The sequence below is a fragment of the Pseudogulbenkiania sp. AW2-16 genome, assembly GCF_056824575.1.
This window is the reverse complement of record NZ_CP157668.1, coordinates 3687501-3743832: the sequence shown is the minus strand read 5'-3', so window position 1 is coordinate 3743832 and position 56332 is coordinate 3687501. Positions and strand designations below refer to the sequence as shown.

At 65.7% G+C, this 56332-nt stretch carries 49 protein-coding genes and 3 pseudogenes (2 of these 52 only partly in view); 28 read left to right on the top strand and 24 right to left on the bottom strand.

All coding sequences use genetic code 11. The features are described from left to right. Both ABKF58_RS18105 and ABKF58_RS18100 read left to right on the top strand, forming a co-directional pair. Positions 1–484, top strand: partial view of a PAS domain-containing protein gene (locus ABKF58_RS18105; RefSeq protein WP_482582512.1) — the 3' portion only. Its footprint begins 227 nt before the window's first position; the window shows 484 of its 711 coding nt (coding positions 228–711); its start codon lies off the left edge, out of view; the stop codon is at positions 482–484. Continuing rightward, the gene (locus tag ABKF58_RS18100) at positions 439–1821 is read left to right on the top strand and encodes a putative bifunctional diguanylate cyclase/phosphodiesterase (protein WP_482582511.1); all 1383 of its coding nucleotides are present in this window, start codon (positions 439–441) and stop codon (positions 1819–1821) included. Before ABKF58_RS18105 ends, ABKF58_RS18100 begins: the two co-directional genes overlap by 46 nt. Positions 1822–2025: 204 nt before the next feature. On the opposite strand, the gene ABKF58_RS18095 is transcribed toward ABKF58_RS18100, so the two are convergent. Beyond that, positions 2026–3222, bottom strand: a complete 1197-nt coding sequence (locus ABKF58_RS18095; RefSeq protein ID WP_482582510.1) for an MFS transporter — start codon at positions 3220–3222, stop codon at positions 2026–2028. 77 nt (positions 3223–3299) lie between these two features. Between ABKF58_RS18095 and ABKF58_RS18090 the strand changes: the two genes are divergently transcribed. The 3 genes from ABKF58_RS18090 (at position 3300) to ABKF58_RS18080 (ending at position 5684) form a co-directional block, all read left to right on the top strand. Continuing rightward, complete coding sequence (locus ABKF58_RS18090) at positions 3300–3434, top strand: hypothetical protein (protein ID WP_482582509.1); 135 nt, start codon at positions 3300–3302, stop codon at positions 3432–3434. Then, positions 3427–4338, top strand: a complete 912-nt coding sequence (locus tag ABKF58_RS18085; protein ID WP_482582508.1) for a LysR family transcriptional regulator — start codon at positions 3427–3429, stop codon at positions 4336–4338. The genes ABKF58_RS18090 and ABKF58_RS18085 overlap by 8 nt, the downstream gene beginning before the upstream one ends. A 215-nt stretch (positions 4339–4553) precedes the next feature. Continuing rightward, on the top strand, positions 4554–5684 hold the full coding sequence (locus tag ABKF58_RS18080) for a succinylglutamate desuccinylase/aspartoacylase family protein (RefSeq protein WP_482582506.1): 1131 nt from the start codon (positions 4554–4556) through the stop codon (positions 5682–5684). 16 nt (positions 5685–5700) lie between these two features. Here the strand turns inward: ABKF58_RS18080 and ABKF58_RS18075 are convergent, their stop codons facing one another. The 3 genes from ABKF58_RS18075 to ABKF58_RS18065 all read right to left on the bottom strand — a co-directional run bounded on the left by ABKF58_RS18075 (position 5701) and on the right by ABKF58_RS18065 (position 7644). Then, positions 5701–6291 carry a uracil-DNA glycosylase family protein gene (locus tag ABKF58_RS18075; protein ID WP_482582504.1) on the bottom strand — a complete coding sequence of 197 codons (591 nt, stop codon included), beginning with the start codon at positions 6289–6291 and terminating at the stop codon, positions 5701–5703. A gap of 6 nt (positions 6292–6297) precedes the next feature. Further along, on the bottom strand, positions 6298–7182 hold the full coding sequence (locus tag ABKF58_RS18070; RefSeq protein ID WP_482582502.1) for a DMT family transporter: 885 nt from the start codon (positions 7180–7182) through the stop codon (positions 6298–6300). A gap of 102 nt (positions 7183–7284) precedes the next feature. After that, positions 7285–7644 carry a putative quinol monooxygenase gene (locus ABKF58_RS18065; protein ID WP_008953832.1) on the bottom strand — a complete coding sequence of 120 codons (360 nt, stop codon included), beginning with the start codon at positions 7642–7644 and terminating at the stop codon, positions 7285–7287. Between the two features lie 322 nt (positions 7645–7966). Between ABKF58_RS18065 and ABKF58_RS18060 the strand changes: the two genes are divergently transcribed. Next, on the top strand, positions 7967–8170 hold the full coding sequence (locus ABKF58_RS18060; protein WP_008953833.1) for a hypothetical protein: 204 nt from the start codon (positions 7967–7969) through the stop codon (positions 8168–8170). Continuing rightward, positions 8163–8801 (top strand): 3'-5' exonuclease, encoded by a 639-nt coding sequence (locus tag ABKF58_RS18055; RefSeq protein WP_482582500.1) that lies wholly within the window; start codon positions 8163–8165, stop codon positions 8799–8801. The genes ABKF58_RS18060 and ABKF58_RS18055 overlap by 8 nt, the downstream gene beginning before the upstream one ends. 202 nt (positions 8802–9003) lie before the next feature. On the opposite strand, the gene def is transcribed toward ABKF58_RS18055, so the two are convergent. The 8 genes and pseudogenes from def to prpB form a co-directional block, all read right to left on the bottom strand. Next, a complete protein-coding gene (gene def, locus ABKF58_RS18050; protein WP_482582498.1) occupies positions 9004–9516 on the bottom strand; it encodes a peptide deformylase in 513 nt (170 codons plus the stop codon). Between the two features lie 139 nt (positions 9517–9655). Beyond that, the gene (locus ABKF58_RS18045; RefSeq protein WP_482582496.1) at positions 9656–10378 is read right to left on the bottom strand and encodes a substrate-binding periplasmic protein; all 723 of its coding nucleotides are present in this window, start codon (positions 10376–10378) and stop codon (positions 9656–9658) included. 248 nt (positions 10379–10626) lie between these two features. Next, positions 10627–11661 (bottom strand): bifunctional 2-methylcitrate dehydratase/aconitate hydratase, encoded by a 1035-nt coding sequence (locus ABKF58_RS18040; protein ID WP_482582494.1) that lies wholly within the window; start codon positions 11659–11661, stop codon positions 10627–10629. A 91-nt stretch (positions 11662–11752) separates the two neighbouring features. Continuing rightward, positions 11753–12079, bottom strand: a pseudogene (locus ABKF58_RS18035) (MmgE/PrpD family protein); the annotation flags it as partial. Between the two features lie 174 nt (positions 12080–12253). Next, positions 12254–13442, bottom strand: a pseudogene (gene prpF / locus ABKF58_RS18030) (2-methylaconitate cis-trans isomerase PrpF). 84 nt (positions 13443–13526) lie between these two features. Next, positions 13527–16139, bottom strand: coding sequence for a Fe/S-dependent 2-methylisocitrate dehydratase AcnD (acnD, locus tag ABKF58_RS18025; protein WP_482582492.1), 2613 nt, complete (start codon positions 16137–16139; stop codon positions 13527–13529). Positions 16140–16336: 197 nt separating this feature from the next. Further along, on the bottom strand, positions 16337–17485 hold the full coding sequence (gene prpC / locus ABKF58_RS18020; protein ID WP_014086759.1) for a bifunctional 2-methylcitrate synthase/citrate synthase: 1149 nt from the start codon (positions 17483–17485) through the stop codon (positions 16337–16339). Between the two features lie 87 nt (positions 17486–17572). Beyond that, a complete protein-coding gene (prpB, locus tag ABKF58_RS18015; RefSeq protein WP_482582491.1) occupies positions 17573–18448 on the bottom strand; it encodes a methylisocitrate lyase in 876 nt (291 codons plus the stop codon). Between the two features lie 368 nt (positions 18449–18816). Here prpB and rpoE point away from each other — a divergent pair, with 368 nt between their 5' ends. The 16 genes and pseudogenes from rpoE to nagZ all read left to right on the top strand — a co-directional run bounded on the left by rpoE (position 18817) and on the right by nagZ (position 31373). Continuing rightward, positions 18817–19416, top strand: coding sequence for an RNA polymerase sigma factor RpoE (rpoE, locus tag ABKF58_RS18010; protein ID WP_008953842.1), 600 nt, complete (start codon positions 18817–18819; stop codon positions 19414–19416). A gap of 2 nt (positions 19417–19418) precedes the next feature. Further along, on the top strand, positions 19419–19922 hold the full coding sequence (locus ABKF58_RS18005; RefSeq protein WP_014086761.1) for a sigma-E factor negative regulatory protein: 504 nt from the start codon (positions 19419–19421) through the stop codon (positions 19920–19922). Further along, complete coding sequence (locus tag ABKF58_RS18000; RefSeq protein ID WP_482582489.1) at positions 19922–20881, top strand: MucB/RseB C-terminal domain-containing protein; 960 nt, start codon at positions 19922–19924, stop codon at positions 20879–20881. The genes ABKF58_RS18005 and ABKF58_RS18000 overlap by 1 nt, the downstream gene beginning before the upstream one ends. Positions 20882–20889: 8 nt before the next feature. Beyond that, positions 20890–21357 (top strand): SoxR reducing system RseC family protein, encoded by a 468-nt coding sequence (locus tag ABKF58_RS17995; protein ID WP_482582487.1) that lies wholly within the window; start codon positions 20890–20892, stop codon positions 21355–21357. Next, complete coding sequence (locus tag ABKF58_RS17990) at positions 21339–22760, top strand: DegQ family serine endoprotease (RefSeq protein ID WP_482582486.1); 1422 nt, start codon at positions 21339–21341, stop codon at positions 22758–22760. The genes ABKF58_RS17995 and ABKF58_RS17990 overlap by 19 nt, the downstream gene beginning before the upstream one ends. Further along, on the top strand, positions 22757–22996 hold the full coding sequence (locus ABKF58_RS17985) for a glutaredoxin family protein (protein WP_008953847.1): 240 nt from the start codon (positions 22757–22759) through the stop codon (positions 22994–22996). The genes ABKF58_RS17990 and ABKF58_RS17985 overlap by 4 nt, the downstream gene beginning before the upstream one ends. Positions 22997–23059: 63 nt before the next feature. Further along, positions 23060–24853, top strand: coding sequence for a translation elongation factor 4 (gene lepA, locus ABKF58_RS17980; RefSeq protein ID WP_008953848.1), 1794 nt, complete (start codon positions 23060–23062; stop codon positions 24851–24853). After that, complete coding sequence (gene lepB / locus ABKF58_RS17975; RefSeq protein WP_482582483.1) at positions 24854–25828, top strand: signal peptidase I; 975 nt, start codon at positions 24854–24856, stop codon at positions 25826–25828. Between the two features lie 72 nt (positions 25829–25900). Next, positions 25901–26227: a DUF4845 domain-containing protein gene (locus ABKF58_RS17970; RefSeq protein WP_482582481.1), complete on the top strand. Its 327-nt coding sequence runs from the start codon at positions 25901–25903 to the stop codon at positions 26225–26227. After that, positions 26224–26940 (top strand): ribonuclease III, encoded by a 717-nt coding sequence (rnc, locus tag ABKF58_RS17965; RefSeq protein ID WP_482582480.1) that lies wholly within the window; start codon positions 26224–26226, stop codon positions 26938–26940. The genes ABKF58_RS17970 and rnc overlap by 4 nt, the downstream gene beginning before the upstream one ends. Beyond that, the gene (gene era, locus ABKF58_RS17960; RefSeq protein ID WP_008953852.1) at positions 26937–27827 is read left to right on the top strand and encodes a GTPase Era; all 891 of its coding nucleotides are present in this window, start codon (positions 26937–26939) and stop codon (positions 27825–27827) included. The genes rnc and era overlap by 4 nt, the downstream gene beginning before the upstream one ends. Before the next feature lie 2 nt (positions 27828–27829). After that, a complete protein-coding gene (locus tag ABKF58_RS17955) occupies positions 27830–28180 on the top strand; it encodes an antibiotic biosynthesis monooxygenase family protein (RefSeq protein ID WP_008953853.1) in 351 nt (116 codons plus the stop codon). Further along, positions 28161–28889 (top strand): DNA repair protein RecO, encoded by a 729-nt coding sequence (recO, locus tag ABKF58_RS17950; RefSeq protein WP_482582477.1) that lies wholly within the window; start codon positions 28161–28163, stop codon positions 28887–28889. Before ABKF58_RS17955 ends, recO begins: the two co-directional genes overlap by 20 nt. 230 nt (positions 28890–29119) lie before the next feature. After that, positions 29120–29857, top strand: coding sequence for a pyridoxine 5'-phosphate synthase (gene pdxJ, locus ABKF58_RS17945; RefSeq protein ID WP_014086771.1), 738 nt, complete (start codon positions 29120–29122; stop codon positions 29855–29857). Between the two features lie 12 nt (positions 29858–29869). Then, positions 29870–30283 (top strand): holo-ACP synthase, encoded by a 414-nt coding sequence (gene acpS / locus ABKF58_RS17940; protein WP_482582475.1) that lies wholly within the window; start codon positions 29870–29872, stop codon positions 30281–30283. 5 nt (positions 30284–30288) lie between these two features. Continuing rightward, positions 30289–31373, top strand: a pseudogene (nagZ, locus tag ABKF58_RS17935) (beta-N-acetylhexosaminidase). A gap of 62 nt (positions 31374–31435) precedes the next feature. Here the strand turns inward: nagZ and ABKF58_RS17930 are convergent. From ABKF58_RS17930 to ABKF58_RS17875, 12 genes are all read right to left on the bottom strand, one after another. Then, complete coding sequence (locus tag ABKF58_RS17930; RefSeq protein WP_482582473.1) at positions 31436–32602, bottom strand: HD-GYP domain-containing protein; 1167 nt, start codon at positions 32600–32602, stop codon at positions 31436–31438. Positions 32603–32676: 74 nt separating this feature from the next. Continuing rightward, positions 32677–33831 (bottom strand): HD-GYP domain-containing protein, encoded by a 1155-nt coding sequence (locus ABKF58_RS17925; protein WP_014086775.1) that lies wholly within the window; start codon positions 33829–33831, stop codon positions 32677–32679. Between the two features lie 58 nt (positions 33832–33889). Further along, positions 33890–37834 (bottom strand): ATP-dependent RNA helicase HrpA, encoded by a 3945-nt coding sequence (gene hrpA, locus ABKF58_RS17920; RefSeq protein ID WP_482582471.1) that lies wholly within the window; start codon positions 37832–37834, stop codon positions 33890–33892. Between the two features lie 118 nt (positions 37835–37952). After that, positions 37953–39419 carry a PI-PLC domain-containing protein gene (locus ABKF58_RS17915; RefSeq protein WP_482582470.1) on the bottom strand — a complete coding sequence of 489 codons (1467 nt, stop codon included), beginning with the start codon at positions 39417–39419 and terminating at the stop codon, positions 37953–37955. A gap of 300 nt (positions 39420–39719) precedes the next feature. Beyond that, positions 39720–40652, bottom strand: a complete 933-nt coding sequence (locus tag ABKF58_RS17910) for a CysB family HTH-type transcriptional regulator (RefSeq protein WP_014086778.1) — start codon at positions 40650–40652, stop codon at positions 39720–39722. Then, on the bottom strand, positions 40649–41731 hold the full coding sequence (locus ABKF58_RS17905; protein WP_482582468.1) for a sulfate/molybdate ABC transporter ATP-binding protein: 1083 nt from the start codon (positions 41729–41731) through the stop codon (positions 40649–40651). Before ABKF58_RS17905 ends, ABKF58_RS17910 begins: the two co-directional genes overlap by 4 nt. A gap of 106 nt (positions 41732–41837) precedes the next feature. Then, on the bottom strand, positions 41838–42713 hold the full coding sequence (gene cysW / locus ABKF58_RS17900) for a sulfate ABC transporter permease subunit CysW (RefSeq protein WP_482582466.1): 876 nt from the start codon (positions 42711–42713) through the stop codon (positions 41838–41840). Then, the gene (gene cysT / locus ABKF58_RS17895; protein WP_482582464.1) at positions 42713–43549 is read right to left on the bottom strand and encodes a sulfate ABC transporter permease subunit CysT; all 837 of its coding nucleotides are present in this window, start codon (positions 43547–43549) and stop codon (positions 42713–42715) included. The genes cysW and cysT overlap by 1 nt, the downstream gene beginning before the upstream one ends. Before the next feature lie 243 nt (positions 43550–43792). Further along, positions 43793–44875, bottom strand: coding sequence for a sulfate ABC transporter substrate-binding protein (locus ABKF58_RS17890; RefSeq protein ID WP_482582462.1), 1083 nt, complete (start codon positions 44873–44875; stop codon positions 43793–43795). Between the two features lie 35 nt (positions 44876–44910). After that, a complete protein-coding gene (locus tag ABKF58_RS17885) occupies positions 44911–46392 on the bottom strand; it encodes a methyl-accepting chemotaxis protein (protein ID WP_482582460.1) in 1482 nt (493 codons plus the stop codon). A 169-nt stretch (positions 46393–46561) separates the two neighbouring features. Next, the gene (pta, locus tag ABKF58_RS17880; protein ID WP_482582458.1) at positions 46562–48649 is read right to left on the bottom strand and encodes a phosphate acetyltransferase; all 2088 of its coding nucleotides are present in this window, start codon (positions 48647–48649) and stop codon (positions 46562–46564) included. Between the two features lie 15 nt (positions 48650–48664). After that, positions 48665–49867, bottom strand: coding sequence for an acetate/propionate family kinase (locus ABKF58_RS17875; protein WP_482582456.1), 1203 nt, complete (start codon positions 49865–49867; stop codon positions 48665–48667). Between the two features lie 530 nt (positions 49868–50397). Between ABKF58_RS17875 and ABKF58_RS17870 the strand changes: the two genes are divergently transcribed. The 5 genes in view from ABKF58_RS17870 to ABKF58_RS17850 are tightly spaced (at most 57 nt apart) and all read left to right on the top strand, a layout consistent with a single transcriptional unit that may run on beyond the window. After that, positions 50398–52101: an aromatic ring-hydroxylating oxygenase subunit alpha gene (locus ABKF58_RS17870; protein ID WP_482582454.1), complete on the top strand. Its 1704-nt coding sequence runs from the start codon at positions 50398–50400 to the stop codon at positions 52099–52101. Continuing rightward, entirely contained in the window at positions 52098–52982 is an 885-nt protein-coding gene (locus ABKF58_RS17865) for a DMT family transporter (RefSeq protein WP_482582452.1), read from the top strand. The genes ABKF58_RS17870 and ABKF58_RS17865 overlap by 4 nt, the downstream gene beginning before the upstream one ends. A 31-nt stretch (positions 52983–53013) precedes the next feature. Beyond that, positions 53014–53901 (top strand): DMT family transporter, encoded by an 888-nt coding sequence (locus ABKF58_RS17860; protein WP_482582450.1) that lies wholly within the window; start codon positions 53014–53016, stop codon positions 53899–53901. A 36-nt stretch (positions 53902–53937) separates the two neighbouring features. Continuing rightward, a complete protein-coding gene (locus ABKF58_RS17855) occupies positions 53938–54294 on the top strand; it encodes a SpoIIAA family protein (protein WP_482582448.1) in 357 nt (118 codons plus the stop codon). 57 nt (positions 54295–54351) lie between these two features. Then, on the top strand, positions 54352–56332 hold the 5' portion of the coding sequence (locus tag ABKF58_RS17850) for a Tex family protein (protein ID WP_482582446.1). The gene runs 323 nt beyond the window's last position; only the first 1981 of its 2304 coding nucleotides appear in the window; its start codon is at positions 54352–54354; the stop codon falls past the right edge of the window.

Below are 56332 nucleotides of genomic sequence, written 5' to 3'. Positions count from 1 at the left end.
CGTTTGCGCGTTGCGCAGCGGAGCAAGCGATTATGTCTGCAAGCCCTATGCCGTGGAGGAGCTCATGCACCGGGTCGAGCTGGCTCTGCAGCGCCGCAGCCTGGCGCGTGCCAACCTGGCTATGGCGCAGCAGCTGCACACCTCGGAGCGCATGCATCGGTCCCTGGTGGAGGCGTCGCCCGACCTCATCTTCACGCTGGACGAGCGTTTCTGCTTTACGTTTGCCAATGAACGTAGCCACGGCTTGATCGGCTATTCGCCGCAGGAACTGCTTGGCCAATCGCTGCTCGACCTGGTCTTGCCGGTGGATGCCGAACGGGTCCGCTATGTGCTCGAGCATCGGACGGGGCAGCGCGCCATCGAGTTTCGCATCGTCAGCAGGGGGGCGAGATTGCCGAGCGGCACTTCGAAGCCAGCCTGGTGCCGGTGGCGCTCGACTTGCCGCAGCTGTCGAGCCGCCTGTATGGCGTGGCGCGCGATGTGACCGACAAAAAACACGCAGAACACCGCATGGCCTACCTGGCCTACCACGATTTGCTCACCGGCCTGCCCAACCGCGCCCTGTTCCGCGACCGGCTCGGGCTGGCGATCATGCAGGCCAAGCGCAAGGGGCGCCAGGTGGCGGTCCTGTTCGTCGATCTGGACCGTTTCAAGCTCGCCAACGATACCTTCGGCCATATCAAGGGCGATGAGCTGCTCAAGCAAGTGGGGCAGCGTCTGCAATGCGTCTTGCGCGAGTGCGACACGCTGGCCCGGCTGGGCGGCGACGAATTCACCATCCTGCTGCCGGACTTGAGCGGCAAGGAGGATGCCGCACTCCTCGCGGGCAAGCTGGTCAAGGAGGTTGCCGCGCCGTTCAGCATCGACGGCGACGATGTTTTTCTCACTGTCAGCATCGGCATCGCGGTGTTTCCGGACGACGGCGACGACATCGAAACCCTGCTGCGTCATGCCGATATCGCCATGTACCAGGTCAAGGCCCAGGGCAAGAATGGTTTCGGCTTCTTCCTGCCAATGATGGACGCCGCCGCCAGCCAGCGCCTGAGGATGGAAAACGAGGTCCGGCGCGCCCTGGAGCTGGAGCAGTTCGAGCTGTACTACCAGCCGCAAGTCGAATTTGACAGCCGCCGGATCATCGGCTGTGAAGCCTTGATCCGCTGGCCGCACCCGACCCGCGGGCTGGTTCCGCCGGGGGCCTTCCTGGGGGTGATCGAAGAGATCGGGTTGATGAAGCCGCTCACCTACTGGGTGATCGAGCGTGCCTGCCAGACGCTGCGTGAATGGACACTGGCCGGCCTTGAGCTGTCGCGCATGTCGGTCAACGTGCCGCCCGAGCTCTTGGTCGACGACGATTTCTACGACTATCTGATCGTGACGGTAGACCGCTACGGTATCCGTCGCCAGAGCTTCGAGATCGAGATCACCGAGAACGCTTTCATCGCTGATCAGCAAGCCATGTCGCTGAAACTGGCGGGGTTGGCCGAAGAGGGCATCCGCGTGGCCATCGACGATTTCGGCACGCAGTATTCGTCGCTGAGCTACCTGCGCCATCTGCCGGTGACGACGCTCAAGATCGATCAGTCGTTCGTGCGCGAAATCGAAGCCGGCAAGGAGGATTCGACCATCGTGCGCGCCATCGTTGCCATCGCCACCGGGCTCAACCTGAACCTGGTGGCCGAAGGGGTGGAAACCGAGGTCCAGGTGGACTATCTCGGCAGCCTGGGCGCGGTGGAGATGCAGGGCTATCTGTTCGGCAAACCCATGCCCGCGTCGGATTTCCGCCGGCTGTTGCACCAGGAGGCCGCAGTGATGTCGGTCTAGGTGAGCCGCTGCCGCCTGTCCGGGCGGCTCGCGCGTGCAGCGTTGCCGGCAGGGCCGGCGCATCTGCTTTGGCGCGAGACGCCCCGGTTCCCCGATGGGTGACCACCGTGCTGGCCCGCAGCGGCAGCCCATGACCTCGTACGGCCGGTTCCCGCCCGATACTGCCCGATAATCCCTCCGCCCCCACGGTCGTGCCGGCGTTCCTCATGCCCTCCCTTTTTGCCGCATGTAGGGCAGCAGGGCCAGGGCGGGGAAGGCGCTGCCAGCCAGGCTGACCCATGCCCAGCCGCCATGCTGATACAGGATGCTGGCGATGGCTGAGCCGGTGGCTCCTCCGACGAAAACGCTGGTCATGTAGAGCGCGTTGAGTCGATTGCGGATGGCCGGGTTGAGTGCGTAGATCTCGCGTTGCCCCAGCACCATGTTCGTTTGCACGCAGAAGTCCAGCACGACCCCCGTCACCACCAGGCCCACGACCCCCAGCGAAGGAACAAGCAGCACGGGCAGAAAGCTCAAGGCTCCGACCGCGAGTGCCGCCAGGGTGGCGGGACGCGTATGTCCGGCATCTGCCAAGCGGCCGCTGATGGGGGCGGCGATGGCGCCGATGGCGCCAACCAGGGCGAAAATGGCGATGTGCGATTGGTTCAGCCCGTGGTGCTGGGTCAGTTCGAGCGGAACGGCGGTCCAGAACAGGCTGAACGTCGCGAACATGCACGCCTGGTAGAACGAGCGCTGACGCAGGACGGGCGTGCTGGCCATCAGCGTTGCCAACGAGCGCAGCAGCTGGCCGTAGCTCGCTTTATGGTCCGGTTGGCGACTGGGCATGGTGGCGGCCAGCAGCAGGGTGATGGCGGCCATCAGGATCGAGGCCGTGCCAAACACGGCGCGCCAGCCGAAGTGGTCGGCCATGAAGCTGGCGAGCGGGCGTGCCAGCAGGATGCCGAGCAGCAGCCCTCCCATGATGCCGCCGACCACGCGTCCCCGCGAAGCCTCTGGCGACAGGTGGGCCGCCAGCGGAATCAACAGCTGAACGGACACCGAGCTGAATCCAAGCAGCAGCGAGACCAGCAGAAACAGGCTTGGCTGTCGCGCCAGCGCGGTGGCGGCCAGGCTGACGATCGAGAGCATGGCGGTGCCGATCAGCAGGCGCCGGTTTTCGAGCAGATCACCCAACGGCACCAGGAAGAACAAGCCGAGGGCATAGCCGATCTGCGTCAGCGACACGATCAGGCTGGCGGTTTGGCCGGACAGGTGGATGTCTGGCGCAATCAAGCCGATGATCGGCTGGGCATAGTAGATGTTGGCAACGATGGCGCCGCAGCAGAAGGCGAACAAGGCGATCATGGTGCGGGTCATGGCCATCGGCGTACCCGTCGGCACGGTTTGCTGCAGTGTTTTCATAGCAGGTTCTCCCTGACGGCGGGCGCGTAACGATAAGGAGTCCCAGGCGGGAGGGTGGCGGGTGAAGCAGGGATGTCGTGCTCGATGAATTCCATGGACAGCTCCTTGGACAAGATGATCATGCCGCAAGCTTAGTTGTTGTCATTCGCGCGTTGAATGCCTATAAATTGCAACCTGGCATTGCATTTTTCGCAAAGGATCGGCATGGATAAATTGCTGGCATTGAGAACGCTGGTGGAAGTGGCCGAAACGGGAGGGTTTTCCAAGGCGGCTCGGCGGCTCGGTGTGGCGACGTCGTCGGTGACGCGGCTGATGGACGCGCTGGAACAGTCGCTGGGGACCGTCCTGCTCACGCGCACTACCCGCCAGGTGCTGTTGACGGATGCCGGGGCCAGCTACCTCGAGCAGGTAACCCGGCTCCTTGCCGATCTGGAGGAGGCCGACAGCAGCATTGCCGACGGCAGGGAAGAACCGATGGGCTCGTTGCGGGTAGCCGTTCCCGTGACCTATAGCCGCCTCTGCCTGGGGGGCGCTCTTTCCGGCTTCATGGCCACCTATCCGCGCGTGAAGCTGGACCTGGTGGTGTCGGATGCGTATCAGGATCTGGCGGTGGAGCGTCTCGACCTTGCCGTCAGGATCGGGCTGCCGAATCGGGACGAGCATCTGATCGTGAAGAAGCTGGCGGAGAATCGGCGCTTTCTGGTGGCGGGCCCTGACTATCTGGAACGGCACGGCACCCCGCGTGCGCCGATCGAGCTGGCGTCACATGCCTGCCTTCGTTTTGCATACCGGCCGGGGCGTCAGCGCTGGACATTCCGGTCGGACGCCCGGAGCGAAGAGGTCGAGGTCGACGGTCCGTTCATCACCAACAGCCTGGACATGCTGCACGAAGCCGTGCTTGGCGGCCACGGCATCGCGTTGCTGCCGGAGTGGGTCGTGCAGCAGGATATCCGCGCGGGGCGCGTGCTGCGCTTGTGCGACGCGTGGCGCGTGACGCCGCAGCAGGGCGACGCGTATGTGTACGCCGCCTATTTGCCCAACCGCCGCCACTCGCGCAAGGTCCATGCCTTCATCCAGTACCTGGAGGAATGGCTGCGGGCCCAGCATCAAGGTTAGGGTGGAATCGGGCAGCAGGCGCGCCGGTGGCGAGCGAGGGCTGGTGGCGCTCCTGACATCCGGTGTGTGGGCATGTCTTCGTGGCGGGAAGCCAGTCTTGCTGTGGTGTCGGGCGTTCCCGCCGGCCTGTCGCGGCGCTCTCATCTTCAACGGCAGCGGCAAGTTCGGGTATGGTTCCGGTATTGCCGTTAACCAGGCCTGCCCCATCCCTGATCATGAAACGTATCGAACATTCTTTGCTCTCCCCCGGTCTCGGCTCCAGCCGGCAGTTGTGCAGCTTGCATTTCGGCAGCGCCGGACAGGGGCAGAAGGTCTATATCCAGGCTGCGCTGCACGCCGACGAACTCCCCGGCATGTTGGTAGCGTGGCATCTCAAGGCGGCCCTGCAGGCGCTGGAAGACGCCGGCCACCTGCACGGCGAGGTGGTGCTGGTGCCGCAAGCGAATCCGATCGGCCACGACCAGACCCTGCTCGGGCTGCAGTTGGGCCGTTTCGAGATGGCCAGCGGCGAGAATTTCAACCGTAATTATCCGGCCCTGCTCGAGGGGGTCTACCGGCGCGTGAAGCCGCACTTGTCCGGCGACGCCGCCGCCAATACCCGGCTGATTCGTGCCGCCATCCGCGCCGAGCTGGCGGTCTGGCCGGTAAGTACCGAACTGCAGAGCCTCCGCCAGCGCCTGATGTCGCTGTCGGCCGACGCCGACATCGTGCTCGACCTGCATTGCGATTTCCGCGCCGCGCTGCACGTCTATACCGGCACGCCGCTGTGGCCGCAGTGCGAACCGTTGTCACGCTACCTCGGCTCGCAGGCGCAATTGCTGGCGACCGAGTCCGGCGGTGATCCGTTCGATGAAGCCTGCAGCCGCCTCTGGTGGGAGCTGCAGGAGAAGGCGCGGCAGGACGGTCTGGACGTGCCGATCGAGTTGGCGGCGCTGGTCGTGACGGTGGAACTGCGTGGCCAGGGCGACGTCCGGCATGAGCTGGCGGAGCGTGATGCGGCGGCGATCCTGGAGTTTCTGCGCTACCGCGGCGTGATTACCGACCGCCCGGCGGCCGAGCTGCCGCCGCTCGATTATCCGGCGACACCGCTGGCCGGATCGGAGAATCTTTGCGCTCCGCACTCCGGGGTCGTGACCTTCCTGGTCGCCCCGGGAACCCGGGTGGAGCCGGGCCAGCCGGTGGTGGAGGTGATCGACCCGCTGAATGACCGGGTCAGCGTGCTGAGCTCGGCGCATGGCGGCATGGTGTACGTGCTGGAGAGCCGCCATTTCGCCACCACTGGGATGGTGCTCGCCAAGGTGGCGACGCCCCACGCCTTTAAGACCGGGTCGCTGCTGTCGGCCTGAGAGGGTGAGCCGTGCTTCAGTCCGCCAGCGCCGCGTGCACCGCCGCGCGCAGCGCCGGCACTACCTCGTCGTCGAACCAGGGGTTGCTGACGAACCAGCGCACGTTGCGCGGGCTGGGGTGGGGCAGCACGAAGAAATCCGGCTGGTACTCGCGCCAGGCCTTGACGGTGTCGGTCAGGGTCTTCTTGCGCCGCTTTCCCAGGTGCCAGGCCTGGGCGTATTGGCCGATCAGCAGCGTCAGGCGGATGTCGGGCAGCTGTGCCAGCAGGCGCTGGCGCCATAGCGCGGCGCATTCCGGCCGCGGCGGGGCATCGCCGCTGCCTTGCTTGCCGGGGTAGCAGAAGCCCATCGGCACGATGGCGAGCCGGGTCGGGTCGTAGAAGGTGTCGCGGTCCAGGTCGAGCCAGCGCCGCAGGCGGTCGCCCGAGGGATCGTTGAAGGGCAGGCCGGTCTGGTGCACGCGTACGCCGGGGGCTTGGCCCACCAGCAGGATGCGTGCCGTCGCTGCCGCCTGCAGCACCGGGCGCGGCCCCAGCGGCAGCTGCGCTTCACAGTGGCGGCAGGCGCGAATCTCCGCCAACAGCGTGTCGAGCCCGTGGTCGTCCATGGTGTTTCAGCGTCCGGCTTGGCGCTTGCCGGCGATCACCAGCCATACCCCGCCCAGGATGGCGATCGAGGCCAGCACCAGGCGCAGCGTGACCGGTTCGCCCAGCAGCACCACGCCCCCCGCCGCCGCGATCACCGGCACGGTGAGCTGCACCGTGGCCGCGCCGGTGGCGGTCAGCCCGCGCAAGGCGGTGTACCACACGGCGTAGCCGACCCCCGAGGCCAGCGCGCCGGAGAGCAGTGCGTAGATGGCGCCGGCGGTGTCCCATGAGGCTGCCGGCATCAGCAGCAGGCTCAGCGAGATCGCCAGCGGCACGGCACGCAGGAAGTTGCCGGCGGTGACGCGGGTCGGATCGCCCGCGCCTTTGCCGAGCAGCGAGTAGGCGCCCCAGGCCACGCCGGCCAGCAGCATCAGCACGGCTCCCACCAGCGGCGGCGCCGACAGGCCCGGCAGCAGCAGGCCGGCCAGCCCCGCCAGCGCGAGCAGCAAGCCGGCCAGTTGGCGGGTGCTCAGGCGTTCGCCGCGCGCCAGTCCGATCCCTATCATCGTGGCCTGTACCGCGCCGAACAGCAGCAGAGCACCCGTCGCCGCCGACAGGCTGACGTAGGCGAACGAGAACGCGGCGGCGTAGAAGAACAGCGCCAGCGCCGAGCGCCAGCGCCCGTTGCCGCTGCCGGTCGCCGTGCGCAGACGCACGATCAACCACAGCACCAGGGCCCCGGAGGCGATGCGCAGGGTGGTGAAGGTGGCCGGGTCGATGCTGGTGTGCTTGAGCGCCTGGCGGCAGAGCAGGGAGTTGCCGGCAAACGCCGTCATGGCCAGCAGCGTGAGCAGGACGACGCGCTGGCGCGAAAGGGAGGGGGCGCCGGTGGCGGCAAAGCTGGTCGACATGGGGGTTCCTCGGAATGAAGAGTGTCCCCATTTTAGGCGGAGTTTGCCGCAAAAGGTTGGCCGAAGCGACATGGGCTTCGGCCAACTTTGGTACGAGGCGGCCTAGCGGCGGAAGCCACCGACCGGGCTCAGGTAGCTGGGCTTGATATCCGCCAGCGCCGCCTGGAGTTCGGCACTGGGGTGGCCGTAGAGGCTGAGGCGGGTCGGCGTCAGCAGCGCCAAGAAGCGTTCGGCGAAGTGTGTGCCGAAGTTGTCCAAGTGGGTCAGCGCCGCCGCCGAGTCACGGTAGCGTTCGTAGATGTGGCAGGTCGTGCCGTCGCTGCTGACGTTCCATTCGTAGTTCAGCGCATCGGGCTCGTTGGCGCCGGTCGCCTCGACCATCTCGGTCATCAGGTGGTCGAAGGCCTCGCGCTGGCCGGGCTGGATGGCGAGTTCCAGCAGCCAGTACACTTCCTGGTTCATCTCCATGCTCCTTGTGCTTCTTGTGACTGCCGGGGTTGAGGGAGGGGGCAACGGCCTGTTGCGGCCCGTATCGGAACCTGCAGTAAACATAGTTCAAGAAACGCAGCGCTGCGCCAGGATGAAACGCGTTTTGCGGGTCGGCTCCCGAGGGGAGGCGTTGCACCGCCCAAGGTTGGCCGAAGCCCGGGCGATGCGGCCACCGCACGGTTATCGCCTGGCCGGTCGGGTCGGCGGGGGCGGGGCATCTCGGCGGCTCCGCTCGCGCCGGATCGCGTACAATGCCGCATCGTTTTTCGACATTTCTTTTAGGACGCGAATCGCCATGGCAAAAAAAGACAAGGATCTCGACGCGGAAACCCAGGCGCTGCTGGAGTGGTGCGCCGAAGTCGAGGCCCTGCTGGTGGCCGCCGGAGCCACCCCGCGCGAGGCGCAGGAGCACATCGAAGAGCAGGCCGAGTGGTACACCGACCAGTTCTACGACGGGCTGACGCCGGAAGAGGCGGCCAAGGCGGCGTTGAATGACTGAACGGCAGGACAAGGGCGGCCTGGAGCGCGTCGCCGTGATCGACTTCGAAACCACCGGGCTCAGCCCCGGTATCGGCTGCCGTGCCACCGAGATCGCCGTGGTGCTGCTGGAAAACGGCCGGGTGGCGGGCCGCTTTCAGAGCCTGATGAACGCGGGGGTGCGGGTGCCGCCCGACATCGAGCGCCTCACCGGCATCAGCAACGCCATGCTGAAGGCCGCGCCGCCGGCCGACGCCGTGATGCGCGAGGCGGCCGAATTCGTCGGCGACACACCGCTGGTGGCTCACAACGCTGCCTTCGACCGCAAGTTCTGGGATTACGAGCTGGGCCAGTTTGGTCGCACGCGACGGCAGGATTTCGCCTGTACCTTGCTGCTGGCGCGGCGCCTGCTGCCGGCGGCGCCAAACCATAAGCTCGGCACCTTGACGCGCTGGGCCGGCCTGCCGGCGACCGGGCAGGCGCACCGGGCGCTGGCCGACGCCGAAATGGCCGCCAACCTGATGGCGCACCTGACCCGGGTGCTGCGGCTCCAGCACGGCCTGGACCGGGTGTCGCACCAACTGCTGTGCGGTTTGCAGAAGGTGGCGGCCAAGCAGGTGCCGGAGTATCTGCGGCGGGCGGCAGCGGCCTGACGCGCTCGTTTCTTTCAGCCTAAAAGCCTCACGGCCAGCCTCGGTGATCTCAAGGCTGGCCGTGAGGCTTTTTGTCGTGGGGAAGAGGACGGTTGGCGTCGCTGCCACAACCCCGGGCCGCAGTCCTGGCCGGGCGCGCTGCCGAAAAGTGTGCTGTATGGCGAAGCGGCACAATCCAGCCAGGGGATGCGGGGAGCGGCTCTTATTCGGTTGGTGGCGCGGCGGGAGACGTGTCGCCGGCGCCGGGTGGCAGGTGGTCGATGAAGAGCGTGCCGTTCAGATGGTCGACTTCGTGCTGGATGATGCGGGCGTGAAAGCCCTCGGCGCGGCCTTCGACCAGGCGGCCCTGGATATCCTGCGCTCGGTAGCGAATGGCCTGCCAGCGCGGCACCCGGCCACGCTGGCCCGGCACGCTGAAGCAGCCCTCCCAGTCTTCCTCGACGCGTTCGGCGTCGGGGTGGATTTCCGGGTTGATCAGGACCGTGGGGGGAATCGCCGGCGCGCCCGGGTCACGCTCGCCGCCGCCGTAGGCGAACACGATCACCCGTAACGGCACGCCGATCTGTGGCGCCGCCAGCCCGACACCGTTGCCGGCGTACTGGGTGTCGAACATGTCCTGCACCAGATCATGCAGTTGCTGCGTGTCGAACTCGGTCACGGCGGCGGCATGCTGGCGCAGCATCGGGTGCTCTTGGGGCAGGAAAGGTCGCTTCATGGTGTTCTCTTGGTTGATTGGCGCCTGCGGGCCGGGGGGCGGCGTATCTGGCGCTGACGATAGCGCGAGAACCCGCCGTCTGCAGCACCCACCGCCGTTTTGCCGGCGCGGCATGGCCGGGGCGAGGCCGGCCTTGGGGTCAGCGATACTTGCGGTAGATCCGGCTGACCGTGTCGTTGCGGCGCAAGGCATCGATGGCGGCATCGACTTGCGGCAGGCTGACCGAACCCTGCCGCGACAGGGCGCAGCCGGCCTGGTAGCGCCGCAGCACCAGCGGCGGGTACAGCGTCGCCGCGTCCAGGCCGAGCTTTTCCTGATAGCTCAGATAGAGCCGGTTCACCACGGCGTGGCGGGTGCGGCCCGCCTGCAGCTTGTGCAGGTTGCTGCTGGCGTTGGGGGCGTCATCCCGGACAAAGCGCGGGCCCAGCCGGGCTTCCAGCTCGGGGTAGCGAAAGCCCAGGATGGTGCCGATGGGTTGCCCTGCCAGCGCCGCGATACGCCTTGGCCGTATCGCGTGGCGCGAGGTGATGACGACGTCGGCGTTGGGCAGGAAGGGCTGGGTCCAGTCGAACGGACCGGGCAGCCAGGTCGGCAGGTACATGCAGATCAGGTCGGCCTGGCCGCTTTCGAGTGCTGCCGGTATGCGCTGGCGGGGCAGCACCAGGAAGCGCGGCCGTTTTCCCAGCTCCTTGGCGAGCGCCCGTCCCAGGTCGTGGTGGATGCCGCGCCATACCCGCGTGCCGCTGATCTCGGCCTGCGGCATCTCGGTGCTGTCGTCCAGCAGGATGACCAGCTCTTTCGGGTCGGCGGCGGCCGCTTGTCCTAGCAGCAGCCCTGCCACTAACACCAGGCTTCTTTTCATGGGCGATCCGCTGTTGTGTCGTGGTTGCTCTTGGGGGGAGGTCTGTTCTGTGGCGTGAATCTAGCATACGGCTTCCGGCGCCGGGAACGCGGTCGGTACAAATACCGTTGCGGCCCGCGTGACGGGCCAAGGCGCGATCACCGCACCGTTCCGCAGAGGGCTTTGCGGGGACGGGGAGGAAGCGGAGGGTGTCGTCTTCCGCCAACCTTGGCACCGAGCCCGGCCGCAGGCGCCGCCGCCAGGGGACATCAGATCACCCATAAATCGGTAAAAGCATTCACCGCCGTTGTCAGCAGTGTTTCCTGATCGCGGCACAGCGCGAAGATGGCAGCCTGCTGTTGGGCCGGGAAGCGGTGTGCCAGGTGGGTCCTGAACTTGTTCTCCAGCAGCGGAATGCCCTCCGCCCGCCGCCGCGGGTGGCCGAGCGGGTATTCGCACACCGCTTCGTCGAGCACGCTGCCGTCGTTCAGGGTGACGGTGAGCGCGTTGGCGATGCTGCGCTTGTCGGGATCGTGGTAGTCGCGGGTGAAGGCCGGGTCTTCCACGCAGTTTATCCGGGCACGCAAGTCGTCGATGCGCGGGTCGGCGGCGACGTCGTCTTCGTAGTCGGCGGCGCTCAGGCGGCCGAAGATCAGCGGCACGGCCACCATGTACTGGATGCAGTGGTCGCGGTCGGCCGGGTTGGCCAGCGGGCCCTGCTTGTCGATGATGCGCAGGCAGGCCTCCTGGGTGCGGATGGCGATATGCCGGATATCGGCGGCGGACTTGCCTTGCCGGGCCAGTTCGCCATGTAGTGCCAGCGCGCATTCCACGGCGGTCTGTGCATGGAACTCGGCCGGGAACGCGATCTTGAACAGCACGTTCTCCATCACGTAGCTGCCGTAGGGGCGCGGGAGCGTGAACGGCCGGCCCCGGAACAGCACGTCGTAGAAGCCCCAGCCCTTGGCGCTCAACACGCCCGGGATACCCATCTCGCCCTTGAGGCTGAAGCGCGCCAGGCGCACGCCGCGGCTGGTGGCGTCGCCCGCCGCCCACGATTTGCGGGAGCCGGTGTTGGGGGCGTGGCGATAGGTGCGCAGACTCTGGCCGTCGACGAAGGCCTGGCTCACGGCGTTGACGATTTCCTCCTTGCTGCCGCCCATCAGTTTGGCGCACACGGCGGCGGAGGCCACCTTCACCAGCACCACGTGGTCCAGGCCGACCCGGTTGAAGCTGTTCTCCAGCGCGAGGCAGCCCTGAATCTCGTGCGCCTTGATCATGCCCTCCAGCACGTCCTTCATCATCAGTGGCGCCTCGGCCTTGGGCGACACGCTCGCGCGAGACCCAGTCGGCGGTGGCGAGGATGCCGCCCAGGTTGTCGGACGGATGCCCCCACTCGGCGGCGAGCCAGGTGTCGTTGAAATCGAGCCAGCGGATCATCGTGCCGATGGTGAACGCGGCCTGCTCCGGGTCGAGCTGGAACTGGGTGCCGGGCACCCGGGCGCCGTTCGGCACGAGGGTGCCCGGCACGATCGGCCCCAAAAGCTTGGCGCAGGCCGGGTAGGACAGCGCTTCCAGTCCGCAGCCCAGGGTGTCCATCAGACACAGGCGGGCGGTGTCCCAGGCTTGGGGAGAGGTGATGGCGTAATCGGCGACGTAGTCGGCGATGTCGACCAGCACCTGATCGGCATCGGGGCGCGCGTTGGAGAGATGGGCAGACATGCGTTCCTCCTAATGGGGGCACCGTCGAACCGCCGCTTCATGCGCTCGGGGAGGGCGAGCGGGCACAAGCTGCGTTGTTGCCGCCGCATGGAAACCCGGCCCGCTGATCCGCCCCGGCCGGGTTGGCCGAAGCCGGATCAACCGGCCGTCGCTGTACTGCAGTTTAGCTCGCGCTCAGAACGCGTCGCCCGGCACGCGCACCCAGCCTTCCATCAGCACGCGCGCGCTGCGGCTCATGACGGCCTTGGTCACGGTCCACTGGCCATCGACCTGGCGTGCCTCGGCGCCCACGCGCAGCGTGCCCGAGGGGTGGCCGAAGCGCACCGCCTCGGCGTTCGCCGCCGCCGGCCGCCAGGTTGACCAGGGTGCCGGGGATGGCGGCGGCGGTGCCGATGGCGACCGCGGCGGTGCCCATCATGGCGTGGTGCAGCTTGCCCATGGACAGCGCGCGCACCAAGAGGTCGACGTCGCCGGCCTTGATCTGCTTGCCGCTGGAGGCGGTGTAGTCCTGGGGCGGCGCCACGAAGGCGATCTTCGGGGTGTGCTGGCGCGTGGCGGCCTCTTCCGGCGACGTGATCAGGCCCATGCGCAGGGCCCCGGCGACGCGGATGGCCTCGAATGTCGCCAGCGCGGCGGCATCCGTATTGATGGCTTCGCGCAGCTCGGTGCCGGTGTAGCCGATGTCGGCGGCGTTGACGAATACGGTGGGAATGCCGGCCGCGATCATGGTGGCCTTGAAGGTGCCGACGCCGGGTACGTTGAGATCGTCGACCAGCTTGCCGGTGGGGAACATCGAACCACTGTCCTCATCGTCATCGGACGGATCGATGAATTCCAGCACGATCTCGGCGGCCGGGAAGGTCACGCCGTCCAGCTCGAAATCGCCGGTCTCCTGCACCTGACCGTTGGTGACCGGCACGTGGGCGATGATGGTCTTTTGGATGTTGGCCTGCCAGATGCGCACCACGCACACGCCGTTGTCCGGAATGCGCGCCGGGTCGACCAGGCCGGCGTGGATGGCGAAGGCGCCGGCGGCGGTGGAGAGGTTGCCGCAGTTGCCGCTCCAGTCCACGAACGCCTTGTCGATGGCGACCTGGCCGTAGAGGTAGTCCACGTCGTGGTCGGGCTGCGTGCTCTTGGACAGGATCACGCACTTGCTGGTGCTGGAGGTGGCGCCGCCCATGCCGTCGATGTGGGCGGAGTAGGGGTCGGGGCTGCCGATCACGCGCATGAACAGCTTGTCGCGCGCCGCGCCCGGCACCTGGCAGCGTTCCGGCAGGTCTTGCAGGCGGAAGAACACGCCCTTGCTGGTGCCGCCGCGGATATAGGTGGCGGGAATCTTGATCTGGGGTTGGTGAGCCATGAGCTGATTGTCCTGATGAAACCGGGGTGGCGGTTCGGCCAACGTTGCCGCCTTGCCGGGGCAACGTTGGCCGTCTGCTGATGCTTACGCGGCGGTCGAGGCTTCGAGGAAGTCCTGCGCGAAGCGCTGCAGCACGCCGCCGGCCTCGTAGATCGACACTTCTTCCGCGGTATCGAGGCGGCAGGTGACGGGCACCTCGACGCGTTCGCCGTTCCGGCGCTGGATCACCAGCGTGAGGTCGGCGCGCGGTTTGCGCTCGCCGATCACGTCGAAGGTCTCGGTGCCGTCGATGCCCAGGGTCTTGCGATTCACACCCGGCTTGAACTCCAGCGGCAGCACGCCCATGCCGATCAGGTTGGTGCGGTGGATGCGCTCGAAGCCCTCGGCCGCGATGGCTTCCACCCCGGCCAGACGCACGCCCTTGGCGGCCCAGTCGCGCGAGGAGCCCTGGCCGTAGTCGGCGCCGGCGATGATGATCAGGGGCTGCTTGCGCTCCATGTAGGTTTCGATGGCTTCCCACATGCGCATCACCTTGCCCTCCGGCTCGACGCGGGCCAGCGAGCCCTTCTTCACCTCGCCGTCCACCACCGCCATCTCGTTCACCAGCTGCGGGTTGGCGAAGGTGGCGCGCTGCGCGGTGAGGTGGTCGCCGCGATGGGTGGCGTAGGAGTTGAAGTCCTCTTCCGGCAGGCCCATTTTCGCCAGGTATTCGCCGGCGGCGCTGTTGGCCAGGATGGCGTTGGACGGCGACAGGTGGTCGGTGGTGATGTTGTCCGGCAGCACCGCCAGCGGGCGCATGCCCTTGAGCGTGCGCTCGCCGGCCAGCGCGCCTTCCCAGTACGGCGGGCGGCGGATGTAGGTCGACTGCGGACGCCAGTCGTAGAGCGGGCTCTTGGCTTCTTCCACGGTGCCCAGGTCGAACATCGGGATGTAGATCTGCTTGAACTGTTCCGGCTTCACGCAGCGCGCCACGATGGCGTCGATTTCCTCGTCGCTCGGCCACAGGTCTTTCAGCGTGATGGCCTGGCCGTCCTTGTCGTAGCCCAGCGCGTCCTGCTCGATGTCGAAGCGCACGGTGCCGGCGATGGCGTAGGCCACCACCAGCGGCGGGGAGGCGAGGAAGGCCTGCTTGGCGTAGGGGTGGATGCGGCCGTCGAAGTTGCGGTTGCCGGACAGCACGGCGGTGGCGTACAGGTCGCGCTCGATGATTTCCTGCTGGATCTTCGGGTCCAGCGCGCCGGACATGCCGTTACAGGTGGTGCAGGCGTAGGCCACGATGCCGAAGCCCAGCTTTTCCAGCTCTGGCAGCAGGCCGGCTTCTTCCAGGTACAGCTTGGCCACCTTGGAGCCGGGCGCGAACGAGGTCTTCACCCACGGTTTGCGCACCAGGCCCAGGGCATTGGCTTTTTTCGCCAGCAGGGCGGCCGCCACCACGTTGCGGGGGTTGGAGGTGTTGGTGCAGCTGGTGATGGCGGCGATGATCACCGCGCCATCCGGCAGCAGGCCCTGGGCTTCCTCAGCGCGAGCCGCCTGCAGCTTGGCCTCGTCGGCGATGCCGCGCTCGTGCAGGGCCGAGGTCGGCAGGCGCTTGTGCGGGTTGGACGGGCCGGCCATGTTGCGCACCACCGTGGAGAGGTCGAACTCCAGCACGCGCTCGTACTCGGCGCGGGCCAGGCTGTCGCCCCACAGGCCGGTGAGCTTGGCGTAATTTTCCACCAGCGCCACCTGCTCCGGTTCGCGGCCGGTGAGCTTCAGGTAATCGATGGTCTGGTCGTCGATGTAGAACATCGCGGCGGTGGCGCCGTATTCCGGGCACATATTGGAGATGGTGGCACGGTCGCCGATGCTCAGCTTGGCCGCGCCTTCGCCGAAGAACTCCACCCAGGCGCCGACCACGCGCTCCTTGCGCAGGAACTCAGTGAGCGCCAGCACGATGTCGGTGGCGGTGATGCCGGGCTGGCGCTGGCCGGTGAGTTTCACCCCGACGATGTCCGGCAGGCGCATCATCGAGGCGCGGCCCAGCATCACGGTTTCCGCTTCCAACCCGCCCACGCCGATGGCGATCACGCCCAGCGCGTCCACGTGCGGGGTATGGCTGTCGGTGCCGACGCAGGTGTCGGGGAAGGCCACGCCGTCGCGCGCCTGGATCACCGGCGACATTTTTTCCAGGTTGATCTGGTGCATGATGCCGTTGCCCGCCGGGATCACGTCCACGTTCTTGAACGCGGTGCGCGTCCAGTCGATGAAGTGGAAGCGGTCCTCGTTGCGACGGTCTTCGATGGCACGGTTTTTCTCGAACGCCTCCGGGTCGTAGCCGCCGCATTCCACTGCCAGCGAGTGATCCACGATGAGCTGGGTGGGGACCTCCGGGTTCACCTTGGCCGGATCGCCGCCTTTTTCGGCGATGGCGTCGCGCAGGCCGGCCAGGTCGACCAGCGCGGTCTGGCCCAGGATGTCGTGGCACACCACGCGCGCCGGGTACCAGGGGAAATCCAGGTCGCGGCGGCGTTCGATCAGCTGCTTGAGCGCGTCGGTCAGCAGCGCCGGGTCGCAGCGGCGCACCAGCTGTTCGGCCAGTACGCGCGAGGTATACGGCAGCGTGTCGTAGGCGCCGGGCTGGATGGCGTCGACCGCGGCGCGCGTGTCGAAGTAATCCAGGGCCGTGCCGGGCAGGTGTTTGCGGTATGCGGTATTCATGGTGTCGAGGCCCGAGGGTGATGTTCTGTGTCAGCGGGGCGGCTCGTCGGCCGCCTCCGTCCGTGTTTCAGCCAGCCCGCCGGCGCAGTCGCACCGGCAGGTGGCGGCCATCCGCTCCCGGCATCCTCGCCCGCCTAGAGGGGGCCGTGAGGATGCCGGCGCCGGGCGGGCCGCGGCGCGCCCGGCAGGCGGGAGTGTCAGCGCTGAGCCAGCGGCACGAAAGACTGATCTTCCGGGCCGACGTAGTTGGCCGAAGGTCGGATGATCTTGCCGTCGATGCGCTGCTCGATCACGTGCGCGCTCCAGCCGCTGGTGCGGGCGATCACGAACAGCGGGGTGAACATCGCGGTCGGCACGCCCATCATGTGGTAGCTCACGGCGGAGAACCAGTCGAGGTTGGGGAACATCTTCTTGATATCCCACATCACGCTCTCCAGGCGCTCGGCGATGTCGAACATCTTGGTGTCGCCGGCGGCGACGGACAGCTCGCGTGCCACTTCCTTGATCACCTTGTTGCGCGGGTCGCTGATGGTGTACACGGGATGGCCGAAGCCGATCACCACTTCCTTGCGCTCGACGCGTGCCTTGATGTCGATCTCGGCCTCGTCCGGGTTCTCGTAGCGCTTCTGCACTTCGAACGCCACTTCGTTGGCGCCGCCGTGTTTCGGGCCGCGCAGCGCGCCGATGGCGCCGGTGATGGCGCTGTACATGTCGGAACCGGTGCCGGCGATGACGCGGGCGGTGAAGGTGGAGGCGTTGAACTCATGCTCGGCGTACAGGTTGAGCGAGGTATGCATGGCGCGTACCCACTGCTCGGAGGGCTTCTGGCCGTGCAGCAGGTGCAGGAAGTGGCCGCCGATGGAGTCGTCGTCGGTTTCCACCTCGATGCGCTTGCCGTTATGGCTGAAGTGGTACCAGTAGAGCAGCATCGAACCCAGGCTGGCCATCAGGCGGTCGGCGATGTCGCGCGCGCCGGCCATGTTGTGATCGTCTTTTTCCGGCAGGGTGCAACCCAGCGCGGAGACGCCGCTGCGCATCACGTCCATCGGGTGGGCGGCGGCCGGCAGCGCTTCCAGCGCGGCCTTTACCGAGGCCGGCAGGCCGCGCAGGCTCTTCAGCTTCTTCTTGTAGCCGGTGAGCTCGGCCTGGTTCGGCAGCTTGCCGTGCACCAGCAGGTAGGCGACTTCTTCGAATTCACAGTGGGCGGCCAGGTCCAGGATGTCGTAGCCGCGGTAGTGCAGGTCGTTGCCGCTGCGGCCAACGGTGCACAGGGCGGTGTTGCCGGCGGCCACGCCGGAGAGGGCAACCGATTTCTTCGGCTTGGCGGTAAGAACGACTTCACTCATTTCCTTCTCCTCTAAATGTAACGGCAATACGGGGCGGCCTGCGGCTTGTTGTCGGGCGTCTTCGGCCAACCTGATGTGGTCTGTGGTTTACTTTTCCTGGCTGAACAGCGCGTCCAGCTTCTGCTCGTAAGCGTGGTAGCCCAGATGGTCATAGAGCTCCATGCGCGTCTGCATCTTGTCGATCACGTTTTTCTGCGTGCCGTCCTGGCGGATCGCGCTGTACACCTCCAGCGCCGCCTTGCTCATGGCGCGGAACGCCGAGAGCGGGTAGAGCACCAGGCTCACGCCGTTGGCGCCGAGTTCCTGCGTGGTGTAGAGCGGGGTGGAGCCGAACTCGGTGATGTTGGCCAGTACCGGCACTTTCACGGCGGCGGCGAACTGCTTGTACATCGCCAGATCGGTCATCGCCTCGGGGAAGATCATGTCCGCGCCGGCCTCGACGCAGGCCACGGCGCGCTCGATCGCGGCGTCCAGGCCTTCCACGGCCAGCGCATCGGTGCGGGCCATGATCACGAAGCTGTCGTCACGGCGCGCATCCACGGCCGCCTTGATGCGGTCGACCATCTCGTCCTTGGACACGATCGCCTTGTTCGGGCGATGGCCGCAGCGCTTCTGCTGGACCTGGTCTTCGATGTGCACCGCGGCGGCGCCGGCCTTTTCCAGGCTGCGGATGGCGCGGGCGATGTTGAACGCGCCGCCCCAGCCGGTGTCGATATCCACCAGCAGCGGCAGCTCGGTGGCCTCGGTGATGCGGCGTACGTCGATCAGCACGTCTTCCAGCGTGGTGATGCCAAGATCAGGAATGCCGCACGAGCAGGCCGCCACGCCGCCGCCGGAGAGATACAGCGCCTTGAAGCCGGCGTGCTCGGCCAGGCGGGCGGCGTAGGCATTGACGGCCCCCATCACCTGCAACGGTTTTTCCTGCTCCACGGCCTGTCTGAAACGGTTTCCCGGGGTGTGCATCGCGCGTTCTCCTTGCGTCGTCATGGGGTGATGGCTGAATTCTAGCAAGTGCTTGGTTGGTGTGTAAAGGGCGCCGAGCACACAATGGCAAATCCCTTAAACAGAGGGTAGACGGTAGCGCGGGCGGGTGCCGGACAAAACGACGCGCCGCCGCATTCTCCCCGCTGACGCGGCGTTACCCTCGCCGGCGAGACGGGGGCAACGCCTCGAGCCGGGGCTTTCCGCCGTTTTCGTTTGGAGGCATCTCTGCTATGTTTCGCTCAGCACCACCAGTGGGAACTCATCACCCACCCTCTGGTCTAGACCGTGTCCGCCATGTGAAATACACCAAATAAACCGGTGGGCAATTCAGGGAGCATTACAACGACATGAGTGATCGTGAAATCGATCAACAGTTGGTGGAGCGTGCACAGCGAGGTGAAAAAAGAGCGTTCGATCTACTTGTCAGCAAGTATCAGCGCCGTTTAGCTCGGCTGTTGTCGCGGTTTTTACGCGACAGCGCAGACATCGAAGACGTGACACAGGAGGCCTTCGTCAAGGCATACCGCGCCTTGCCGTCGTTTCGCGGCGAGAGTGCGTTCTATACCTGGCTATACCGGATTGGCATCAACACCGCCAAGAATTTCCTGAGTGCCAGCGGGCGACGCCCGGTCATCAACAGCGAAGTGGAGGATGAAGATGGTGAAAGTTTCGACATGGCGTCGCAACTCCCCGACTTCAACACCCCCGAATCGGAGTTGATGAACAAGGAAATCCTGAACACGGTGAATGCAGCGGTAGAGGCATTGCCTGAGGAACTGAGGACGGCGATTTCGCTGCGGGAAATGGATGGTCTGTCCTACGACGAAATCGCCAAGGTGATGAATTGTCCCATCGGTACGGTTCGTTCGCGCATCTTCCGGGCGCGCGAAGCAATCGCAACCGAGCTTAGGCCGCTGCTCGACACGGCCAAGAATAAAAGGTGGTAAGCATGAAAGAATCATTATCCGCACTGGTGGATAACGAACTCGACGGACCAGAGGCCTCCAAGCTGATCAGTGCCGCCAGTACCGACGAGTCGTTGAAGGAAGCATGGGATGAGTATCACCTGATCGGTGATGCCATGCGCGCCTCCGGCCTGAACAGCATCAACGTGCGCCATAGCGTCGCGGCACGCCTGGCCGAAGAGCCGACCGTGCTGGCGCCGCGGCGCTGGTTACGACAGGGCAGCGTGCGCACGGTCGGTGCGGTGGCGCTGGCCGCGAGCATGAGCTTTGCCGCCGTGGTGGCGTGGCAGCAGCTGGCGGTCAACGGCCAGGGCGCCGCCATGGTCGCGGAGAAGGGGGTGCCGGTGCAGGTGGCTCAGCAGGTCGAGCCGGCCAACGGCCCCATGGCGCGCGACAACGGCGCCGACCCTTATCTGCTGGCGCATCAGGAAATGGCTTCCGACCCTGATGTGGTGAAAGTCTCGCTGGGCAACGGAGTTCGCCATTGATGCGGCTGAAGCACCTGACTGCCATTGTGTGTATTGCTCTGCCGGCATTGGCGCATGCCGCCGATGACTGGCAGACCCTCAAGAAATCCGCCCAGGCCAGCCGTAACCAGGTCCTGACCGGAACCTATCTGCACCAGATGAGCGGTGTGGTGGAAACATTCCACATCGTGCGCGGTGCGGGAACGGAGGGCGTGATCGAATTGCGCCAGTCGCTGGACGGCACGCCACGCGAGATCGTCCGTAACGGCAGCGAACTCACCGGTTACGGGCCGGACAAGAAGGCGCTGATGGCCGCCAAGGTCAGTGCCATGCGGCTGTTCCCGGCCTTGCTGCCGGACGACATGGCCGGCGTCGCCGAGTCCTACACGCTCAAGCGCCTCGCCGGCGATCGTGTCGCCCAGCGCGAATGCGACTGGCTCGAACTCAAGGCCAAGGACCGGGCGCGCTACGGCCTGCGCCTGTGCCTCGATCGTGCCAGCCTGCTGCCGCTCAAGATCATGACGCTGTCGCCGGCACAGGAGCCGGTCGAGCAGTACATGTTCACCGAGATCGACCTGGCGGCGCCGAAGGATCGCAACCAGTTCAAGCCGCATTACCCGCTCAGCCTCCCCATCCGCAACGCCAGCACCTCGGTGCCGCCTAGTGGTGCCGGGATGGAAGGCGTGGAAGTCAGCGGCTTGCCCAGTGGCTTCCGCCTGATCCGTGCCCTGCAGCGCAGCCTGCCGGGGCAGGCCGAACACGCGGTGCGGCACCTGGTGTATACCGATGGTTTGGTCATGCTGTCGCTCTTCATCGAGCCGGCTGGGGCTGAGCCGCGCGCCGAACGCGTGAGTACGCTGTACGGCGCCGTGGCCATGGCCTCCGGCAGCCAGGGCGGCATGCAGCTCACGCTGGTGGGCGATCTGCCGGAAGCCAGCATGATGTCCTTGCTCAAATCGATTCGAGTCGTACAGAAATAACAACAACGATGGTAGAAACGCAGGCCAGGGTGCTCGCCACCGAGCAGGCATTCGCTTTGGTGGAGCCCCGTCCCCATTCCTCGTGCCGCCACTGCGATCCGGTCGCCGGCTGCCGCGCCCTGTCACTTTCCCGCACCATCGGTTCGACCGACCGCCGCGTGCGCGTCCACAATCCGTTGGGCGCCGAGGCCGGCGACTGGGTGCTGGTGACTGTGCCGCGACAGCGCGTGTCCATGGCGTCTTTCCTCGTGTATCTCGTGCCGCCGGCGGGACTGGGCGTCGGGCTCTCGTTCGGCGCCGGCGCGAGCGAGCCGGTGTCGCTGTTGGCCGGCGCGGCGCTGTTCGTCATCGGTCTGTACGCGGTGCGGCGCGAGCTCCGGCGTCGCCGGCGTTCGCCCCTGCTGCAGCCGACCATCACGGCCATCTATCCCTCAGAACCCTTGATGCTGGAGAAACCATGTCGGTCCAAAAACTGATTGCCTCTGCCATGCTGGCAGCTGTTGTAGTGTCGGGTCCGGTGTACGCCGCCGAGGCGCGCGTGCTGCCCGACTTTACCCAGATCGTCGAGCAGGAAGGCAAGGCCGTGGTCAACATCAGCACCACGCAGACGGTGCGCGAGACCATCAATGCCGTACCCGAGGAATTCAATGGCGATCCGTTCTTCGAGTTCTTCCGGCGCTTTGCCCCGCCGCAGCAGCAGGAGCGCAAGGAGCGCTCGCTGGGCTCGGGGTTCATCGTGTCGGCAGACGGTTATGTCATGACCAACTCGCACGTGGTGGCGCGGGCCGACGAAATCACCGTCACGCTCGGTGACAAGCGCACCTTCAAGGCGCGACTGGTCGGTTCCGATGCGCGCACCGACGTCGCGCTGCTGAAGATCAATGCCAGCCACCTGCCGGTGGCGCATATCGGTTCTTCGGCCAACCTCAAGGTCGGGGAATGGGTGCTGGCGATCGGCTCGCCGTTCGGCTTCGAAAACTCGGTCACCTCGGGCATCGTCTCCGCCAAGGGGCGCAGCCTGCCGGACGAGAACTACGTACCGTTCATCCAGACCGACGCCGCGGTCAACCCCGGCAACTCCGGCGGTCCGCTGTTCAACCTGAAGGGCGAGGTGGTCGGCATCAACTCGCAGATCTACAGCCGCTCCGGCGGCTTCATGGGCATCTCCTTCGCCATCCCGATCGACGTGGCGGTCAAGGTGGCCGATCAACTCAAGTCGGAAGGCAAGGTCAGCCGCGGCCGCATCGGCGTCGCCATCCAGGAGTTGAGTCCGGAGCTGGCCGCATCGTTCGGGCTTGCCAGCGCCAATGGCGCCCTGATCAACTCGGTGGAAAAGGACGGGCCGGCCGACAAGGCGGGTCTGCGGGCCGGCGATATCGTGCTCAAGATCGACGGCCAGCCCGTCGAGTCGTCGGCCGACATGCCGCGCCTGATCGGTGCCATGCGCCCGGGCAAGCCGGTGGCGGTGGAAGTCTGGCGTAACCGGGCGCGCCGGGTCGTCACCGTGGTGCTGGCCGAACTCAAGGACGAGGCGCCCAGCATTGCCGAACGCGAATTCCGCCAGCCGCAGAAGCCGGCCGAACCGCAGGGGGAAAACCTGTCTGCCATCGGCTTGTCGCTGGTCGAGCTGACGCCGGTGCAACTCAAGCGTCTCGGCATCGACTACGGTCTCCTGGTGCGCAAGGTGTCCGGCCCGGCCGAGCGTGTCGGCATGGCGGCGGGCGACGTCATCGTCGGCGTCGGCAGCGAGCCGCTGAAGAATCCTCGCCAGCTGCGCGAAGCGCTCAACGCCGCGCGCAAGGGCGGCACGGTCGCCCTGCAGGTGCTGCGCCGCGGCGTGACGCTGTTCGTGCCGTTGACCGTGGAGGAGGGGAAATGAGGCTGACGCTGTACTTCCGCGAGTATTGCAGCCTGTGTCACCAGATGCTGGCTGAACTCCAGCCGTGGCAGCAAAAGCACGGCTTCGCGCTCGACGTGATCGACGTCGATGCCGACCCGGTGCTGGAGGAGCGCTTCAACGAACTGGTGCCGGTATTGATGGATGGCGAGCACGAAATCTGCCATTACCATCTTGATACTCAGCGGCTGGCTGCACATCTTGGCGAAATCGGCTAAAATCCGCGCCAGTGTGAGTTGTCAAGGGCACGCCAGCGTGCCCTTAATTTTTGCTGGATACCGATGAAACATATTCGAAATTTCTCGATCATTGCCCATATCGACCACGGCAAATCGACCCTGGCCGACCGTTTTATCCAGTTCTGCGGCGGCCTGGAAATGCGTGAAATGAGCGCACAGGTACTCGACTCGATGGATATCGAGAAAGAGCGCGGCATCACCATCAAGGCGCAGACCGCGGCACTGCAGTACAAGGCGCGCGACGGCCAGGTCTACAACCTGAACCTGATCGACACCCCGGGACACGTCGACTTCAGCTACGAAGTCAGCCGCTCGCTGTCCGCCTGTGAGGGCGCGCTGCTGGTGGTCGACGCCTCGCAGGGCGTCGAGGCGCAGACCGTGGCCAACTGCTACACCGCTATCGAACTGGGGGTGGAAGTGGTGCCGGTGCTCAACAAGATCGACCTGCCGGCCGCCGAACCCGAGCGCGTGAGTCAGGAGATCGAAGACATCATCGGCATCGAGGCCATTGATGCGGTGCGTGCCTCAGCCAAGTCCGGCATCGGCATCGAAGACATCCTGGAAACGGTGATCAGCAAGATCCCGCCGCCGGAAGGCAATCCGGATGGCCCGCTCAAGGCGCTGATCATCGACTCCTGGTTCGACAACTACGTCGGCGTGGTAATGCTGGTGCGGGTGATCGACGGTTCGCTGAAACCCAAGGACAAGATCAAGTTCATGGCCACCGGCGCCGAGCATCTGTGCGAGCAGGTCGGGGTGTTCACGCCGAAGTCGGTACAGCGTCCCAGCCTCAGCGCCGGCGAAGTGGGCTTCGTCATTGCCGGCATCAAGGAACTGAAATCGGCCAAGGTCGGCGACACCATCACGCTGGTCAACAACCCGGCCAGCGAGGCGCTGCCCGGCTTCAAGGAAGTCCAGTCGCAGGTGTTCGCCGGCCTCTACCCGGTGGAATCGCACGACTACGACTCACTGCGCGACGCCCTGGAAAAGCTGCAGCTCAACGACGCCTCGCTCAAGTTCGAGCCGGAAGTGTCGCAGGCGCTGGGCTTCGGCTTCCGCTGCGGCTTCCTCGGCCTGCTGCACCTGGAAATCGTGCAGGAACGTCTCGAGCGCGAGTTCGACATGGACCTCATCACCACCGCGCCAACGGTGGTGTACGAGGTGCTGATGAAGGACGGCACGGTCATTGAGGTGGAAAACCCCTCCAAGCTGCCGGACCTGTCCAAGATCGACGAAATCCGCGAGCCGATCATCACGTCGACCATCCTCGTGCCGCAGGACTACGTCGGCGCGGTGATGACGCTGTGCAACCAGAAACGCGGTGTGCAGCGCAATATGCAGTACATGGGCCGCCAGGTGATGCTGACCTACGAGCTGCCGATGAACGAAGTGGTGATGGACTTCTTCGACAAGCTCAAGTCCACCAGCCGCGGCTACGCCTCGCTCGACTACGAATTCAAGGAATTCCAGGCGGCCGACCTGGTCAAGCTCGACATCCTGGTCAATAGCGAGAAGGTCGATGCCCTATCGCTGATCGTGCACCGCGCCACCAGCCAGTACCGCGGCCGTGAACTGGCCTCGAAGATGCGCGAACTGATCCCGCGCCAGATGTTCGACATCGCCGTGCAGGCCGCCATCGGCAGCCACATCATCGCGCGCGAGACCATCAAGGCGCTCAGGAAGAACGTGCTGGCCAAGTGCTACGGCGGTGACATCACCCGTAAGAAAAAGCTGCTGGAAAAACAAAAAGCCGGCAAGAAGCGCATGAAGCAGGTGGGCAACGTGGAAATTCCGCAGGAAGCCTTCCTCGCCATTCTTCAAGTGGGAGACAAGTAAGTGGGGGCCAATCTGTTCTGGGTGTTCGTGGTCGTGGCCGCCATCGGCCTGATGCTGATCGTCTTCAGCGGTGGCAGGCGAGAAGCGGCCGCCAAGGACTGGCCGGCCCCGATCCAGTGGGGCTACCTGGCGCTGGTGGTCGGCGGCTTCGGCATTCTATCCAACGCCATGAGCTTCACCGCCGTGATGCTGGTGTTCGTGCTGATCACCGGCGTGGTGTGGGGGCTCGACAAGCTGCTGCTGGCGAAGAAGAGAATGGCCGAAGGGCGCGAGGTAGGGCATTTCGTCGACTACGCGCGCGGCTTTTTCCCGGTCATCTTCGTGGTGTTCGTGCTGCGCTCCTTCCTGGTCGAGCCGTTCCAGATCCCCTCCAGCTCGATGCGGCCGGGGTTGGTGGTCGGCGACTTCATCCTGGTCAACAAATTCTCCTACGGCCTCCGTGTGCCGGTGTTGAACAACGTGCTGATCCCGGTCAACAAGGTGGAGCGTGGCGATGTGGTGGTGTTCAACTTTCCGCCGCAGCCCAGCGTCAACTACATCAAGCGCGTGATCGGTCTGCCGGGCGACACGGTGGAATACCGCAACAAGCGCCTGACGGTGAACGGCAAGCCGGTTCCGGACGAGAAGGACGGCACCTACGAATACCTGGAACAGGGGCTGGCGATGATCCATAACGACCAGTTCCACGAAACGCTGGGCAACAAGCGCTTCCAGGTGTTGAATATTCCCGAGGCCCCGACACTGAGCCTGAGCCAAGTGAGCGACTTCCCCTTCCGCGACCGTTGTGTCTATGATGACAACGGCTTTGCCTGCCGCGTGCCGGAAGGCCACTACTTCATGATGGGCGACAACCGCGACAACAGCCTGGATGGCCGTTATTGGGGTTTCGTCGCCGACAAGCTGCTGGTGGGCAAGGCGTTCCTGGTATGGATGAACTTCAACGACCTGTCGCGTATTGGTCATGCCATTCGTTGACAGGACTTCGACTTGGACAGTCAAGGGGGAGCAATGCAGCGAACTCAACGCGGGTTTACAATCATTTCCACCATGCTGCTGATGGTGTTCATCGGCGGCGTCATCCTGCTCGGTTTCAAGGTGATTCCGGTCTACGCGGAATACTCTGCAGTCAAGCAGGCGGTACGGGATGTGGCAGGTGAAACCTCGGCCAGCGAGTACCAGATTCGTAAAGACTTCAATACCAAGGCCGACGTGGCCGATATCAGTTCGATCCGCGGTCAGAATCTTGAGGTGGTTGCGGGCGCGGGTGTGGTGCATGTCCGTGCCGCCTATCGTCGCGAAGTCCCCCTGTTCGCCAATATTGGCCTGACGTTTGACTTTGAAACCGAAGCAGGTAAAACCGATTCTTCCCAATGACCGTATCACAGACTGAAGTAAAGTTCGGCCGCCTGTCGGCGGCGTTGGGCTATCGTTTCACTCGGCCGGAACTGCTGCGCCAGGCATTGACGCACCGCAGTTTCGGCTCGCCCAACAACGAGCGTTTCGAATTCATCGGCGACAGCATTCTCAACTATACCGTGGCGCGCATGCTGTTCGACCGCTTCCCGCGCCTGAGCGAGGGCGAGCTGTCGCGCCTGCGTGCCAACCTGGTCAACCAGAGTTCGCTGGCCGAGATCGCCCTGGGGCTGGGCCTGGGCGATTACCTGTACCTGGGCGAGGGTGAACTGAAGAGCGGCGGGTTCAACCGCCCCTCGATTCTGGCCGATGCCCTGGAAGCGACCTTCGCCGCTGTCAGCTTCGACACCGACTTTGCCGCGGCCGAGAACGTGGTGCGGCGCCTGTACGAACAACGGGTGGCCTCGATCGATCCGACCAAGCACGCCAAGGATGCCAAGACCCGGCTGCAGGAAGCCTTGCAGGCCAGAAAGCTGGCGCTGCCGAAATACCGTATCCTCTCCCAGAGTGGAGAGGCTCATGAACAATGGTTCAAGGTGGAGTGCGACCTCGGCGAGCTGGCGGTGATCGTCACCGGCGAGGGCGGCAGCCGCCGCGCCGCCGAACAGCAATCGGCCGAAGCCGCGCTGGAACACCTTGAACAGAAACTGCCTTCGGGCAAGAAACGCGCATGACAGACACTCCATTCCACTGCGGCTTCGTCGCCATCGTCGGTCGTCCCAACGTCGGCAAGTCGACGTTGATGAACCACCTGATCGGCCAGAAGGTCAGCATCACCTCGAAGAAGGCGCAGACCACGCGCCACCGCGTCAACGGCATCCACACCGAAGACACCGCCCAGTTCGTTTTCGTCGACACCCCGGGCTTCCAGACCTTCCACAAGGGCGCGCTCAACGAGGTGCTCAACCGCAGCGTGAAGGAAACGCTGTCGGACGTGGACTGCGTGCTGTTCGTGATCGAAGCCATGCGCTGGACCGGTGCCGACAAGGAACTGTTGCCGCTCTTGCCCAAGCACACCCCGGTGATGCTGGTGATCAACAAGCTCGACAAGGCCAAGGATAAACAGGCGCTGATGGAATTCATCGAGACGGTGAAGGCCGACTTTGCCTTCGCCGACGTCGAGGTGGTCAGTGCCAAGCATGGTCAGCGCCTGGCCGAACTGCTCGACAAGGTGCGCCCGCGCCTGCCGGAATCGATGCCGCTCTACCCCGAGGACATGGTCACCGACAAGAGCGAACGCTTCCTCGCCGCCGAGATCGTGCGCGAGAAGCTGTTCCGCTACCTGGGCGAAGAACTGCCATATTCGATGAACGTGGAAGTCGAGCAATTCGAACTCGACGGCGCCTTGCGCCGCATCCACATCGCCGTGCTGGTCGACAAGGAAGGCCAGAAAGGCATTCTGATCGGCAAGGGCGGTGAAAAGCTGAAGAAGATTTCGACCGAAGCCCGCCTCGACATGGAAAAGCTGTTCGACGGCAAGGTCTACCTGGAGGTGTGGGTCAAGGTCAAGAGCGGTTGGGCCGACGACGTGCGCTTCCTCAAGGAATTCGGTCTTCACTGATCATGCCGGATTCTTTGCCGCTCCCGCCGTATTGGACCGTGATCTTTTCCTCGCAGCGTAGCGAGGCCGAGCAGGGCTACGCCGAGATGGCCGAGCGCATGTTGCGGCTGGCCCGGGTGCAGCCCGGCTTTCTCGGCATGGAAAGCGCGCGGGACGAAAACGGTTTCGGCATTACCGTGTCTTATTGGGATAGCGTGGAGGCGATTGCCGCCTGGCGTCACCATGCTGAACACATGGTGGCGCAGCGCCTTGGGCGTGAGGTGTGGTATCAGGCCTTTTCGCTGAAGGTGGCCCGCGTCGAGCGGGCGCACGATTTCCCGAATCCGACGTCGCATGAGCCAGGGCCGGGTTGACCGCCAGCCGGCCTACGTGCTGCATGCCCAGCCGTACCGGGAAACCAGCCTGCTGCTCGATGTCCTGACGCGCGAGCACGGACGCATCGCGCTGGTGGCGCGTGGCGCGCGCCGGCCCCGGTCCGACCTGCGGGGCGTGCTGTTGCCGTTCCAGCCGCTGCTCCTGGCCTGGTTTGGCAAGAGCGAAGTGCGCACTTTGCACACCGCCGATTGGCAGGGCGGCGTGCCGCAACTGTCGGGCTTGCCGCTGGTGTGCGGGTTTTATCTCAATGAATTGTTGATCAAGCTGACGGCGCGCGACGACCCGCACCCGGAAACCTTCGGCGTCTACGCCGAGGCGGTGCGTGGGCTGGCGTCGGGCGGCTTGCTGTCGTCGGTGTTGCGGCGCTTCGAGCTGGGCCTGGTGCGCACGCTGGGCTACGCGCCTGCCTTCGATGTCGACGACAACGGGCGCGAAGTGGAGCCCGACGTGCCCTACCTGTGCGGGCCCGAGCAGGCGCTACAGCGTTGGCAGGGCGAGCCGGTGCCGGCGCAGCAGCAGGTGATCGAGGGCCGGATTCTGCTGGCGATGGCTGGCGGCGATTTTTCCGAGCTCGCCACGCGGCGCGAGGCGCGCCGTCTGATGAGACTTTTTCTGGGGCAGCTTCTGGGGGCGCAGTCGTTGGCGACCCGCGAGCTGCTGCAATCAATCAGTGCCCTCGGCGACTGATTCCAACGGTATTGGAAACGAGAACGCGAGGACCCGCGAGTGGGGCGGCAGAGGGCGCAGGCTCTCGGCAAGCGGTTGCGAGCGGCTTTCCGCAGGCCAGTCGAGTGCTGGGTTAATTCAAGGATTGGCCACGCTGAGCTGGACCCGCGCGCCGTGCGCGACATGTCGCGGACACGCGATCGTTTCTAACCTGAATAGAATGAGACCGACCGGGGCGATGGAGTGAGATGATGATTCTGTTGGGCGTGAATATCGATCATGTGGCCACCCTGCGCCAAGCGCGTGGCACCCGTTACCCGAGTCCGATCGAAGCGGCGCTGGTTGCCGAGACGGCCGGTGCCGACCTGATTACCCTGCATCTGCGCGAAGACCGTCGCCACATCCAGGACGCCGACGTGGTGGCGATGCGCCAGGTGATCAAGACGCGCATGAACCTGGAGATGGCGCTGACCGAGGAAATGTTGGCCAATGCGCTGGCAGTCAAACCGGAGGATGTTTGCCTGGTGCCGGAAAAACGCGAAGAGATCACCACCGAGGGTGGCCTCGACGTGATCCGTCATTTCGATCAAGTGCGTGACTACACCCAGGCTCTCACCGAGGCCGGCATTCGCGTTTCGCTGTTCATCGACCCGGACAACCAGCAGATCGAAGCAGCCCGCGACGCTGGCGCCCGTGTGATCGAACTGCACACCGGCGCCTACGCCGACGCGGTGCATCAGGCCGAACGCGAGCGCGAACTGGCTCGGGTTCGTGAGGCGGCGGTATTTGCCGCGCACCTGGACTTCGTGGTCAACGCCGGCCATGGCCTGTCGTATCACAACGTGAAGCCGGTGGCGGCGATTGCCGAAATCGCCGAACTCAATATCGGTCACGCCATCGTCAGCCAGGCGCTGTTCGTCGGTTTCCCCGAGGCGGTCCGCTCGATGAAGGCGCTGATGATCGAAGGCCGGCACGCGGCCCACCAGTAAGCGACCCCAGTCATGATCTATGGCATCGGCACCGACATCGTCGCCGTGGCGCGCATGCAGGCCCTGCTCGATCGCTGGGGCAGCAAGGCCGGGCGGCGCATCCTGGCGCCGTCGGAGTGGGCGGCGTTTGCCGCCAGCCGCGATCCGGCGCGCTTGTTGGCCAAGCGTTTCGCGGTCAAGGAGGCGGTGTCGAAAGCCCTGGGCACCGGCATCCGCGCGCCGGTGCTGCTCACCGCCATCGCCGTCGACCACGACGCCCTGGGCAAGCCCTTGCTGGTCTTCAGCCCGCCGCTGCAGCAGTTTGCCGAAAGCCGCGGCGTGATCGGCAGCCATCTCTCCATCAGCGACGAGCGCGACCACGCGCTCGCCTTTGTCGTGCTGGAGGGGGTGCCTTCGGCCAACCCTCCCGCCATTTTGCAGGCCTGATTCCTATGTACAGCACCGTATCCCTCCCGCGCGGCCCCGTGATGGTGGACGTGGCGGGTTTCACCCTGACCGATGCCGAGCGCGTGCGGCTTCGCCATCCTCTGGTCGGCGGGGTGATCCTGTTTCGGCGCAATTTCGAGAACATCGAACAGCTCAAGGCGCTGACCGCTGAGATCCGCGCGCTGCGCTCCCCTCATTTGCTGATCGCGGTGGATCATGAGGGGGGCGGGTGCAGCGCTTCCTCGACGGTTTCACGCGCCTGCCGCCGATGCGCGTGCTGGGCGAAGCCTGGCAGCGCGATCCGCAGCAGGCCGAAAGCCCGGCTGAAACCGTCGGCTACGTGCTGGCGGCGGAACTGCGCGCCTGCGGCGTCGACCTCTCGTTCACCCCGGTGCTGGACCTCGACTGGGGGCGTTGCGCCGTGATCGGCAACCGCAGCTTCAGCCGCGACCCCGAGGTGGTGTCGGCCCTGGCGCTGGCGCTGCAGCGCGGTCTCCAGCGCGGCGGCATGGCCACCTGCGGCAAGCACTTCCCAGGCCATGGCTACGTCGAGGGCGACAGTCATCACGTCATCCCAGTCGACGAGCGCAGCCTGGACGAGCTGATGGCCGACGACATCAAACCCTTCGTGCGTCTTTCCGCTGCCGGCCTCACCTCGGTGATGCCGGCGCACGTGGTCTACCCGCAGGTGGACGACCAGCCGGCCGGTTTCTCGCGTATCTGGCTACAGGACATCCTGCGCCAGCAGGTGAAGTTCGACGGGGTGATCTTCTCCGACGACCTGTGCATGGAAGGTGCGGCTGGGGCCGGCGGCATCGCCGAGCGCGCTCGCGCCGCCTTTGCCGCCGGCTGCGACATGGCCTTGGTGTGCAACCGCCCGGATCTGGCCGACGAACTGCTGGCGGCCTTGGCAGATCCGGTCATCGCCGGATTGGCAGAGCGGCTGGCGCGCATGGAAGGACAGGGCGAGCAGACCGAGTGGGAAAAGACTCTGGATAGCGCCGATTTCGCTGCCGCACGGGCCACGGTGGCACGCCTCGCCATGCCGCCGGATGCGCTGAAAGGACCGGCGGTGGGCGAGGCTAGTTAAGCAGGCTACCCCGTCAAGAGCAAGGCCACCCTGGGGTGGCCTTTGCGTTTGTAATTAGCGGTTCAGGGTTTCCACAGTTTTGCCAGGAAGCCGGGGCGCACCCCGGCCTGGTTGAGCGGCACCGCCTCGACGATGTGGTAGCCGGGGTTGCGCGTCTCGCGCAGCAGCGGCTCGGCGTAGGGCGGGCCGTCTGCCTTGCGTAGCGCGGCCACACGGGGTTCGTTGGCTTTCTCGCGGCGGTGGGTGACCATGGCGATTTCGCCGTTGGCCAAGCGCACGCAACTGCCCGGCGGATAGATGCCGATCTCCTTGATCAGCAGCGCGGTGTATTGTGGGTCGAACTCCCCATAGCCGCCCTGGAACAGCTTGGCCATGATGCGAGCGGCGGGCTCGGTCGTATTGCCGGGCGAGGGGGACAGTCGGCTGGTCAGCACGTCGGCCAGGTGCAGCAGATGGGCCAGTGCGTCGATATCGTGACGGTTCAGTCCGTGCGGATAGCCTGAGCCGTTCCACTCCTCGTGGTGCTGCTGTACCAGGGTGTGCCACAGATCGTCGGCTATGCCGGCCTCGCGCAGGATGGCCGAACTCAGCAGCGGATGAGCGAACAGGGCCTCGCGTTGCTGTTGCGTGGCTGGGGTGTCTTGGGCGGACATCTGGTTGAGCAGGCCGGTGACCGCAATGTTCATGGTCAGCGCCGCCCCGATCAGGCTGTGCTGGGCCTGTTCGGCAAGGCCCAAGCGGCGTGCAAGCACCGCCAGCAGTGCAGCGGTGTGCAGGGCATGGCCGCTGCCGTGATCGCGCGGCGGGACCAGCAGGGTGGCGGCCAGCAGGGCGTCCGCCTGACGGGTGGCCAGTTCGTGAAGACGCCGGACAACGCTGTGCAGGCTATCGGCCAGCCCGGCAACCGCCAGTCCGTGCGTCAGCAGGCCCTGTACCCGCTGCCCGAGGAATTCCATTTCCAGCAGGGGGTTGGCCGGGCGCTGCGCCTCTTCCTGCCTGCGCAGCGCTTCGGCACGTTCGCGTTTCTCCCGCTCCAGCCGCGCCTCGATCGCGTCCTTGTCGCCCACGCCGACGTTGAGCAGCTTGTCGCGTTGCTCGGCGCTCAGGACGTAATGGCCTTTTTTCAGCAGCAAAAGGCCGTTGTTGGCGTAGACGTCGACCGGCAATTCCTGCCCCACCCTGAGCCGCAGGGGGTGCAGTTTGGACTTGTTGTCGGGAGGATCGCTCATGGTTGGAAATCACGCATTGGCTGATCGCCATTGTAGCCTGCGCCCGGACCGTCGGCGCGGTGAATAATGACGGCCTAGTGCTTGCGCTTTTTCCACAGCGCGGAAAGGTACTGTGGGCGGATGCCGGCCTGGCTCAGCGGGATCATGCCGACGATCTGGTATTCCTTGAGGCGAGTCTCGCGCAGCAGCGGCCCGCCGTAGGCGGCACCATCCTCGCGGCGCAGCGCGGCGACCAGCGGTTGGTCGGCGCGCTCACGCCGGGCCACCACCACGCCGAGTTCGTGGTTGGCCAGGCGCACGAAGCTGCCCGGTGGGTAGACGCCCATTTCCTTCACCAGCAGCGTGACGTACTGGCTGTCGACTTGCTGGTCGCGGTTCTTGAACAGCTGGGCCAGCGCGTTTTGCGGCAGAATGGCCTTGCGGTAGCTGCGCGGCACCAGCTTGGCGGCGGAAATGTCGGCCAGATGCAGCAGGTGGGCCAGCGGGTGGATGTCGGTGCGCTCCAGTCGTTCCGGGTAGCCGGAACTGTCCCATTCCTCGTGGTGCTGTTGCACCAGGGTATGCCACAGTTCGTCGGTGACGCCGCATTCGCGCAGGATCGCCGAGCTGAGCAGGGGGTGCCCGGCGACGTCTTCCTGCTGCTCCGGGGTCAGCGGGGTGGCCTGGCTGTACAGCTCGTCCATCAGCGGGGCGATGGAGAGGTTCATGGTGAGCGCGGCGGCGATCAGGATCAGGCGGGCATCCGCCGGCGTGTCCAGGCGCTTGGAGATCAGCGCGGCGAGGATGGCGGTGTGGATGCTGTGCGCGGCGGTGTAGCGCTGGATCGGCAGCAGCAGCATCGACGCCAAGAGGCCGTCCGGCACCTTGTCACACAGGCCGAGCAGACGTTCGGCCAGTTCGCGCAGCTTGAGTTCGAACATCGGCTCGGACAGCGCGCAGTTGAGCAGGTAGTCGAGCGACGGGGTGATGTGGTGCACCTCCTCGAACGGTTCGATCAGCTCGGCCGGGACGTCGGCGCGCTTGGCGGTGGGGTCCGGTTTGTTCTGCTGAGCGCGCTGGCTGGCTTCGAGCGAGCTGTGGGCCAGCAGGCGCTCCTTCTGCTTGTCGGTGAGGACGTAGTGGCCCTTGCCGAGCAGCAGGAAGCCGCTCTTGGTATAGAGGTTGATGGGCAGTGCTTCCCCGACCTTGATGAGGCTGTCCAGCGGGTTTTTTCCAGAAGACGATGTCATTCTTTTTCGATTCTCCAAGCCACGCTACAAGTTTAGCCCGATAAACAAGGTGGGGAAATTATTTACCCGAAATGGTTTCCCATTCTTTCATCAAACGCTTGAGCGAAACAGGGTAAGGTGTTTTCAGCTCTTGGGCAAACAGGCTGACGCGCAACTCCTCGATTTTCCAGCGGAACTCGGCGAGTGCCGGGGTCGCCTCTCCCTTGTCTTCGGCTTCGGCCAGGTGGGTTTCCCACAGCGTCCAGAGCTGGCGGATCTCGGCGGCACGCTGGCCGTCGCGCTGAGCGTTGGCCACCTGCTTGTCCATGCGCAGGCTCATCGCCTTCAGGTAGCGCGGCAGGTGGGGCAGCTGGCTCCACGGCGTGGCGGAGAGGAAGCCCTTGTAGACCAGGCGGCCGAGTTGTTCGGTCAGTTCGCGACCGAGTTTGTGTTTTGCGAGCTTGGGTTGCAGCGCCCGGTATTCGCCGGCGATCTGGTTGAGGTAGGCGGTCACCGCCTGGATCACCGCCGGCAGCCGGGTGCGCGCGCGTGCCTTCTGGTCGTTGAAGGCTTTCTCGGTGCGCGGCGGCTCGTCGTCGCCGATGAAGGCGCGGTCGCAGATGCAGGCGATGGCGTCGGCCAGCAGGTCGTCGACGTTGGCCACGCCCCGCAATTGCAGGCCGAGCTGGGTCATGCCGGGCAGGCCCTTGCCGAGCTGCTTCATCTGCTCCTTGAGCTGCAGTTGCAGCAGCCGCACCACGCCCTGGCGGTGGGCGCGCTGGGCGGCGTATTCGGTGTCGTAGAGGCGGATCGCCACCTTGTCGGTTTCCAGCGTCAGCGCCGGGTAGCCGGTGAGCTGCTGGCGGCCGCGGGCGAACTGGATCGCCGCCGGCAGTTCGCCGAAGTCCCAGCTGGTGACGTCGTCGCGCTCGAACTCGGCCGAGGTGTCGCGGAAGGTGAGCTGCGCGGCCTGGCCGAACTGCTTCTGCAGGGCGAGCAGGTCGCGTCCGAGGCCGATTTCCTGCTTGCCGTCGTCGATGACGCGGAAGTTGAACAGCAGGTGCAGCGGCAGCGTGGCGAGGTCGAAGTCGTCCACGGCCACTTTCACGCCGCCGGTTTCGCGCAGGATGAAGCGCGCCAGCTGCGGGGCGATCGGCTGCGTGGTGTCGGGGTTGGCCGAAAGGAAGCGCGTGACGAAATCCGGTACCGGCACACAGGTGCGGCGCACCTGCTTGGGCAGGCTCTTGATCATCAGCTGCAGCTTTTCACGGATCATGCCGGGCACCAGCCATTCGAACGGCGCCGGCTCGAGCCGGTTGAGGATGGCGAGCGGCACGTCCACGGTGACGCCGTCGAGCGGGTGGTTGGGTTCGAAGCGGTACTTCAGGCGCAGCTTGCCGTCTTCGTGCTCGAGCCATTCCGGGAACTGGTTGACGGTGACGTGCTGCGCGGCGTGGCGCATCAGCTCTTCGCGCGTCAGGAACAGCCGCTTGGGGTCGGCCTGCTCGGCCTCTTTGCGCCAGGCTTCGAAGCTGGCGGCGTCGACCACGTGCGCCGGGATGCGCTCGGCGTAGAAGGCGAACAGCGCGTCTTCGTCCACCAGCACGTCCTGGCGCCGCGCCTTGTGTTCGAGCTGCTCGACCTCGCGGATGAGCTGCTGGTTGCGCTGGAACCAGGGCGCGTTGCTGACGTACTCCATCGCCACCAGCGCGCCGCGGATGAACAGTTCGCGCGCTTCCTCGGGCGCGATGCGGCCGTAGCTGACCGGGCGGCGCGGCACCAGGGTCAGGCCGTAGAGCGTGACGCGCTCGCTCGCCACCACTTCGCCGCGGGTTTTTTCCCAGTGCGGGTCGAAGTAGTGGTACTTGATCAGGTGCGGGGCGAGTTTTTCCACCCACTCCGGCTCCACCTTGCCGACGCAGCGCGCGTAGAGCTTGGTGGTTTCCACCAGTTCGGCCGCCACCAGCCACTTCGGCTTGGCCTTCTTCAGGCCGGAGCCGGGGAAGACGTGGAAATGCACGCCGCGCGTGCCGAGGTAGTCGTCGCTTTCCTGCAATTTCATGCCGAGGTTGCCGATCAGGCCGGTGAGCAGCGCCTGGTGCAGGCGCTCGTAGGCGACGGCGTCGAGCTGCTGGCGCTTCTTGACGCTAAGCTGCTCAAGGTTGGCCGAAGGCTCGGCGTCGGCGTGCGCCTCGTGGCGCTGGATCAGCCCCAGCTCGGCGGCGATCTCGGCCAGCTGGCCGTGCAGTTCGCGCCATTCGCGCATCCTGAGATAGGACAGGAAATGCTCGTGGCACAGGTTGATGAGCTGGCGGTTGGACTTCTTGTGCTTGAGCGCGTCCTGGAAGAAATCCCACAGGTGCAGGAAGGACAGGAAGTCCGATTTTTCGTCGGCGAATTTCTGCTGCGCCCGCTCGGCCGCCTCGCGCGCCTCGAACGGCCGCTCGCGCGGATCCTGGATGGAGAGTGCGGCGGCGATGATCAGCACCTCGCGCACGCAGCCGAGATCGCGCGCGGCGAGCAGCATGCGGCCGATCTTGGGGTCGATCGGCAGCCGCGCCAGTTCCTTGCCGACCGGGGTCAGCTCGCTCTTCTCATCCACCGCACCCAGTTCGGTCAGCACCTGGTAGCCGTCGGCGATCAGGCGCGACGACGGCGCCTCGAGGAAGGGGAAGTCGTCGACGCGGCCGAGGCGCAGCGCCGCCATGCGCAGGATCACGGCGGCGAGGTTGGAGCGCACGATTTCCGGGTCGGTGAACGCCGGGCGGGCGTTGAAGTCGTCCTCGCCGTAGAGGCGCACGCAGACGCCGGCCTCGACCCGGCCGCAGCGGCCGGCACGCTGGCGCGCCGCCGCCTGGGAAATCTTTTCGACTTGCAGCTGCTCAACCTTGGCGCGCGGCGAGTAGCGGTTGAGGCGGGCGAGGCCGGTGTCGATCACGTACTTGATGCCGGGCACGGTGAGCGAGGTCTCGGCCACGTTGGTTGCGAGCACGATGCGCCGTCCGCCCGAGGGCTTGAAAATCTTCTGCTGGTCTTCGTTGGAGAGGCGGGCGAACAGCGGCAGGATCTCGTAGCCGCGGATGCCGGACTTGCGCAGCTTCTCCGCCGTGTCACGAATCTCGCGCTCGCCGGGCAGGAACACCAGCATGTCACCCGGGCCGTGGCGCGAGATTTCGTCCACCGCGTCGACGATGGCGTCTTCCATTTCCACTTCACGCTCGTCCTCGTCACGCTCCTTGAGCGGGCGGTAGCGCACTTCCACCGGGAAGGTGCGGCCGGAGACCTCGATCACCGGCGCGCCGTCGAAATGGCGCGCGAAGCGCTCGGCGTCGATGGTGGCCGAGGTGACGATGACTTTCAGGTCCGGCCGGCGCGGCAGCATCTGCTTGAGGTAGCCCAACAGGAAGTCGATGTTGAGGCTGCGCTCGTGCGCCTCGTCGATGATGATGGTGTCGTAGGCTTCGAGGTAGCGGTCGGTCTGGGTTTCCGCCAGCAGGATGCCGTCGGTCATCAGCTTGATGACGGATTTGTCCGAGAGCTTGTCGGTGAAGCGCACCTTGAAGCCGACGTGGGCGCCCAGTTCGCTGCCCAGCTCCTGCGCGATGCGCGTCGCCACCGAGCGCGCGGCCAGCCGGCGCGGCTGGGTGTGGCCGATCAGCCCGTACACGCCACGGCCCAGCTCCAGGCAGATCTTGGGGATCTGGGTGGTTTTGCCCGAGCCGGTCTCGCCGCAGATGATCACCACCTGGTGTTTGGCGATGGCGGCGCGGATTTCCTCGCGCTTCTGGTTGACCGGCAGCGCGAGGTCGAACTCCGGCTTGGGCAGGTTGGCCGAACGCGCTTCGGCGCGGCCCTGCGAGCGGGCGATCTGCTGCGCCACGTCGGCCAGCAGCTTGTCGGACGGCTGCTGTTTCTTCAGCCGTTGTTCGACGTCGGCCAGCTTGCGTTTCAGACCGTGACGGTCGCGGATCAGGCAGGAGGGCAGGGCGGCCTTCAGTTCGGCCAGCGGGCGGGTGGTGGTCATGCGTAAAGAACGGCGAAAACGGGAAAGCGCGAGTATAGCAGAGGCGCCGAGGTGGCTGGAGGGAAGAGATCACCCGCCAGCCGGGCAGCATGGCGTGCGTCCCTTCCTCCGATCCGCTCTATTCGCCGTGGCGTTGTTTGGAGATCGCCAGGCAGTGGCTGGTCAGCGCGTTGTCGACGAAGTCGTTGAGCAGCACCAGCAGCCGGTCGCCGCAACGGTCGGCGACATGACGACGATCGGCGACCCACGGGTAGGTGGCGTGATCGAACCTTGCCTTGGTGGACAGCAGCGGTGAGGCAGCATCGCTGAAGGTGGCCACCGCCTTGGCGATGCCTTCCTTGGTGGCGGTGTAGGTGCCTTGCAGTTGCAATACGGTCCAGGTCTTCTCCGGCTGGTTCAGCGCCTGGTTCAGGCAGTCGATGATGCTGTCGGGGTTGTCGGTGGCGTAGCCGCTGTCCGAGTAGGAGTCGCGGCAGTCGCTGTTGCCTTCCAGCACGATCAGCCGTTTGTGGCTGTCCAGCAGGTCCTGGTAGCTGGTCTGCAAATCGGTCTTGTCCCCTAGTGCGATGCCTTTGCCGGCCAGCGCGGCGCCCAGGTAGCGGGTGATCTCGCTATCGGCCGGCTTCATGCCGTCTTCCAGGAAACCATCGTACTTGATGTTGACGACCACGATTTCCTGCGGGTGGCTGCCTAGGAACTCGACCACGCGGCGGAGAAAGTCGTCGAAGCGGCAGCCGGGGATGAACGCGTGCTGATGGCGCAGCAGGCTGTCCTTGCGGTAGAAGCTGGCGTTGTAGCCGGGCCGGAAGTCAAAGTAGCGGGTACCGAGCGCCAACTGGGTGCTGATCGGCTCTTTCTGGGTGTAGCCCAGGTTCACCAGCGCGCGCAGCGGGGTGTCGGTCGTTTCCAGCAGTACCAGGGCGGCGGCCAACGCGGTGATCAGTACCGGCCCCAGCACCGGGAGCGATGCCGCTCCCAAGCCCAGCGCGGCGACGATGGCGGCGGCGGCTTTCTCCCTGTTGCCATAGTGTGCGATCAGGCGATGGATGAGATCGCGGGCCTCACCGGCACTGCCCAGGCCGGTAAACATGCCGGCATCGTGGGCGCCGGGCAACACGAACTTGCCGAAGGAGGCCGCCAGCACCGCCGGCTTGGTGGTGGCGAGGTTGCCCATCCAGTGGCTGTAGTCTTCGGTGAGGTAGAGGTAGGCCTGGTGCGACTGGTTGCGGCCGGCGTCGTAGAAACCGTAGGACAGCGCGTAGCGGCCGGGGGCAATGACCGAGTTGGTATCGAGCATGTTGCCCATGTCGGTGTTGCCCAGGTTGCCGGTGGAGGGGGCGATCTCCACATAGCGGGAGAGAACCTTGCTGCCGTCGACCTTGGCCTGCAGGGTGACGCGGCCGGTGTGCTCGTCCCAGTCGATGTTGCCGCTGTCGATCTCGCGGTGGCCGTGGCGCATCTTGCCGATGAGCGTGTAATCATTCTGACTAAAAGTCAGATCATCGTTACCCCGAGTCTCAGCGGTAGTCGCATAGGGGGGATTGCTGACGTAGCCGTAGATATCGATGCCCTTGCTGATGCCCATAGTGATTACTCCTCATTGCCGATGGATTGGAAGCGGTGGGTCTGTGCTGCTGAGCAAGCGATTGGTAAGAACTCCAGCAGTCGAGCTTGTGTTATTGAAAATAAATATGCCAATTGCAATGTTTTTCGGGCGGTCAAGCAAGGTATCACTATCCTTCGCCGCCTCAGGCGGGGGAGGACGATGGCGGCGGAATGCGGGATAAGGCCGGCGGGGGCCACTGCGGGCAGTGGGCTGGAGCAAAAACAGGGCGGTCAACCTTGTCGCCAGGTTGACCGCCCTGTTCTGGCGGGAGAGGGGCCGCTAGTCCGGCGCCGTCGGCACCAGGGCCTGGCGCACCGTGGTTTCGTCGAGCTCCGCCGAGCACAGTTCGATGAAGCGGTAGGCGTAGCTCCTCAGGTAATGGCCGCGGCGCACGGCGATGCGCGAGGTCTGGTGGCCGAACAGCGGCACCGAGTCCACTTCGGCCACGCCTTGGTCGCGCTGCGCGTCGACCGCCATCGAGGCGACGATGCCCACCCCCATTTCCAGCTCGACGTAGGTCTTGATCACGTCGGCGTCGAGTGCCGCCATCACCACGTCCGGCAACAGCCCGGCCTCGGCGAAGGCGCGGTCGATCTGGGCGCGGCCGGTGAAGCCTTCGTGGTAGGTGACCAGCGGGTAGTCGGCCAGCGCCTCCAGCGTCAGCGGCTTGACGCCGTGCAGCGGGTGGCCCGGCGGCGCGATCACGGTGTGGTGCCAGCTGTAGTAGGGGAAGGACACCAGTTCCGGCACCGCCGAGATGGCCTCGGTGGCGATGCCGATGTCGGCCTGGCCGTCCAGCAGCAACCGCACCAGTTCGTCCGGGCTCGCCTGCAGCAGCACCAGGTGCACCTTGGGGAACGCCTGCTTGAACGCCGTCACCACCTTGGGCAGGGCGTAGCGCGCCTGGGTGTGGGTGGTGGCGATGGTGAGCTGGCCCTGATCGCGCTGGCTGAACTGTTCGGCCAACCTTTTGACGTTGCCGGCGTCGAGCAGCATGCGCTCGACGATGGTCAGGAGTTCCTTGCCCGGATCGGTCAGGCCGAGGAAGCGCTTGCCCTTGCGCACGAACAGCTCAACGCCCAGCTCGTCCTCCAGGTCCTTGATGTGCTTGCTGACGCCCGATTGCGAGGTGAACAGCGCGTTGGCGACCTCGGTCAGGTTGAAATTCTGCCGTACCGTCTCGCGGATGATGCGCAGTTGTTGAAAGTTCATCGTGGTCCTGCCGTTTTGTTGTGGGCGAATACCCGTAGCGCGCGCGGCTGCAGGCGCACCTGCTGGCCGGCGGTGAAGGCCTGGGCGTGCCAGGTCTCGTACGGGAGTTCGACGTTGTAGTGCTGGCCGTCCTGGCTGCCGCTGCCTTCCAGCTCGACGCGGGTAAGCGCGCCAACGCTGAGCACGCGGGTGATGCGCGCCGGGATGCCGGCATCCTGTTGCTCCAGGCGAATTTCCAGTTCGTGCGGGCGCACGAAGGCGACCACCTCGCTGTCCTCGCCGGCATGGTCGGCCAGGGCCGCAAGGCGCGTTCCGCCGACGTCGATGCCGCCTGCTGTGCGGCGTCCCTCGAAGCGGTTGGCCGAACCCAAAAAGCCGTAGACGAAAGAGGTGGCCGGGTGGCGATAGACCTCGTCCGGCGTGCCGATCTGTTCCACCTTGCCGTGGTTCATCAGCACCACGCGGTCGGCCACCTCCAGTGCTTCTTCCTGGTCGTGCGTGACAAAAATCGACGTGATGTGCAGCTCGTCGTGCAGGCGGCGCAGCCAGCGGCGCAGTTCCTTGCGCACCTTGGCGTCGAGCGCGCCGAACGGCTCGTCCAACAGCAGCACGCGCGGCTCCACCGCCAGGGCGCGGGCGAGCGCGATGCGCTGGCGTTGGCCGCCGGAGAGCTGGGCCGGGAAGCGGTCGGCCAGCCAGTCGAGCTGCACCAGTTGCAGCAGTTCGTGCACCTTGCGCTGGATGTCAGCCTCGGACGGGCGCTCCTTGCGCGGCTTCATGCGCAGGCCGAAGGCGACGTTGTCGAACACCGTCATGTGGCGAAACAGCGCGTAGTGCTGGAACACGAAGCCGACCTGGCGTTCGCGCACGTGGGTGTCGGAGGCGTCCTCGCCGTCCAGCAGCACCTTGCCGGAATCGGCCTGCTCCAGCCCGGCGATGACACGTAGCAGGGTGGTTTTGCCGCAGCCGGACGGGCCGAGCAGGGCGACCAGCTCGCCGCTGGGAAAGTCGAGGCTGAGGTCGTCCAGCGCGACGAAGTGGCCGAAGGCCTTGTGGATGTTCTGTACCTGGATGCTCATATTGCTCTCCTTAGCCACGCCTTGGCGGGCTAACAAAAATCAGTGCCACGGCTCCTGCCGGGTGCGCCATCCAGAAGGCGACGCAACAACGCAGGAGGCCAGCTTGTCAGTCGCGCCGAGCGCGCCATTCCACCCAGCTCTTCACCACCAGGGTCAGCAGCGCCAGCATGGCCAGCAGCGAGGCCACGGCGAAGGCGGCGGCGAAGTTGTATTCGTTGTAAAGAATCTCGACGTGCAAGGGCAGGGTATTGGTCTCGCCGCGGATATGACCGGACACCACCGACACCGCGCCGAACTCGCCCATGGCGCGGGCGTTGCTCAGGATCACGCCGTACAGCAGCGCCCAGCGGATATTGGGCAGGGTGACGTGCCAGAACACCTGCCAGCCGCGCGCGCCCAGCACCACCGCCGCTTCTTCCTCCTCGCGGCCTTGCGCCTGCATCAGCGGGATCAGCTCGCGGGCGATGAACGGCACGGTGACGAACACCGTCGCCAGCACGATGCCGGGGATGGCAAAGATGATCTTGATGTCGTGCGCCGACAGCCAGGGCCCGAACCAGCCGTGGTGGCTGAATACCAGCACGTAGACCAGGCCCGCCACCACCGGCGACACCGAGAACGGCAGGTCGATCAGCGTGATCAGGAGCTGCTTGCCGCGGAATTCGAAGCGGGTGATCGCCCAGGCGGCCGCCACGCCGAACACCAGGTTGAGCGGCACCGAGATCGCCGCCGCGCTCAGCGTGAGCCAGATCGCCGAGCGGGCATCGGGCTCGGTCAGCGCCTCGAGATAGGTGGCCCAGCCCTTGGCCAGGGCCTCGACGAACACCACCGCGAGCGGCAGCAGCAGGAACACGGCGAAGAAGCCCAGTGCCAGCACCAGAATGCCGGCCTTGACCCAGGTGTTCTCACGGGTGGCCTGGCGGCTTTCCAGCAGCGCGGCGCGGTCGTGCTGGGCGTACAGATTGCTGACAGTTGCACTCATTACGCGCTCCTCCCGCTACGTTTCGCTTGCCACGCCTGCAGCCCGTTGATCGTCAACAGCAGCAGGAACGACACCACCAGCATCACGCTGGCAATCGCCGTGGCACCGCGGTAATCGTATTGTTCGAGCTTGCTGATGATCATCAGCGGGGTGATTTCCGACACCATCGGGATGTTGCCGGCGATGAAGATCACCGAGCCGTACTCGCCGACGGCGCGCGCGAAGGCCAGCGCGAAACCGGTCATCAGCGCCGGCTGCAGCGCCGGCAGGATGACGTGGCGGAAGGTCTGCCTGCGGTGCGCGCCGAGGCAGGTGGCGGCTTCTTCCAGCTCGGTGTCGAGGTCTTCCAGCACCGGTTGCACCGTGCGCACCACGAAGGGCAGGCCGATGAACACCAGCGCCACCAGCACGCCGAGCGGGCCGAACGCCACCTTGATGCCCAGCGGCTCGAGATGGCGGCCGATCCAGCCGTTGCCGGCGTACAGCGCGGTGAGCGCGATGCCGGCCACCGCGGTGGGCAAGGCGAACGGCAGGTCGACCAGGGCATCGACCAGCTTCTTGCCGGGAAAGCGGTAACGCACCAGCGACCATGCCAACAGCAGGCCGAACACGCTGTTGATGGCGGCGGCCAGCAGCGCCATGCCGAAGCTCAGGCGGTACGAGGCCAGCACGCGCGGCGCCGTGACGGTTTGCCAGAACGCGTCCAGCGGCATGGCGGCGGTCTTGATGAACACCGCCGCGAGCGGGATCAGCACGATCAGCGACAGGTAGCTGATGGTGTAGCCCAGTGACAGCGTGAACCCCGGCAAGACGCGCGGGAGGGTGGCGGACTTCATGCGCTACCTCCCTTGCTTGGTGAACGATTGGACATATGGCGGCTCCCCCTTAATAACCGAAACCAGCATATAAGCAGTTCCCTTATTCTAAAAATAAGGAATTCTTCGATCCTTATTCGAATTCCAGAAAAGGGAATCGGGCAGGTGCCGATAACCGGAATGCCTGTCGATAACAAAAAAACACGCCGGTCGGACGACGCGGCGTGATGAAGTGGAGAACGGCTGAGCGGAGGCGGCGTCGGCTTAGCGGGCCTGGATCTGATCGAACACGCCGCCGTCGGCGAAGTGGGTCTTCTGCGCCTTGCTCCAGCCGCCAAACACCTGGTCGATGGTGAACAGCTTCACCTTGCTGAACTGGCTGGCGTACTTGGCGGCAATTTTCGGGTCGCGCGGGCGGTAGTAGTTCTGCGCCGCCAGCTCCTGGCCCTCCGGGCTGTACAGGTACTGCAGGTAGGCCTCGGCCACCTTGCGCGTGCCGTGCTTGTCGACCACCTTGTCCACCACGCTGACCGGCGGCTCGGCCAGGATGGAGACCGAAGGCGTGACGATGTCGAACTTGTCCGGCCCCAGCTCCTTGGTGGAGAGGTAGGCCTCGTTTTCCCAGGCCAGCAGCACGTCGCCGATGCCGCGCTGGGTGAAGGTGACGGTGGCGCCGCGCGCGCCGGAATCCAGCACCTTGACGTGCTGGTAGACCTTCTTGACGAAGTCCCTGGCCTTGGCATCGTTGCCCCCCGGCTGCTTCAGCGCGTAACCCCACGCCGCCAGGTAGTTCCAGCGTGCGCCGCCGGAGGTTTTCGGGTTCGGCGTCACCACGTCCACGCCCGGCTTGATCAGGTCGTTCCAGTCGTGGATGCCTTTGGGGTTGCCCTTGCGCACCAGGAACACGATGGTCGAAGTGTACGGCGAGGCGTTGTTGGGCAGGCGTTTCTGCCAGTTCGGCGGAATCAGCTTGGCTTCGGTGTTCAAGGCGTCCACGTCGTAGCCCAGCGCCAGCGTCACCACGTCGGCCTCCAGACCGTCGATCACCGCGCGCGCCTGCTTGCCGGAGCCGCCGTGCGACTGCTTGACGCTGACGGCTTCACCGGTCTTGGCCTTCCAGTACTTGGCGAAGGCGGTGTTGAAGTCCTGGTACAGCTCGCGCGTCGGGTCGTAGGAGACGTTGAGCAGGGAGACGTCGGCCAGGGCCGGGCGGCGGCGCCCAGCAGGGTGAGGGTGGAGGCCAGAACGGTGAAGGTGCGCAAGGACATGGGGCGGTTCCTGTTTCGGTTTGGAATGGTCACCACTGTAGCCACGCCGTTTTGTTTCCCGAACCAAGAAAAACGGCAAAGCAAATTCCTTGCGCTGATTTGGCGCCGCGCGGTTCAGGCGGCCTGGTGCTGGAACTGGCTGACGCTGGCGCCCAGCTCGTCGATCAGGCCGTCGAGGCGGTGGGTGGCGTCGGCGATGGTCTCGGTTTCCGCCGTCAGCGTGCGCGTGGCTTCGCCCATCGCCGTGATGGTGCCGGCGAACTGGACGAAGCCCTGGTTCTGGCTGGCCTCGGCGCTCGACACCTGCCGCAGCAGCCCGCCCAGGCGGTGGGTGTCGCCGATGATGCCGGCGAGCCTGTCCTGTGCCGCCAGGGCGTGGCTGCGTCCGGCCTGCATCTGGGTGTTGCCGTCGCGCATGGCGTCGACCGACTGGTTGGTGCCGTCGACGATGAGGCGGATCTTCTGCTCGATGTCGAGCGTGGCGCCCTGCGTTCTTTCGGCCAACTTGCGCACCTCGTCCGCCACCACGGCGAAGCCGCGTCCCGATTCGCCGGCGCGTGCCGCCTCGATCGCGGCGTTGAGCGCCAGCAGGTTGGTCTGCTCGGCGATGTCGCGGATCAGCTGCACGATGCCGCTCACCTCGGCGCTGCATTTTTCCAGCGCCTCGAGCTGGCTGGCGGCATGCGAGATCACCTCGCCGGCCTGGTTGAGCTGCTCCACCGCCTGGTCCATGGCCTGCCCGCCCAGGCTGGCGGCCTGGCCGGCGTCCTCCGCCATGCGCGTGGCGCTGATCGACTGCTCGGTGTTTTCACCGGTGACCACCGCCATCTGCTGCGCCGACACCACCATGTCTTCGGTGCGCTGGCGCTGCTCGGCCATGGTGCGTGCCATCAGCGTGGTGCTGCTGGCGATCTCGCGGCTGGCCGAGGCGGCGGCGTGGATCGAGCGCCTCACCTGCTCCATCATCTGCTGCATGGCCTGGGTGGCGCGTTCGGCTTCGATGCGCGCCGTTTCCAATTTCTGGAAGCCCTGCGCCTTGGCCTTGTCGAAGGCCCAGGCCAGGCTCAGCACCACCAGCGACAGGCCGGCCAGCGACTTGGCCAAGAGCCTGGGATGCTCATCGGCGGGAATCGGCACCTCGGGCAGGGCGCCCGGATCGCTCTCGAGCAGCAGGAACAGGCCGATGGCGAGCAGCGTCAGCAGCGTCCACGCCACGCCCGAGCGCCGCCCGCCGACGAAGATCGCGGTGAACGGGATCGAGGCGTACCACACCACACTGGACGACAGGATGCCGCCGTTGATGTAGCCCATCCAGCCCACCAGCGCGAACATGCAGCCGATGGTGAACTCGGCGGTGAAGCGGATGGCGCCGGTGAGCTTGAGCAGCACCGGGCCCAGCAGCAGGCCGGCGCCGCCGGCCAGGAGACCCCAGGCCATGGCCGGGTGGTGCAGCTCGAAATAGGACAGCGCGAACACCGGCACGATCAGCCCGGCCAGCAGCCCGACGCTGATCACGGTGCGGGCGCGGATGGCCAGCTCGTGCGACTCGCGCACCCGATCCGGAATGAACCATTCGGTAATGTGGCGGATAGCCATGTTGAATCCTCCCGTTCCTCGATTGTTATGTCGTTGTTTGTTGTGTGTTTTTCGGGGCGTGCAAACGTAAAAACCCGCCGCATCAATCTAAAACAAGTGTTTGATTGATGCAACGGGTCGAGCCGCGGCGTGGTGTGTTTTCACCACGCCTGGCGGGGGCGGGGCGGCTTCAGCCGGCTTGCTGGTCGGCCTGGATCGCGGTCAGCGCGATGGTGTAGACGATGTCGTCGACCAGCGCGCCGCGCGACAGATCGTTCACCGGCTTTCTCAGCCCCTGCAGCATCGGGCCGACGCTGACCACGTTGGCCGAACGCTGCACCGCCTTGTAGGTGGTGTTGCCGGTGTTGAGTTCGGGGAACACGAACACCGTGGCGCGGCCGGCCACCGGGCTGTCCGGCGCCTTCTGCCGGCCGACGCTCTCCACGCTGGCGGCGTCGTACTGCATCGGGCCGTCGATGATCAGGTCGGGGCGCTTCTCGCGCGCCAGCCGCGTCGCTTCGCGCACCTTCTCCACGTCGTCGCCGCTGCCGGACGAGCCGGTGGAGTAGGAGATCATCGCCACGCGCGGCGGGATGCCGAAGGCGGCGGCGGAATCGGCCGACTGGATGGCGATGTCGGCCAGTTCATCGGCGCTCGGGTCCGGGTTCACCGCGCAGTCGCCGTAGACCAGCACCTGCTCCGGCATCAGCATGAAGAACACCGACGACACCAGTTTCGCTTCGGGCGCGGTCTTGATCAGCTGCAGCGCCGGGCGGATGGTGTTGGCGGTGGTGTGCACCGCGCCCGACACCAGGCCGTCCACCTCGTCCAGCGCCAGCATCATGGTGCCCAGCACCACGTTGTCCTCCAGCTGCTGCTCGGCCATCGGCGCGTTGAGGCCCTTGTTCTTGCGCAGTTCGATCATCGGCTCGATGTAGCGGCCGCGTACCTCGTTCGGGTCCATGATCTCGATGTCGGCCGGCAGGGCCACGCCTTGCGCCTCGGCCACCTGTTCGATCTCGGCGCGGCTGCCGATCAGCACGCACTGCGCGATGCGCTTCTCGTGGCAAATCGCGGCGGCCTTGATGGTGCGCAGCTCGTTGCCCTCCGGTAGCACGATGCGCTTGTTGGCCTGGCGCGCCTTTTCCATCAGCTGGAAGCGGAACGCCGGGGGTGGCAGACGGTGCTCGCGCGGCGCGCCGACACGGTTGCGCAGCGCCTTGGCGTCGAGGTGCTCGGCGACGAAGGCGATCACCTGTTCCATGCGCTCCAAATCGTCGGCCGGCACCTGCAGGCTCATATTGGTCAGCAGGCTGGTGGTTTCCAGCGTGTTCGACTCCGAAGCCAGCACCGGCAGGCCGCTGGTGAAGGCCTGGTGGCACAGCTGCTGGATGCGCGGATCCGGCATCGCGTCGCAGGTCAGCAGCAAGCCGGCCAGCGGCACGCCGTTCATGCTGGCCATGGCGGTGGCGAGCACGATGTCCTCGCGGTCGCCCGGCGTCACGATCAGCGCGCCCGGTTTCAGCAGGTGCACGATGTTGGGCACGGTGCGCGCGGTGATCACGGTGCTGCGCACGCGGCGGCGCGTCATCTGGCCGGCGTGCACCAGGCGCGCCTTGAGATAGTTGGCCACGTCCAGCGTGCGCGGCGCCAACAGCTCGGGTTCGAGCGGAATCGCGCCCAAGAGCGGCAGGCGGTTGTGCTGCAGCGCCTGGCTCGACTCCAGGATCTCCAGCGCCATCTGCGCGGTGTCATGCTGCTTCGAGACGCGGTTGAGGATGTAGCCGGCGGTGCTGCCGTGGTCGCCGCCGAAGGCCTGGATGCTGATTTCCAGCTGTTCGGCGATCTCGTGGCTGGCCAGCTTGTCGGCGGCGCCGACCAGGATGGTTTGCGCCTGCAGGTTGCGCGCGATCCGGGTGTTGAGGAAGGTGGAGTAGGGGTGCTTCTGGTCCGGCACCAGTCCCTCCACGATCACCACGTCGACGTTGCGGGCCGCCTGCTGGTACAGGCTGACCACCTCTTCCATCAGCTGGTCGACCTGGCCCTGGCTGAGAAAATGCTCCACCCGTTCCATCGTGAGCGGCTCCGGCGAGGTCAGGTGGCAGATGGCGCGGGCGAAGTGGGTGGAGTGCTCGGGTTCGTGATGGCCGGCACCCTGGGCGATCGGCTTGACGAAACCGACGCGCAGCCCGGCCTGCTCCAGCGCGCGGATCATGCCCAGCGCCACCGAGGTCAGCCCGGCATCAAAGCCCAGCGGGGCCAGAAAGAAGGTCTGCATGAAATCGTTCCTGTCTTAGCGGGTGAGGGCGGCGGGCGTGGCCAGGGTGGCGGTGTCCAGCGCGATCATCAGTTCTTCGTTGGTGTTGATCACCAGCGCCGGCACCGAGCCCTGCGCGGTGATGCAGCCCGCCTCGCCGCGGATGCAGCGCTGGTTGGCATCGGCGTCCAGTCGCAGGCCGAGGAAGCCCAGCAGCTTGACCACGCGTTCGCGCAGGTAGGACGAGTTCTCGCCGATGCCGCCGGTGAACAGCACCGCGTCGAGCCGGCCCAACGCCACCGTCAACGCGGCGATCTGCTTGGCCAGGCGGTAGCTGAACACCTCCAGCGCCAGCTGCGCGGCGCCGTCGCCGGCCAGGGCGGCGTCTTCCAGTTCGCGGCAGTCGCTCGACAGCTCCGACAGACCCAACAGGCCGCTCTGCTTGTTCAGGAGTTCGGTGATGGCGTTGACGTCGAGCTTCAGCTCGCTGGCAAGGTAGCCGAACAGCCCCGGGTCGACGTCGCCGGAGCGCGTCCCCATCACCAGCCCTTCCAGCGGGGTCAGTCCCATCGTGGTGTCGACGCTCTTGCCGCCGAGGATGGCCGCGGCCGAGGCGCCGTTGCCGAGGTGGGCGCAGACCACGGCGATGTCCTCGAGCGGCTTGCCCAGCATGCGCGCTGCTTCGGCGCTGACGAAGCGGTAGCTGGTGCCGTGAAAGCCGTAGCGGCGCACGCCGTGCTCGCGGTACAGCGCCATCGGGACCGGGTAGAGGTAGGCGCGCTGCGGCATGCTCTGGTGGAAGGCGGTATCGAACACCGCCACCTGCGGCAGGCCGGGGAAGCAGGCGATGGCGGTGCGAATGCCCAGCACGTGGGCCGGGTTGTGCAGCGGCGCCAGGCGGGCGCAGTCTTCGATGGCGGCGATCACCTCGTCATCGATGAGGGTGGAGGCCTTGAAGCGTTCGCCGCCGTGCACCACGCGGTGGCCGATGGCCTGCACGCTGTCGAACAGTCCGCGCCCTTGCAGTTGGGTGAGGATGGCGCGCATCGCCGCGGCGTGGTTGCCTTCGGCCAACGTCTGCACCGTTTTTTCGCCTTGATGCTTGAAGGTGATCTGGGCGTCGTCGAGCCCCAGCTTTTCGGCGAGGCCGGTCAGGCTGGCGTGCTGCGTGGTGGTGTCGATGAGGGCGAATTTCAGCGAGGAGCTGCCGCAGTTGATGACGAGAATGCTCGAACTCATAGGCTTAGTCTTGCAAATTACGGGTGAATGATAAAAAAACGCGTCTCCCGTGGTGTTTCGACAAACAGCCGGCTCGCAGTCCGCGGTCTGGGCCGGCGGCGGCGTGTCGTCCCCGTGGCATGGCTGCCCGCCGGTGTGTGTTGGCGGGTAGTGCCTGCAGGGCGTGGCCCGGTGGCGGTTGTGTTACGGCACCTGGCGTGACTGTGTCGAAGTGTGTGCGGCGCAGACTATAGCACATTACCGGACGCTAATGTTGCGCTGCATCAAATGTACAAGACGCTGATTTGTTGCGGGAAAAAAGCGTAAATTGAATTTGTGGCGCAACGATGCCGGAAATTGGCGACAAGGCCCCCTCTCCGCGTCTTCTGGCGCGGTAAAAAAAGCTTGCCGGGGCAGGGGAATGGGGGCACAATCCCGGCCTCGGACCCGGCAGGGTCCTTTGTGTTTTTTTGAATCTGTTCCGTAAACTCGTCTTCTTAACAGCGAGATTCGGCTGGTCTTATATCTTCTTCCACGGAGGTGTGGGAATAATGTCTGATCTGGCTTCACCGCAGTTGCTTCAAGCGTCTGCCGCTCAGCTACCCGTTTATACCTATTTCGACCCGGCGTTCTACGAACTGGAGCAAAAGCTGCTGTTCGCCGATGCGCCGCAATACTACGGCCACGAACTGATGGTGCCCAACGAAGGGGACTACCAGACGCTGGCCTGGATGGACCACGGCAAGATGCTCAAGCGCGTCGACGGCGAGGTCAAGCTGATCTCCAACGTCTGTCGCCATCGCCAGGCCACCATTTACCAGGGGCGCGGCAACGGTAACCACATCGTGTGCAATCTGCACGGCTGGACCTACGACAAGGGCGGCAGCCTGGTCGGCGCGCCGCACTTCCCGCAGACGCCGTGCCTCAACCTGGGCCAGACCGCGCTCACCAGCTGGAACGGCCTGCTGTTCGACGCCCGCCGCGATGTCGCCGCCGACCTCGCCAAGCTCGCCGTGGCCAAGCACCTGAGCTTCGAGGGCTACGCCTTCCACAGCGCCCACGTCACCGAGTACGACTTCAACTGGAAGACCTTCATCGAGGTCTACTCCGAGGATTACCACGTCGATCCGTTCCACCCCGGCCTTGGCCACTTCGTCGACTGCGGCGACCTCAAGTGGGAATGGGGCGACCAGTACCACGTGCAGACGGTCGGGGTGAAGAACAAGCTGGCCCGTCCCGGCTCCAAGGTCTACGGTGCCTGGCACGACGAAGTGCTGCGCCGCTTCGCCGAGCGCCAGCCGGAATTCGGCGCGATCTGGCTCACCTACTACCCGAACATCATGATCGAGTGGTATCCGCACGTGCTGGTGGCCAGCGTGGCCATTCCGCGCGGCCCGGAGAAGTGCACGGTGATCACCGAGTTCTACTATCCCGAAGAAGTGGTGTGGTTCGAGCCGGAATTCATCGAGGCCGAGCAGGCGGCGTACTTCGAAACCGCCAAGGAAGACGACGAAATCTGCTATCGCATGCACCAGGGGCGCAAGGCGCTGTGGCTGCGCGGCGAGAGCGAGGTCGGTCCCTACCAGTCGCCGACCGAAGACGGCATGCAGCACTTCCACGAGTTCTACCGGCGCCTGATGGGCGAGCACCGGCTGGCTAAGCCCGGTGATTCGGTGCACAATGGCGAGGCGCGGATTTCCGCGCCTTTTTGTTTATCCGATCCGGTAATGCCTGCTACCTCCCGCCTTCTCGCGCTGTTCCTGCTGCTGTTCGCCGTTGCGGCACAAGCGGCCTATCTCGACCCGCTCGACCGCCTGAGCTTCACCGTCCCGACTGGCTGGAAGGTGCGGGTCACCCGCGTCGATGGCGTGCGCACGCTGCGCGTGGTGCCGCCCAAGGCCGACGAGCGCGAACGCGCGGCGATCAGCGTGGAAATCCACCGGCGACACCTGGCGCGTGGCGAAACGCTGGAAACGTTGGCCGAACGCTACCGCCGTGCCGACGGCGATCGCGAGGCTGCCAGTCTGGTGCGATGGGTGCCGACCGCCGGACGCCTCACCGTGAGCTACCGCGAAGGGCAGTTCGTTTCCGACAGCCTGTGGATCATCCGTCGCAATCTGCAGGTGTTTCTGCTGACCGGCCAGCACGACGTGATCGAGGCGCGCTGCGCCGCCAATGCCTCCGAGTACCACACCTACCGCCGCTCGCTGGAGTCGGTCTGCCTGTCGCTGGTGGTGCAGAAGGGTCGCTCATGAACCGGGTCGTGGCCTGGGCTCCGGGTTGGCAGCGCCTGCGCAGCGGCCGCCTGGGGGCCGGCTGGATGGTGGTGGCGGCGCTGTTCTTCGCGCTCATGGGCGTCTTCGTCAAGGTCGGCGGGCGCTCCTTCGGCGCGCTCGAACTGCTGTTCTACCGCACCCTGTTCGGCGCGCTGATGCTGGGCGGGGTGATGGTGGCGCGCCGGCGCAATCCGCTGACGCCCAACTGGCGCGGGCACCTGCAGCGCAGCCTGATCGGCTACGTGTCGATGGGCTTGCTGTTCTACGCGCTGACGCACCTGCCGCTCGCCACCGCCATCACGCTCAACTACACCTCGTCGCTGTTCTTCACCCTGATCTGCCTGGTGCGGCTGAAAGAACCGCTGACGCGCACCGCGGCGCTGGCCCTGGCGGTGGGGTTTGGCGGCATCCTGCTGCTGCTTCGGCCAACCTTTGCCAGCGACATGTGGTTTGCCGCCGCCATGGGGCTGGCCTCCGGCGCCAGCGCCGGATTCGCCGTATTCCAGGTGCGTGAACTCGGCAAGATGGGCGAGGCGCCGTGGCGCGTCGTGTTCTGGTTTTTCGCCATCTCCTCGGTGTTCGGTGCGGTACTGCTGCTGCTCGGCCCCGGCTTCACCCCGTTGAGCGGGGAGACCTTCTGGCCTCTGCTGGGTGTCGGTGTCACCGGCATGTGCGGCCAGCTCGCCATGACCCGAGCCTACAAGGACGGCAGCAAGTTCCTGGTGGCGAGCTTCGCCTACCTCACGGTGGCGTTCTCCGCGGTGCTGGGGGTACTGCTGTGGGGCGACGTGCTGCCGCTCGAGGCGCTGGCCGGCATCCTGCTGATCGTTTTTTCCGGCGTGCTGGCGGCGCGCCGCTGAACCCGCTTCGTCCAATCCTTTCTATTGCAACATGATGAAACCTACCGAGCCGGCGCTGGCCGCTCCCGACGTTCCCGTTTCCCGCTGGCGCCTCGGCTCGGCGTGGATGGTGGTCGCCGCGCTGTTCTTTGGCCTGATGGGGCTGTTCGTCAAGCTGGGCGCCCAGCATTTCTCTTCGACGGAGCTGGTGTTCTGGCGTACGGCCTTCGGCACCCTGACGCTCGGTGTGGCGGCGTGCTGGCGCCGTGAGCGCTTCGTCACGCCGCATCTGCGCTACCACGTGCAGCGTGGGCTGATCGGCTATATCTCGCTGCTGCTGTACTTCTACGCCATCGCCCACCTGCCGCTGTCCACGGCGGTCACGCTCAACTACACCTCGCCGTTGTTCCTCGCCCTGCTGTCGGTGATCGTGCTGCGCGAACGCCTCTCCGCCAGGGCTGTGGCCGCACTGGCGCTGGGTTTCGTCGGTGTGGTGCAGCTGCTGCGGCCCACGCTGGCCGGCGAGCGCTGGGAGGCGGGCTTGCTCGGTCTGGGCTCCGGCCTGCTCGCGGGGTGGTCCTACCTGCACGTGCGCGAACTGGGCCGGCTGGGCGAACCGGAATGGCGCGTGGTGTTCTACTTCGCGCTGATTTCCACTGTCGGCGGCGCTGTCCTGATGCAGTTCGACCGCTGGCATGCCGTCACCGCCACCAACGTCTGGCTGCTGCTGGGGCTGGGCCTCACCGCCACGGTGGCGCAACTGGCGATGACGCGGGCGTACAAGGTCGGCCGCAAGCTGGTGGCGGCCAACCTGTCCTATCTGACCGTAGTGTTTTCCACCCTGCTGGGCGTGCTGGTGTGGCAAGATAGCCTGACGCTGGCCAGCTTCGTTGCGATGACGTTGATCGTGATCAGCGGCATCCTCGCCAGCCGGCGCTAGAATAACAATGAGTCCCCTCACCTCAGGAGCAAAAGTATGATCTCCATTCGCGAGCAGGATTACGGCCTCGATGTGGCCTTGTTCAACGAATTCACCCTGGAAGACTTCAAGGAGCTCGAGGTGGCATTGATGAAGCGCATTGCCGAGCATGGCAAGCCCGACATCTTCCTCGACCTCTCGGAGCTGAAGGATTTCACCATCGACATGGCGGTCGAGGAATTGCGCTTCGTCCGCGCCCACGACAAGGAGCTTGGGCGCGTCGCCATCGTGGTCGAAGACGTCTGGATCAAGCTCGCCGCGCACATCGCCGGCCTGATGTCCCACACCAAGGTACAGTACTTCGACACGGCCGAAGCCGCCCAGGCCCGGCTGGCGGGGCCTGTCGCCGCTTGATTTTGCGGGCAGACGGGCTACAGTATCGGCTTTTTTCCGACGACAAGAACAAAGCCGATGTTGCCTAGCATTGCCCGCCGCCTCGCGGCAGAACTCAACGTCCGCGAAGCCCAGGTGGCTGCCACGGTCGAACTGATCGACGGTGGCGCCACCGTTCCCTTCATCGCCCGCTACCGCAAGGAAGTCACCGGCGGGCTCGACGACACCCAGCTGCGTACGCTGGACGAACGTCTGCGCTATCTGCGCGAGCTCGACGAGCGCCGCGACGCCATCCTCAACAGCATCACCGAGCAGGGCAAGCTCACCCCCGAGCTGCAGGCCGCGCTGTACGGTGCCGACAACAAAACCACGCTGGAAGACCTCTATCTTCCCTACAAGCCCAAGCGTCGCACCAAGGCCCAGATCGCCCGCGAGGCCGGGCTCGAACCGTTGGCCGAAAGCCTGCTGGCCGACCCGTCGCAGGACCCGTCGGCCGCGGCCGAGGCTTACGTCGACGCCGGCAAGGGCGTTGCCGATGTCAAGGCGGCACTCGACGGCGCGCGTGCCATCCTGATCGAACGCTTCGCCGAAGACGCCGAACTGCTCGGCCGTCTGCGCGACAAGCTGTGGAGCGAGGGCGAGCTCGCCGCCAGCGTGGTGGCCGGCAAGGAAGAAGAGGGCGCCAAGTTTTCCGACTACTTCGCGCACCGCGAGCCGATCCGCTCCACCCCCTCGCACCGCGCGCTGGCGCTGCTGCGTGGTCGCAACGAGGGCGTGCTGTCGGTCGCCATCAAATACCAGCCGGACGAAACGCCGATCACCGAACGCTCCGCCTACGAGCAACTCATCGCCGCCCACGTCGGCGTGCACGACGTCGGTCGCCCGGCCGACAAATGGCTGCTCGACACCGTCCGCTTGACCTGGCGCGCCAAGATCTTCCTGTCGCTCGAGCTGGAACTGGTGTCGCGGGTCAAGGAAGCCGCCGACGCCGAGGCGATCAAGGTGTTTTCGGCCAACCTGCACGACCTATTGCTGGCTGCCCCGGCAGGCCAGCGTCCGACGCTCGGCCTCGACCCGGGGCTGCGCACCGGTACCAAGGTCGCGGTGGTCGACAACACCGGCAAGGTGGTCGCCACTAGCACCATCTACCCGCACGCGCCGCGCAACGACTGGGACCGTTCCATCGCCGAGCTGGCGGTGCTGGCGGCACGTCACAAGGTTGAGCTGATTGCCATCGGCAACGGCACTGCCAGTCGTGAAACCGACAAGCTGGCGCAGGATCTGATCAAGCGTCACCCCGAACTCGGTCTGACCAAGATCGTGGTGTCCGAAGCCGGTGCCTCGGTGTACTCGGCGTCCGAACTCGCCGCCAAGGAATTTCCCGACCTCGACGTCAGTCTGCGTGGCGCCGTCTCCATCGCGCGCCGCCTGCAGGACCCGCTGGCCGAACTGGTCAAGATCGATCCCAAGTCGATCGGCGTCGGTCAATATCAGCACGACGTCAACCAGAGTCAGTTGGCCCGCGCGCTGGACGGCGTGGTCGAAGACGGCGTGAACGCCGTCGGCGTCGACGTCAACACTGCCTCCGTACCGCTGCTGGCGCGGGTGTCCGGCCTCAACAGCACGCTGGCCGCCAATATCGTCAGCTATCGCGACCAGAACGGTGCCTTCCGCACGCGCAGCCAGCTGCTCAAGGTGCCGCGTCTGGGCGACAAAACCTTCGAGCAGGCGGCGGGCTTTTTGCGCATCACCGGCGGCGACAATCCGCTCGACGCCTCGTCGGTGCACCCCGAGGCCTATCCGGTGGTGGAAAAGATCGTCGCGCGCTGCGGCCGCGAAGTGAAATCCTTGCTGGGGGACAGCGGCTTCCTCAAGACGCTCAAACCGCACGACTACACCGACGAGCGTTTCGGCGTGCCTACCGTCATGGACATCCTGAAGGAACTGGACAAGCCGGGTCGTGACCCTCGGCCCGAGTTCAAGACCGCCACCTTCCAGGAAGGGGTGGAAGACCTCAAGGACCTGGTGCCGGGCATGGTGCTGGAAGGCGTGGTGACCA

Bases quoted from the DNA above. Each gene is read 5' to 3' on its own strand.
- ABKF58_RS17915 (WP_482582470.1), bottom strand. From the start codon at position 39,419: ATGGGCATCAGCAAGGGCATCGATATCTACGGCTACGTCAGCAATCCC.
- lepA (WP_008953848.1), top strand. From the start codon at position 23,060: ATGAAACATATTCGAAATTTCTCGATCATTGCCCATATCGACCACGGC.
- ABKF58_RS18095 (WP_482582510.1), bottom strand. From the start codon at position 3,222: ATGAAAACACTGCAGCAAACCGTGCCGACGGGTACGCCGATGGCCATG.
- ABKF58_RS17990 (WP_482582486.1), top strand. From the start codon at position 21,339: ATGTCGGTCCAAAAACTGATTGCCTCTGCCATGCTGGCAGCTGTTGTA.
- era (WP_008953852.1), top strand. From the start codon at position 26,937: ATGACAGACACTCCATTCCACTGCGGCTTCGTCGCCATCGTCGGTCGT.
- ABKF58_RS17905 (WP_482582468.1), bottom strand. From the start codon at position 41,731: ATGAGCATCCAGGTACAGAACATCCACAAGGCCTTCGGCCACTTCGTC.
- def (WP_482582498.1), bottom strand. From the start codon at position 9,516: ATGAAGCGACCTTTCCTGCCCCAAGAGCACCCGATGCTGCGCCAGCAT.
- rpoE (WP_008953842.1), top strand. From the start codon at position 18,817: ATGAGTGATCGTGAAATCGATCAACAGTTGGTGGAGCGTGCACAGCGA.
- ABKF58_RS18060 (WP_008953833.1), top strand. From the start codon at position 7,967: ATGGCAAAAAAAGACAAGGATCTCGACGCGGAAACCCAGGCGCTGCTG.
- ABKF58_RS17995 (WP_482582487.1), top strand. From the start codon at position 20,890: ATGGTAGAAACGCAGGCCAGGGTGCTCGCCACCGAGCAGGCATTCGCT.
- ABKF58_RS17855 (WP_482582448.1), top strand. From the start codon at position 53,938: ATGATCTCCATTCGCGAGCAGGATTACGGCCTCGATGTGGCCTTGTTC.
- cysT (WP_482582464.1), bottom strand. From the start codon at position 43,549: ATGAAGTCCGCCACCCTCCCGCGCGTCTTGCCGGGGTTCACGCTGTCA.
- ABKF58_RS17865 (WP_482582452.1), top strand. From the start codon at position 52,098: ATGAACCGGGTCGTGGCCTGGGCTCCGGGTTGGCAGCGCCTGCGCAGC.
- ABKF58_RS17910 (WP_014086778.1), bottom strand. From the start codon at position 40,652: ATGAACTTTCAACAACTGCGCATCATCCGCGAGACGGTACGGCAGAAT.
- rnc (WP_482582480.1), top strand. From the start codon at position 26,224: ATGACCGTATCACAGACTGAAGTAAAGTTCGGCCGCCTGTCGGCGGCG.
- ABKF58_RS17955 (WP_008953853.1), top strand. From the start codon at position 27,830: ATGCCGGATTCTTTGCCGCTCCCGCCGTATTGGACCGTGATCTTTTCC.
- ABKF58_RS18000 (WP_482582489.1), top strand. From the start codon at position 19,922: ATGCGGCTGAAGCACCTGACTGCCATTGTGTGTATTGCTCTGCCGGCA.
- ABKF58_RS18070 (WP_482582502.1), bottom strand. From the start codon at position 7,182: ATGTCGACCAGCTTTGCCGCCACCGGCGCCCCCTCCCTTTCGCGCCAG.
- acpS (WP_482582475.1), top strand. From the start codon at position 29,870: ATGATCTATGGCATCGGCACCGACATCGTCGCCGTGGCGCGCATGCAG.
- recO (WP_482582477.1), top strand. From the start codon at position 28,161: ATGAGCCAGGGCCGGGTTGACCGCCAGCCGGCCTACGTGCTGCATGCC.
- ABKF58_RS17875 (WP_482582456.1), bottom strand. From the start codon at position 49,867: ATGAGTTCGAGCATTCTCGTCATCAACTGCGGCAGCTCCTCGCTGAAA.
- prpC (WP_014086759.1), bottom strand. From the start codon at position 17,485: ATGAGTGAAGTCGTTCTTACCGCCAAGCCGAAGAAATCGGTTGCCCTC.
- pta (WP_482582458.1), bottom strand. From the start codon at position 48,649: ATGCAGACCTTCTTTCTGGCCCCGCTGGGCTTTGATGCCGGGCTGACC.
- ABKF58_RS17930 (WP_482582473.1), bottom strand. From the start codon at position 32,602: ATGAGCGATCCTCCCGACAACAAGTCCAAACTGCACCCCCTGCGGCTC.
- ABKF58_RS18080 (WP_482582506.1), top strand. From the start codon at position 4,554: ATGAAACGTATCGAACATTCTTTGCTCTCCCCCGGTCTCGGCTCCAGC.
- acnD (WP_482582492.1), bottom strand. From the start codon at position 16,139: ATGAATACCGCATACCGCAAACACCTGCCCGGCACGGCCCTGGATTAC.
- ABKF58_RS17870 (WP_482582454.1), top strand. From the start codon at position 50,398: ATGTCTGATCTGGCTTCACCGCAGTTGCTTCAAGCGTCTGCCGCTCAG.
- hrpA (WP_482582471.1), bottom strand. From the start codon at position 37,834: ATGACCACCACCCGCCCGCTGGCCGAACTGAAGGCCGCCCTGCCCTCC.
- ABKF58_RS17925 (WP_014086775.1), bottom strand. From the start codon at position 33,831: ATGACATCGTCTTCTGGAAAAAACCCGCTGGACAGCCTCATCAAGGTC.
- ABKF58_RS18085 (WP_482582508.1), top strand. From the start codon at position 3,427: ATGGATAAATTGCTGGCATTGAGAACGCTGGTGGAAGTGGCCGAAACG.
- cysW (WP_482582466.1), bottom strand. From the start codon at position 42,713: ATGAGTGCAACTGTCAGCAATCTGTACGCCCAGCACGACCGCGCCGCG.
- ABKF58_RS18055 (WP_482582500.1), top strand. From the start codon at position 8,163: ATGACTGAACGGCAGGACAAGGGCGGCCTGGAGCGCGTCGCCGTGATC.
- ABKF58_RS18040 (WP_482582494.1), bottom strand. From the start codon at position 11,661: ATGATGAAGGACGTGCTGGAGGGCATGATCAAGGCGCACGAGATTCAG.
- ABKF58_RS18075 (WP_482582504.1), bottom strand. From the start codon at position 6,291: ATGGACGACCACGGGCTCGACACGCTGTTGGCGGAGATTCGCGCCTGC.
- ABKF58_RS18065 (WP_008953832.1), bottom strand. From the start codon at position 7,644: ATGAACCAGGAAGTGTACTGGCTGCTGGAACTCGCCATCCAGCCCGGC.
- ABKF58_RS18045 (WP_482582496.1), bottom strand. From the start codon at position 10,378: ATGAAAAGAAGCCTGGTGTTAGTGGCAGGGCTGCTGCTAGGACAAGCG.
- prpB (WP_482582491.1), bottom strand. From the start codon at position 18,448: ATGCACACCCCGGGAAACCGTTTCAGACAGGCCGTGGAGCAGGAAAAA.
- ABKF58_RS17970 (WP_482582481.1), top strand. From the start codon at position 25,901: ATGCTGCTGATGGTGTTCATCGGCGGCGTCATCCTGCTCGGTTTCAAG.
- ABKF58_RS18005 (WP_014086761.1), top strand. From the start codon at position 19,419: ATGAAAGAATCATTATCCGCACTGGTGGATAACGAACTCGACGGACCA.
- ABKF58_RS17860 (WP_482582450.1), top strand. From the start codon at position 53,014: ATGATGAAACCTACCGAGCCGGCGCTGGCCGCTCCCGACGTTCCCGTT.
- ABKF58_RS17885 (WP_482582460.1), bottom strand. From the start codon at position 46,392: ATGGCTATCCGCCACATTACCGAATGGTTCATTCCGGATCGGGTGCGC.
- pdxJ (WP_014086771.1), top strand. From the start codon at position 29,120: ATGATTCTGTTGGGCGTGAATATCGATCATGTGGCCACCCTGCGCCAA.
- ABKF58_RS17985 (WP_008953847.1), top strand. From the start codon at position 22,757: ATGAGGCTGACGCTGTACTTCCGCGAGTATTGCAGCCTGTGTCACCAG.